The organism is Novipirellula rosea, from assembly GCF_039541335.1.
Lineage (GTDB): Bacteria > Planctomycetota > Planctomycetia > Pirellulales > Pirellulaceae > Novipirellula > Novipirellula rosea.
In genome coordinates this window covers 1-57671 of the sequence record NZ_BAABGA010000035.1, presented here as the reverse complement: position 1 = coordinate 57671, position 57671 = coordinate 1, and the positions used below count along the sequence as shown (strand labels likewise).

The window sequence follows — 57671 nt, the reverse complement described above, 5'->3', positions numbered from 1 at the left end:
TCGTAAAATGATTCGCCAAAAGCTTCAGCGAGAATTCGAGAGGCTCGGGTTCTAGCGACTGCCACAAAACAAATGGAAACGCGATTCGATGATGACGCAGGCTTTGTCGCGAGCGGCTGTCCTGACATCGCGGATGCCCCCCGAAACTTTTTGGCGAGTATCGCGACGAGACGCTTCACCGCCGTTAACGGTTTTCGCGCTAGCCACCGTTCCGTGAACCCAACAAAACGCACCCTCGCAATGGACACACCGCTCCAACCGAACAGACACTTCGGCGGTTAGCGTCTGGAAGTGATGGACGACCAACTTTCCGAACAGGTGCATACAGATAGAATGTCAAGCATCCAAGGGAGAATAAATGACAAGCTTCGATGAACTAGCGTGTTTGTTTCGCGACCCCAAGTAGCCCGTCAACACTACAACGCAATTGATAAGACGGGTGAACCTTGGACCTTCGTTGTGATGCAGGGTAAGGCGGTTCTCTCACCGTTCACTTTCAAAAACCAACCCACAAAACTGAAAATAATTCGCTGGTTTAACGATCGTAAAAACCAACCCGCCGGCGAAATCGAATACTCCGAGAAATCAATCGGTTCCAAAAGACTCGATCGTAGTATCGCTGAAATTGCAGACCGACTGCTCGATGCCGAGAAGCGAAACGCATCACGTCGAAAATAGCACCGATCGTCAAGCGTTCGCACGACGTATACCGGGATCCGTTAACCACAGAAAGTTGTGGCGAGTTAGCGAACCCGCATATTGCGCGAATTTGAGTCTCCTCCATTCGCGATGTAACAATGCAGTGCGATCCCCGCTCTAGTTAGTAACCATTTTCTAACGATTAGCAGAGCCCGGAGAGAAAGCATGTCGCCCAAACAACGTCGAACGCCGCGTACGAAGAGTCAGCGAAACACGGCCCGCAAGAATCTACGACTCGAATCGCTCGAGCGTCGGGAATTGATGGCCGGGGACGTGTCCGTCCTAATGAATTCGGGAACATTGCACGTGCAAGGTGACGCTCAAGCCAACGTGATTGAAATCCAGCAGCTGCGGAACGGCGATTTTCGAATCTCCTCCGAGGATGGCGGAGCAACGAAGATCAACGGCCGCAAGTACGTCGATGTAGACGGACGCTCGGTGAAATCGATGATGATCGACATGGGCGAGGGAGATGACTATTTCTACGCCCACGACTTCGATGTGTTTGATCTCGGCGTGCTATTCGGCAACGGTAACGACGCCGCAGACATCATACGGATTACAACCCGCGACGACCTGACGATCGATTCGGGCGACACGGGTGACGACACGTTCGCTCTGATGTCAAGTCAAATCGGTAGCGACGCGGTGGCCAACAATGACTTGACCATTCGCGGTAACAGCCATACACAAACCGCTGTGATCACCAACGTCGTTGTGCAAGACGACGTGTACGCCTATTTGGCAAGCTCCAATCTCGAATCCGACTCGCTGTTCATCCAGGACCTGACGGTGGAAGGGGAATCGTACGGAGGCTTGGCAAGACTGCGGGCCCAGACGATTAATGGGGGAAGCATCGATGTGACTGGCGATATCGACATCGACTATGCCGGCACGATCGATCTGCACGATCTTTCGGCGAGCGACGACATCTGGGTGAACACGACCAACGGCAACGACCAAATCGAATTGGACGTCACCAACGTGAACGACCAATTTGTCATCTACGCCTACGATGGTCACGACGAGATTTCCGTGACAAGCAACGACAGTGTGAGGGTCTATGGAGGAAACGGAAACGATACGATTCGTGGCGGCAGCGGCAACGACACGCTGATTGGCGGCAATGGTCACGACATCATCTTCGGCAACGCGGGCGGCGACACTTTGCAGGGTGATGGCGGAGACGACGCGTTATATGGTGGATCGGGAGCCGACAATCTGGATGGCGGGTCAGGCAATGACGGTTTATTCGGCGGGTCCGATTTCGACCTTGTCGCTGGAGGAACCGGCGCCGATCGATTCCTGTCGTGGCTCACCGCGGGCTCGGATTCGAGTCCCTCTGATCCTGATACGCTGAAAGATGTCGACGCCGAGGATGCGACGATCAAATTTAAAAATGGAGTCACGTCGACGTTTACGATCGAAGGAACGGACACGGCGTATCCCGGCAAGGATTGGTCCGATTCGGACATCGAACGGTTGGACGTCGCGTTGGCGGCACTTCATCGAGCCACGGACAACACAACCTTGCTGAAGACCGCCGCGAAACAAGACATCATGTTCGAGCGTTTTTCCGGCGAGCTGCGAGGATTCAATAGCGGCACCCGAATTGTACTCTCTGACAAACAGTTCAATCGCACCGAAGACTATCTACGCTGCTATGTGGTCCATGAGATCGGACATTTTTGGGATGTCGAGAATCCGTACTGGAACGAGTTTCAATCGCTGAGCGGATGGACCCCAAAAGATACGAACCCGGACGCTTCGACTTACGACCAAGCTGGCAACGGGAGCGATTGGTACTACCTGAAGTCCGCGAATTTCACCAGTGGCTACGCAAAGAATTCACCAAGAGATGATTTTGCTGAAGCCTTTACCGCCTACTTTGCTCAGGCCGAAGGTTGGAACTGGTACTTGTCCGGCAATGGCGCGATCGACGCACCCGAAAAGGTCACGTTGATCGAAGGCTGGATCAACGAGCTTTAGACGCCACTCGGAAATCGCAGAAAGACAGGTTGAGCCCAATGACTCAGCCGCGATCAGCCACTTCCGTCCCAGCCACTTCCCTCCCAGCCACTGGCTATTCGGACGCTGGAAGCTGGGTACATGCGACGACTTTGATCGCACTGCTGGTGTCCGTTCTCAGCAGACAATTCCCTACCCATGCGTCCGATGGAGCTAAACTTGGATTCCCCGCAATTCCATCGCTGCGAAGCTCGGTCACAATTTCATTTGCCTGCAAATCGAGCAAGCTTCCACGTGAATTGATGATGTATCGCTCGTCCAAAACATGGAAAGGCGAACCGGTTCCAGCCCACTTCCCTGGAATTTCGTCTGTCCGCGCAGGCTGCCACGACTGAGTACTCAACCAGACCAACTTTGTTCCCTGCAATGACACAAGATGTTTGCCGTCCGCAGAAAACGCTTCGAAGGTTCGATCAGGAATCGACGAGCAATGCACGAGATCGAACGATTGTAAATCGAGAATCAATCGTTTCGCGGGCGCATCATGGGTGAAGTAGACAGCCAGATATCGACGATCTGGGGATAAGTGTGCCAGACAATGACTGTGCGTTTGAAATACATAGTCGAGGGAAAATGCAACCTCTCCCGAATCTAAATCAACCACTTTCAAGTCACGACCACCTTGCAGCAGCAAACGATTGTTTGGCAAAAAACTAGGGAGCGCACTGCCATTGTAGGGATAGCCGAATAGTTGCCTAATTTCGCTCTGCAGCTCAACAGCTGACTCAGCCGGGTTACCCGCATAGATTCGCCACTGATAAAATTTCTCGCCGCTCTGATCTTGCGACGCAGCGTGGGTCAACAACCGCCCCGAACTCGGCTCGACACACGCAACCTGCTCCCCTTCCGCAAGCAGGAAAGGTGCAGAGACTTCACCCGAGACTAACGAAACCCATCGAAGTGCCTTATTCTTGATCCCCTTTGCGGGCCGTGTGACCTGCACAAGCACCGATGCATTCTGTCCGCCAATCGGATAGACGCGATCAACCGATTCATCGCGATAGCCCGGGTACCGAACTGTGGCTTCCGGAAAGCTGCTCAAAAGTGGCTCGCCGATGTTTAATGCCATCGGTTGCATGTCTGGGGAAGCCTGCAGAAGGCTCGACCTTGGCTTGAAAAATTTCTGGTGACGCAGGGATTCTTGCTCCAAACGAATCGATGTGGTTGCCTGTTCCCCCAAAGGTATCAAAGTTGCAAGCCGGACACCGGATTGTGCGGCAGACACGGAGGTGTGCTCCGACCTATCGACCTGGCTTTTAGTGGCATCCGCCGACATCACTCTCGGCTCCGAGGAATTCGCGGCCTCATTATCCGTCGGATCCGCCGTGGCGAGGGACGCTTGGTAGGCCTGTTTCGCCGCAACCAGCTTGGCGGCAATTTCTTGATCACCATCGGACAATTTGTCGATCGGAACCGCGACAGTGCCTCCTTCCGCTTTAAGTAATTGCAAGGCCTCTGTTGTAACATCGACTACGGCGGCTTTGATGCGAAACTTCCCACTTTGGTCTGACCAAAATCGGCTGCCCAGCGTCCAAGGAGGGCGTCGCAAAACGTTCATGGCGAAAACGCCTTGCGTCGGTTCACCATCCACCTCGGCGGACACCATCGCTCGCCCTCTTTCGACCTGCACGACAGTCCCAACATGCCATTGCTTTTCGTGAGAAAACGCAACCGACTCTCCGACGCGAAAGGTGTCTGCAGCTTGCACAAGCGGTGGAGCCAATGAAAACGCAACGTAGAGCGTCGCAATAGTTCGAACGACCGTGAAGTTCATCAGAATTGCCAATCGTGAAATTTCGTAACAACGTAACCGCAAATTCTAACGTCCCCGAAACCAATTTACAAACCATCGCCATCCGAGGACTCAGCGCCAACAAAAACGTATCGTCAAGGAGGTCCAACGCAGCCATTGCTCACGAAGATTTTGGCGATGGCAAACGATCGATCCTGATCAAAATCGAGAAGCCCTTCACCGACAAACGTTTCAGCCAAACGTTCGCTACGTGAAAACTTAACGACGGCACACGATTCCACTTTGCCATGTTACGATTCAAGGCACCCAACGCCGTCCTTTATCCGCTTACCACCGGACCTATTTCGCAGCATCACGTAACGTCGCAGCCTTGGGATTAATCGCCCACAAGACGTTCGTCCATTGTGCTCGGTGTTTCTCTAGCGGATCGAGGAAGCCGTTTTCGTTGCGGGCCTCGTTCGGCCTCGTTCGGCCTCGTCCCACTACTCGATGTAGCCGCAATGTGCCAGCCGATATAGTGCGGCGTTAACATCATGCTGCGAAGCATCTCGTCGTAAAATCGCGTGACGTCTTCGAGCGACTGTGCGCCAGTGCGGCAGCGGACATCTCCATTGGCTCCCCTCGCTCCGTAAATTCGGATGGAAACGCTTGGCCATCGGAACCAAACCAAATCCGAATTTGTGGGGAGAGGGGAGCAGGAGAATCCGGGTTTCGATTTGCCGGTGGTGCATTCGCACATGCCGACGTGTTTCCTGTCGTCGCGTTGCGACTGGGCTCCCTTTTGTTTTTTCAAACCACGGACTCACGTCCGTGGCTATTGCCTGTCGTCACTTCGTGACTAACCCTTCGCGGACCGAGAAAGAGTCCACGAAAGAAAAAAGGTACGAAAGAAAAAAGGTACGCGGACTCTTTTCATGTTCAGCAATCGCCTTTACTGTTTGACCGAACCGGTCAAACCACTTCTTTTTTTTACTCGACCTCTTGGTCGGCATGGTCCGCCCCGCCATGGTTGTCACGGATAGATTTGCTTTGAAAAAGAAAGCTCACTGCGTAACAGGTGACTCCGACGCACCCAGAGTTGCGAACGGACGTGCGATTTGTCAGCTGAAGTACTGGACGCTGATCTGGATCGAGCCCAAACAGATCTCCACTGGTTCCCCACCACCTGAAGTCTGAGGAAAAAGATTGGTGATTGTAACCAAAACGAATCCGGATTTTTGGGAGATGGGGCGTCAGAGATTCCGGGTTTCCATCTCCCGGTGCTCCATTCACGCTCGTATCCCTGTATAATGTCGTCGCGTTGCGACGGGGAGACAGTCTGGCACGGTTGGCACCAGGATAGATAGTCCAGTGCTCAGTTTTGTAAAATCTTTCTGTCGCACCAATCTTTCTGTCCGCTCATGCGGTGAGAGCGAGCTTGCACGCTGGAACAGGGCAGACTCAGAATCGATGGAACGATGTGGTGTGCGCGGACGAAAGGTCGACAGAAAAATTGGTGCGACAGAAACATGAGACTGCCATCGCGATTCGTGACAGAACACGACTGCGGGCGTCGTCTCCACCTTTTTCATCTCTCATCTTTTTTCCTTTCGCTGCATTGATCGTGCGTTCCACCGTGGCGATTGCACGTCGTTACGTCGTGACTTGCCAATCGCGGGAAGAAATAAAACTACGCGGACTCCTGCGCAAAAACCGCAGCTCCATCAGCGTGGCGGGTTGCCGATGCAGAACAGGGCGTCTCCGCTGCGAAGGAAGAAATTGCCTTGCGAAACCGCGATCGATGCCATCGTCTTACCGTCCAGTTTGTTCGTGGCGATCCGCTTGTATTCCGCCCCAGGCTCAAGCACCGTGGTGACGCCTTCTTCCGAAGTGATATAGATTCGGCCGTCGGCTAGCAGTGGCGATGCAGAGTAGTTGCCGCCGAGTCGTTCCTGCCAGACAATGTCACCCGTCGACGCCTGGAGGCAGTACAGGATGTTGTCACGAGAAATCGTGTAGAGATACGGCTTGACGTACAGCGGCGATGGCAACGCCGGGACGCCGCGAGTCTGTTCCCAGGCAATGTGCGTTTCGGTCACATCCCCGCGGCCGCCTGGACGAATCGCTCGGATCGTCGGCTCTTCGAAACCGGACGAGGTAAAGATCAAGCCTTCACCGAGCACGGGTGAGGGTGTCACGCCCTCGCCCTGACTGTAGACCGACCAGATTCGCTCGCCTGTTTTGACGTCGTGTGCCTGGACACGGTCGCCACCGGCACTGATTACCGTTTGTCCATTGTCGATTCCGATCGGCGTCACGTGTCCAACTCGGGACAGTCCCCGCTTGCCGCGCCATCTCGTATTGCCGGTCTCCTTCTCGATCGCCAGCAGGACGGCCTGGTCCCACGGTTCCTTCCAACCGACTCGCTGCTCTTGCGGACTGCTGCCATCGAACGGCATGATCAGCAGTTCGCCGGAAAGCATTGGTGAGGCACCGAGGCCATGCAAGCTGTGGAAATCGACCTCTTCGTTCTTCCACACCCTTTTGCCGTCGAAGTCGACCGCGACCACCGTGCCATCGTAAAACGCAGCGTAGACCCGTTTGCCGTCGGATACCGGTGTCGGCGTGGCGTAAGAGTTCTGCGCTCGCTTGGGTCCAGGCACCTGGCGGTGAACTTCGGTGTTCCAAAGCATCTCGCCACTCTTGCGATCGATCCCGATCACTCGACATGACGCGCCACCATCGGTCGCAGTCGTCAAAAAGACGTGGTCGCCCGACACGATCGGAGACGACCAGCCTTGCCCCGGAATCGGCGTCTTCCAGGCGATGTTGCTGTCGTCGGACCACTCAAGCGGCAGACCGCTTTCCGGCGTAATGCCCTGTCCGTTCGGGCCTCGGAAACGAGTCCAATCTTGGCCGCATAGCGAGTTCGGAACCGCCGACAAACCGGCGACGAAAACCATCGTACAAAACAGCAAACGCATGACAAAAACCTCTTTGAATTCTTGGAAGGAATCCGATCATGATACCGCAAACCCTCCGTAGGATGTGCTTTCAGCAATCGGTCTGGTCTACGTTCGTATGACTGCTGGTCGCTGCATGGCTCATGCACCATGCCATCGACACGCCGATTTACATTTCCTCGCCACACAAACCGAATGAACATCCAACGTAGTGGACGAGGCTACGAGTCCCGGTGATTACCGCCGACTCACGCGTCCCGACTGGTTCGCCATCTATCCCTCGGATTTACTCAGGGCATTTGGAAGCCGCGCCTTCCAAAAGGGATTTATCGGACAACATCGACAGCCACACGACGGCTCACGTTGGAGCAACTGTCCTCGAAGGCGGTCGACCTTCTCGGGCGGCATCACTATGTTATGTTTGGTTGCCAAATGCTCGACAACATCATCCGTGGTCGCGTTAGGATTCTCTTCGAGATAAAAAAGAGCCAACTAATTCGGGGGCAATAAGTGTGCGTCATGCATTGCTTCAAACGACATCTTGTCAAGCTCATAATCCGAATACGATCGAGCAAGAATTTCACCTGCAGCGGGAGATCCCGGCAAGGCTGATTTTTCTGTCTGTGAAAACACGCTAGCGACCAGAGACTGGTCGAGGGACCAATCATCGTCCATTAGAACCAAGCCTTGCTCCGTAAAAGGTTCGCTCGTCAATGTGAGGTCAATCTCACCTTCGACACAGGTGAGACGCGCGACTTTTCCAATGCCAAAGAAGCACTCTTCAAAGCGGCTAGCAATCAGCCCCTGCTCAATGAAGTCAATTGCGACAGTCGGACCATCATCGGAAATATAAAAAACTGCAGCATTTTCGATTACCTGCAAAGAAAACTCCAAATCAACCAGGTATGCCTTCACTCCTTCGCGATCTGTCACGGTGGGGTATGTGCGGTCCAACAAATATGTCACATCGTTACTTCGGTCTCCGTAGACAAGCAAGCAAACAGACACCCAAACAGGCTCCAGAACGTCAACAATTTTCCCTATGGGAATAGCAACTTCGCTTCCATCGGGTAAGCGAAATCCGCCCCCGCGGGAGCAGTGCATCACGCGCATTCTCAATGCTTCGAGAATCGACGCAAGATCCGTTGTCTCGGCGACGTAAATGATATCAGACTGGGGCATTAGAAATAAAACTCGGGTGCAATCGAGGATTCGGTGAGCTGATTGGTAAGGCGAACGATTCGGATCAGCGGGAACCGGGAGTTGGGCATCCATGCGTGAAATGTGACCACCGGCCCTCCACTGCATCCGACGGTAATGGTCTTGGCCGATGATAAATATCGATCTTGTCTTCAGCTTCTTGGCTCGCTGCGAACTCACTCAGAACCACCTAATTGATTGATACAGAGCACCGCGGTCGCATCCCGATGCTAACGGACACCTCTCTCCTCTTGCCTCGCATTGCTTCGCGCGCAACCGTCGCGATCAAGTTTGCGGTATGAACTTTAGCTTCGTCGAAATCCGCATCATTCGTAGTAAACACCGCTCATGATCCTCTGCCCACGCATCATGCGAATCATCATTATGAACATCGCACTGTCCAATTGACGACGCGAATTGACGACAGCAAGACCAATAAAATGATACCTCCGTTAATGACCAAACACAGGCAAAAAAATGGACGACAAAAAGACGAGTCGAGAAATAACAACGCACGCATTACTCCGCATTTCAAATTTTCCTGACTGTATTCGCTGCCCCCTGAGCATGCGAACACAAATCACGAACCCGTCTGCGCCGCCCCCCTTATAGCGATTTTCACTCCTCACTCCTCACTCCTCACTCCTCACTCCTCACTCCTCACTCCTCACTCCTCACTCCTCACTCCTCACTCCTCACTCCTCACTCCTCACTCCCAGCTCCGTGTCTCCGTGTCTCCGTGTCTCCGTGTCTCCCCTGTCTCCCTGTCTCCCTGTCTCCCTGTCTCCCTGTCTCCCTGTCTCCCCCGCCCATTCGTCTTCACCCTTTTGCCAATTCACGTCTGCACCAGGTGGTTACCTGTGCGGTTTGGTCGCCGCGACCATGTAGCGCTGCGTTCGTGTAGAGGGCAACGCGTTCGTGTGGTCCATCAGCCCCACAAAGTCGATCCGGAAACCAGTGTTCTCGAGCAAGTAGGGGACAGTCGCTGTCGTTCGGCAGGCAGAGAGCGGAAGCGTATCAACCACACCGTCCCATTTCCCGGACCAGTCGTGACGATCAAATAGACCATCCATCACGACGACGGCACCGCCCGGCCGAAGCCAAGAGTACCAGTTCCGAAACGCGGCAAGAGGATCAAACAAGCAGTTTGCGAGTTGGCGTGAAGCGATAAGATCAAAAGATTCCCCGTGAGAACAGGTTGAATACGGATCACCCGTAAGCGTCAAAACGCGATATTCGAATGCCGCTGACTTGGCCGCCCGATTCACGGCCTTATGCCCGCCGCTGCGGTAGTTCAGTTTTGCTTTGGTTGGGCAATGACGACTAAGTTGCCGTCTGGGTCATAGAGGCGAACGAATCGAGCCGAATCACCTTCTTCGATTTCACCAGGCTCGAGTTGGTGGTCAACGAACAATTGTCTGTTAGCATCCAGATCCGAGACGACTAAAGTCACGGTCGATTTTCCCGCTGCCTTGGCGTTCAAGAACAACTGCAAGCCCGTATTTTGTCCATGATGCCACTCGTGCAATGTATCCATTGGCGAGACGTCGTGCTGACGGCCGAACAAGCGACTGTACCAGTCTGAGCTTTGGGCAAGGTCTGAACACGAGATGTGGGCTAAAATTTTGTCGATGTTCATGAACAGACTGGGCTCCATTTGTCAAATTTTGGTTTCAGCCGGAAAACGGAGGTGCTCACACGGCGACGCCCCGAGACATTAAAGTCAAAACCGTCGTCGCCGCCGCTCGCATGCAATGCCAGGTTCGTCGGTGTTGTTCATTCGAATCGCTCGTGCACATACCGTGTGACATGAGCGGAATCAGATTCAGCATCGATAACGACAGAGATAGTGATAATAAAGTTGCGGTCGGAGTCACGCCAGTATGTCGAATGAGCGGCCCATCCGTTGGCGACAATCCAGTCCGGACCTCCACTCTTTGGCGATGTGAATCCAAGCTCCTCTAACCCAGTCGCCAAATGCGGGAACAGTTTATCGAGAATATCACGCGGCGACGCGTCATTAAGCGGTGCCACGATTCTGAGATCGTAGGATGAAAAGTTGTCGGCGTACCAAAGCTCGCCATTTTTAACAACGGATTCAATGTGTCCGGCTGGCGGATGAGATGACGTCTCGTTCGGCGGCAACACATGTTCAAAACCACTAGGGAGGTTCATCACGTTGGAGTCAAGTTGCTTCAGCAGAGCGAGGCGTCGTTTGACAAAACCATCGAGATCGGATCGGCTCGCGAATACGGTGTAAGCGAGCACGGTTCCAATCACAAGCAAGGCGACAGCCAAAGCGATTAAATTAACGGTTCGTTTTCGCATGCGTGTGCCTCTGATCCAATTCGAGCCGACGAACGTTGACGATCACCAAGGACAAAAAGTTTATTTTCCATTGCAAAACGCGATGCCCGATCCTTCGGGCGAGTAGAACGGTGTCGCGCGGATCTTAGGATACGCCTTGCGTTAACGGTTTGCCACAGATCTCTCCTTCGGGTGTGCCCAATATTTGATCCTAGTCCAACTGCACACAGACCGATGGATCACAGTCCAATCGTCAGTCGCAACGCGACGAACGGCGAAAGCCCTGGTCGTGAGTCCGGGAAACAGCTGTTGCTTCAATCTTTCTGTCTGCCGTGAACTTCGATCCGCGACCTCATCAATCGGTAACGACCATTTCCGCATGGCTAGTTGGTTGACCGGCCGATTCAAATCGAGGCATCCCACGGCGGGAGACTTAATTGGAAAGGTTAAAAAATCGCGGGTTAGAAAATAGGGAGCGATTGCTGAAACAAACTTGGACCGAGCAACGATCAAGTTTTGGGTGGCAATGCGTGTTTCAACATAACGGGAACACTGTTAGGGACGAATCGCGAACGAATAACGATGTGGACAAGGGCCGCCCTTCGTTCATCAGACGTCAGTCTGTCTTGTTTGCCGAACCGATCACGCCCAAATCAGCAACGCTATGAAGCATTTTGTGTAGCGGAACTCGCCAAGAGTTTCGGGAATTGGGTTCGTTCAACGAAAGTCTTGACGACATCCGCTACGCTAAATTAGCACAAACCCTATAAGAAAAATGCTTCACAGGGTCACCTCTTCGGGTTCGGTTCGAGATGACTGTGAAGGCTCGAAGCGAACCGTCGATGCAGACGCCGGCAGACCGATCGACATCACGAATACCTTGCGAGACGTTCGCATGAGGTATGATATTCTTTCAGGATCACTGTCGTAGAGTCGTCGCACCGCCAAAGTAAGTGGCAAATCTCGCAGAACTGATTCACGGTCGCCGCCCTGCATCTCCGCCAACCACATCAATCGAACCATGATATGAACAACCTATCGCCTGTATGTTGGCTACTGCTTATCGGCATGGTAGCTCCTGCAATGAACCCGTTGCTGGCCCAGTCCGACAACGACCGAACTCTAAAACCATTGCCGCATACCGATCCCGAGAACACCGGTCAGTGGCAGCTGCAGCCGGATTTTAGCGACGAGTTCAACGACGGTTTGATCGGAGAACAATGGCACATCCAGGGTCGCGACGACGGCCAAGGGGCGTACTACAACAACAACCGAGGTCGCAATTCGCAGTTCATCCCCGCCGCGATAACAGAAAGCATGGGACGATTGCAGATCAAATCGAGGTGGGCTCCTGACTTTGAATTCTCCAAGGGTTACGGTAACCCTCCGATAACCACTGGCGCGTTAATCAGCAAACAATTTCTCCACTACGGATACATGGAGATTCGCTGCCGGGTGGGCAAGAGTCCCATGTCGGCAGCCTTCTGGGCGGTCGGCACCGACAACCGTGGCGAACTCGATGTGTTCGAACACGTCGGCCAGAGCTGGGATGTCACGAAGGACAACGCAGACATTACGCAAACGATGCAAATGTCGATTCACAATTGGGACCGAGCGATCAATGAGAATCTGAGTAATCGAAGGCATTGGACTCAGAAACACACGCTCGGCTTTGACGTGACCGACACGATGCATGTTTATGCCGCAGACTGGAGCGAAAACGACATCCGCTTTTACGTTGACGGTAATTTGATTCGGACGTTGACCAAATCAGAAGCCAATCGGGTCATGTTCAACGGTCTCGGCGGTTGGGTGATTGATAAGCCCCAGAGAGTCTGGATCGACTGCGAGTTGTTTGACTGGGAGGGGCGAATCAGCGAACTTCGCCCGGAGATGTTTGGCGATGAAGCGGTTTTTGAGGTTGACTATGTCCGCATTTGGAAACGAGGTGTCGATTGCCCAAATATCGAAACCCAAAACCTTCCAAACTTGGTTTCCAACAGTGATTTCGCTACAGATCTGAGCGGTTGGAAAACAAAGGGCGCTGTCGTGGTGCAAAACGTATCGAAGTGGAAGTACTGGAAAGACAACAACGAATCCGCCGACCCGAATGCGATGCAGATCGGAGCGGGAGGGACCGGCGCGGCATCGCAAGAAATCACAGTCAAACCGAACACGCATTACCTATTAACGGCTCATCTTCGCACGCCGGCGACGTCTGGAACGCTCGAACCGTCCAATTTGCGGACCAAGCCGCTGGTCTTCCACGAGGGATGGATGGGTGTACAAGACTATGGAGGAGGAAGATTGATCCGCAAGGTCTTTCACAACTGGTTTCAGTCCTACAGCATCAAATTCACGACAGGCGAAAACGATACCACCGCGACCATTTTCTTTAACAACACAGAAACCCAACGAGGTGGACTCCTCCATGTCGACACCGTCAGCGTCGTGGAGTTGAAAGACCTAAGAAAACATGGAAACTGACCATGGCCTTGAGCATTCGGATGTTCATTCAACCGTTCTTTTTAAACTTAGCGACAGTGCGGTATGAATGATCTCTTCGCTATTGCGTTAATTGGTCGATCACCGGTTCCGCAGCCGACTTGATCAATTCCAACAAATCGTCGTCCATGAATCGGTAGTCGTCGGGGATGTCCAACACATGCACCGACTTGAACTTTGATTCGTCGGGAAAGTCGGCCAGGATTCGCTGACGATGTTTGTCTTCCATCACCAGAATCGCGTCCGCCCACACGACGTCGCTTGACCGAATCGTTTGCACCGCAGCCTTTGCCGTTCCTCGCGAGCGAACCGAAATCCGATCGTCACGTCGATAGATCGCTTCGGCTGTCGGGCTTCGCCATTGGTTTTTGCTGCAGACGAACAGAATGTTTGGACGCACCCGCATCACTTGGCCCAGTTCAGCACGAATGATTCTTGGTTTTCATTCTCGGGCGTTTTCCAACTGCCGCGTTCTTTGTCAGCTTGCCGCAAACGCGTGAGCAACGAAAGAGCGCTGCCACGACTGACATGATCATGTCGCAAAAGCCAACAGCAAATCGTGTAAGTGAACTCGCCAGAGTGGTTCAATGCTCGAATCCTTTGCGGTGGGGGTAGAATCTTTGCTCCAGAATACAAAAATTGCCGAGATCACACAGGACGTGTCGGTATGAAAGCAAAACTTGACGAATTACGGACTTTCAAGAAAAGCTAGTATTCGCTAACCTCCCCCCAACGATGAATGGAGGCCCAGCTATGAATGGAGGCCCCCACGAGGAATGGAGGCAAGGTTCGCTTCCGATGGGCATTTTGGATTGCTGCGAGACTGGAGCGTTGGAACGACAATGAAGAATTGGTTGCCATGGTGTCTATTGAGCGTCGTATTCATGGTTCCGGGGTGTCGCTCCACCGCGAAACCCAGCCCGAACCTTTCTTCAGAGCTGGTAACTACGGATACCGCAAAAGCGAGATGGAACCCAACCTCGTTCGTCGACAGTCCTGAACTTCAAGCCGGAACGGGTCCAATGGATGCGGATGCCGAACTCGAATTCATAGCGACCGATTCAGGACTGAAGTATCGGATTCTACGAAAGTCCGACGGCGTGAAACCGACGGCCGACGACACGGTGACCGTCAACTATCGTGGCTGGCTCAATGGTGGAAAAGTGTTTGACAGCTCCTATGAGCGAGGTGAACCAACAACCTTTCCCTTGCAAAATGTCATCGCCGGCTGGACGGAAGGACTTCAACTCGTGGGCGAGGGCGGAATGATCGAACTGTGGGTGCCTTCAAAGCTAGGCTACGGCGAACGCGGTTCCCCAGGCTCCATTCCTCCTCACTCGCACCTACACTTCATCGTCGAACTCGTGAATGTCGACTAGGCTTGCGTCGCAGCTAAAAATTAATGTTGGTGGTAGCGGAAGTCGTCAAGACTTTCGTTGTGTTTGCCATTCGATCCGAAACTCTTGACGGCTTGTTGATTTAGTGAGCCGTGGGCCGTAAGGCACCGGGTAGCGCGTGGGCCGCTGACGCGCGAACGGCTCACAAAATCAACAAGCCGCTGACGAGTTCCACTACCCTAAAAATAAACTGCGACGAAGTTCTAGTGCTGATTGAAACACGCTCGACGTCGAATCAAAAAAATCAGGCCAGCATTAGGCACGGCCAAAGTGGACTTTCAACAAATCCACACTGACCGCCGCTCACGCAAGGGGAGAGCGACAGGCATGACAAAGCCTTCGAGTGGTCGGTGACGACGCGATTTCCTGCTCGACTCCGTTCGCCGTATGCAAACGTCCTCTCATCGAGAGTCGAAAAATCTCTGGTTTGAGTGTCTCGCTTCAAAGGCACGTTCGATTGACAAAGCAACCGATTGTGACTGCGCTGGAACTTCTTGCTCAATTTTGGCGAACGAAATCGCTGCAATACGATGGTTCATTCGCAGTCATCTGGCCTGGCGGGTCGCAACGACTTCCATCAATCGACTCAGTTCATCTTCAATGTCGTCTGGATGGGCAACGGTGTCAGCGATCGAGCGGCGAAGGATTTCGCCGTAGCGTTTTCGCATACGGTGCAGTGACATCGCCACCGCTTCGGCGCTCATTCCCAACTGTTTTCCAATCACGTCACGCGGCAGGCCGCCTGCCAAGTAAGGCGACAACGCATCGAACAATGCCGCCTTCTCTGCCTTCTGGTAGTCGGCCCGCAATTCGCTCACGACGTTGGTCAACAGCGTGTCGACCCAACAGCGATCAAACAACAACTCTGGCGTGCAGGTGTCACTCAACGATTCCTGGTACTGCTGCTCGAAATCATCAGCTTCGATCGTTAGCATTTTGACGTGCCCGCCGCGACGCTGGGTTGTCTTGTGACGCCAGGGGCCACCGACGGATCGCACGTGGTCCCAATTGGAAGGTTCGTTCGAAATCCTAGGCTCCCACGGGTTGGTTTTAGGATGAGGTGGCACTTTTGGCGGTCGATTTTATCAGTAATCCAAGTCCTTTCTGCCGGTGGTGAGTGGCCCGCTACTTGCTGCCGGCCCACTACTGGTGCCGGCTCGCTAATCATGGTGCCCAGCCTAGTCCGATTCGCTTATTGCTGTCTGGTCCATGGTTAAATCCATGGTTGCCCTCATCGCAGACTCACTAGCCGCAGAGTCTTGCGAACCGCGTTCGTGTCGGCCCCACCAGCGGTCGCCGTCTTCGATTGTCCATTGACCGGCGTTCGCGCAGCGGGAAATCAACAGCCCCAGGTCTCTCGCCGTTTGCGGTCGTTTGGCACGCGATTTCTCCAGACAACTCATGATCGCGTCCTCCAACTGATTTGAAACTGGCGTCTTCCCACGCTTCGACAAAGGCACAGGTGTTTCTTCGATATGCTTTTGACATAGCTGAGCAATCCCACTGGCTTCGAATACCGGTTGTCCGGTCAACAAGAAATAGCCGACCGCTCCGACCGCGTAGATATCGCTGCGGGCATCAACCGTCATCGGTGCTTGGATCGATTCGGGAGACATGTACAGCGGGGTGCCCGTCAGCGACCCGTCGCCAGTAGAGTTTTGACCATCGGTCTGCTCGATTGCCTTGACCAGTCCGAAATCGAGAACTTTCACCACGTCGGGCTCACAGCCGCGTCGATTCAACATCACGTTGGCCGGCTTGATGTCACGATGGACCAGCCCCTGGGAATGAGCCTCGAAAAGTGAACCACACATCTGAAGCAAGATATGAATCACCCTCGCTTCGGATTGCGGTCCATATTCGGTGACGAGGTCCTGCAAATCGATTCCATCGAGATACTCCATCGCGTAGTAAAAGACACCCTCGGGAGTTCGCCCGTAGTCGTAGATTGCGATGGTGTTGGCGTGGTTCAATTGACAAGTGATTTGCACCTCTCGCTCGAAGCTGGCGATGGAGGTCTCGTTAACCTTGTCTGTGTGCAGCAGCTTGATCGCGGTCGGACGCCGCAGCATCGAATGGTGGCCTTTGAAAACGACGCCCATGCCGCCTTCACCCAATTTTTCCTCCAGCGTGTACTGTCCTAATTGCTGGGCTTCGATCACGGCGTCCCGCGCCTGACGCTGCAGTCGAGCAACGACGACCGTGAACACAAAGATCGCGATCGCACTGAGGATCAGCAAAATGTAGATGATCATGAACGTTCGCTGCAAAATAACAAGCGGCCGAAATGCCTGCGCGGCATCCACTTCGGTCGCCACACCGATTTCGTATTTCGGCATCCACCTCCAAGCGCCAATCACGGGGACACCGCGATAATCACGGTAACCATCCACGTTCACGCCCGGATTGCCGGCGACCGCATCGGCGACCATCATTGTCAGCGGCAACTGAGATCGGCGAACTTCCGGTCGATAACCTCGGGTCATGTCTTCACCTGGATCACGAACCAGCAAATGGAGCATCGATTGCGAGTCGGCATGGTCCGGCAACAGCCCAAGCAGAATCAAATCTTCATCAAAACGGCTATTGGAGATCATCGTGCCTTCGGCGTTGAAGGCGTACGTTTCCCCGGAGGGACCGACTTGGCCTAGTTGCAGGATCTGCGTAAACTCGCGCTCCGGTCGTATTTGCATTGCCAGCACGCCAATGACCTGAAACGACGAATCACGAACCGGCGCGCACGCGTACATGGTCGGAAAGCCAATCCGAGAGCGACCGTCCGCACTCTTCATCATCACCACGCTTGCGAATGGCTGCGAGACCAAGGTTTCGCCATTGAGCGCGCGATTAAGAAAATGCTCGTACTCCGGGATATCCTGTTGCCCTATCAACGCTGCGTGTGATGACGACACGATGCGTTTTGATTTATCAGCTAACAGAAAACCGACGTAGCCGTGTGCCGACATGGCTGGACCGAGTTCCCTAGCCAAGTCCCTGTGGAGATCCGATGGAGACGAGTCTTGCGTCCTGTTTGTCTCCAGCAACTGATAGGCCGTGTTACGAAGCGTCGCGTCATTTGCCAACGTTTGCGCCGTCGATTCCTGAACCTCGAACCATTTTTGCAACATTTCGGCTTCCACGCTGACCAAAGTCTGCAAACCCGAACTGACGTTGTCCTTGATCGTTGATTCGATCGCGTCTCTTACAAAATATCCAATCGTCGACAGCATGATCACCGCAACAATCGGCCAGATCCAAAGCTGCTTCTTTAAAATCAAGCCGGTTCGAGTGACGGTCTTGGAAATGCTTCGCGACGCCCACGTCATGTGAGCCTGCGGGTGCCGCGCGTCACGTCTGGAACGGCGGAAAAGATTGAGCGGATTCATGGTGACAGGTTCAGTGAGAAAAGCGAAGTAGAATGTGACTTCCGGCCGAATCAAAACGCGTCGCTACGACGGACATGTACGCCGCGAACGATTTTCTGGTAGCGACCTTCGCCAGAAGCTGGTGATCCGCATCTGCGCGCCAACAATCCGCGCTCTGGCGAGCATCGCTACAAAACGCCAATGCCGTAATTTGCAGCACAAACATCGTTCACGGCGTTGTGGTTTGCGGAGACGGTCGACCGTGCCGCTGGCAAGCGTCTCTGTTCGGGTCTGTTCGTTAACGAACGTTTGGGAGCTCTCGTCCATTCATCCGTCTGCCGCCCTTTCCAGATGAACAAGTTGTGAGACTGACACGTGCTCCTTTACCGAACTGGTGAGTTTAAGTTTAGGCTGAAAACGCTCTGCCCGTTATTAGACCTTGGTGTAACACCATCACGGGTCATGACAGCCGATTCCTGTTCACTCGCACTGTCGGGCATCGTCCCTTCACGATGGCCGTTTTGCTCGTACAACAGCTTAAGATTCAGGCGCGCCGCTTTCGACGGATTTGCAGGGGGATCTGCACAGCGGCCCACCACGACGGCATACCACAACAGGTCCGCGGTGTTACACGAAAGTGTAATTGCAAGCGAAGAAAAAACTCCCATGCTTAAATCAAGGTTCACCTCGATGGAGTCAACCAAAGCGATTACCTGGTCCATTTCGTTAGTGCCAAGACAGAACAATGGACGTCAGTGCGGCTGAATCAGATTGGATAGTGAGGGAATCAGGCAGACGGTTCGCAGAAAGATTGAGTGCTATAGCAATGACAAGCTTCCATTGAACAATCACGCGCAGTTCATCGTTACGACGGCACGACGTTACACCAAAGTGAAATGGTTTGCTGCAAATACTTTCGCAATAGCAAGGTGTCGCCGCACGCCAATATGGAGTTGACCGATGACTAAGAATGCAGTCTGGCAGCTGGTGATATTTGCTGTTGTCTGTGTTTCGCTAAACATGTTCTTTCACTTGCATATTTCGATCATCGGAAGTTTGCTACTGACGTTGGGACTCGCCTTTGCCAGCCGATACACGCAGTCATGATTCGAAAGACGGAAAGATAATGCCCGACATTTTCACGCTTCAACGAAAGGCCGCCGAGGGTGGGTCGGAGACGATTTCCTGGGTTGATCTCGATAGCCGTGCGGCCGAGACAGCGGCATGGCTTCAGAATCAGTCAGGGTTGTCCGAACAAGTCGTCGTTCGATTACTTCAGCCTGGCACGATCAACCACCACGAAATTCTCGGCGGTGGTGTCGTGATTTGTTTCCATGCGCGGAAGGTCTTACCCAAAGCAAACGAGGGTGATTTCACGTCCATTCGATTGTGGATCGAATGTGACCGCGTGATCAGCGTCTGTTCTGAAACGATACCGGCGCTAGAGGCATTGAAGTCAACTGCATCGCAGCAGCAGGGCACATGGGCGCCGCTCGAGATACTGACTTCGCTGATCAACAGCCACATCAATGAGCTGGAAAAGATTCTTGTCAATGTTTCTAGCGAAACGGACGAGTTGGAGGATCAAATATTGGAATCAGAGGAAGAGCCCAACATTGAGGATCTAGATCTTGTGCGGCGAAAGACGATTCACGCACGTCGCCAGCTGATTGCATTGCGAAACCTGTTGGTCTTCATAGTTTCTGATCAATCACTCGTCATCAGTGCGGCGGAGAGGCGGTCGGTCGAGGCCGTGACGGAACGCGTACGAAGCTACTTGGAAATTCTCGAAGACTGTCACGAAAGAGCTCATTTGTTGCGTGATCAGATGGAATCCCAATTGAACGCAAGGTTGAATCGCATTACTTACAACCTGACGATTGTGGCCACGGTGTTTTTACCGCTCAGCTTCTTAACGGGGCTGTTGGGGATGAACGTCGCCGGTATACCAGACGAACACAACCCACGAGGTTTCGTTATCGCGTGTACCGCCATGGTGGTGATCGCGATTGGGTCATGGATTTTCCTGCGATGGCGTCGGTGGATTTGATCGGAACTGATTTGTGTTGATGTTCACGAAGGTAGAATCATGAACGAGTCTGAAAAGTTGACTGATAACGATAATTCCCACTCGCTGGACCGAACATCTAACATCCATGCGTCATCAACACCATTGTTGGTTGAGCAAACGTGGTGGCAAAGGCCGTTGATTTGGGGTGTGTTCCTCGTACTGCTGTTTGTGCTGCGAGAGTTTTTTCTGATTGGCTTTCTTACGTTTCTATTGTGTTTCATGATTCGTGGCGTAGTGGGAGTCTTGACGCGTGCCATGCGGCGGCAGCGTGATGACCACCGGCTCGACTTGATCCTGACGTTGGTCGTCTTCTTTTTGATCTGTGCCGCGTTTTTCGGGCTCGGACGATTTTTTGTCCCTCCGCTGATTCGCGAAGGCAAGAGCTTACTGGCACAGTTAAAGGACGCGAATGCCGAGCAAGTGCAAAACACGTTGTTGGCCAATACAGTCGGCAAGTGGAAGTTCGACAGCCTGTACGGCACGCCGGACGATTCGCGGTACCAGACTGCGCTGCGTGAATTTCAAACCGCCGGTCGTCACGGCAACGGCTTGTACCAAGAATTCCCCAAGCTTCACTCGCGACTCGAAGCCGAATTCGAATCCAATTACGAACAGACACAAGTGCTTCAGCTGCGTTCGGATACGACGGTTGCCGGGACGCCGCTGAAACAATGGTTTTTGGAAACCAAGGCGCCCGAGTTATTCCATGACAAGAGTGACTACTACATCTCGCGTTGGCGGGCAAAGCAGGCCTCCACGCAGAAGCCGGATGAATTGGTCAAGCTCAGCCAATCGCCTGACTTCGAGTCTCGTCGTGACGAGCAAATCCGCCAACGGATATGGACCGATGTCAACGCCGACCCGGTGCTGTTAGCACAACTCACCGACCAGTGGGGCCGCGCGATGTCGATTCAGGCCTGGGATAACTTCCGCAGCTCGCCGCAATACAAGACTCAGTTTAAGAAGTTCTACGAAACTCAGTTCGCCGACGCAGCCAACCACGTACCGGTTGACTACGCCTACTTTCAAACGCTCGCCGCCGCCTATCCCAAAGGGAAACCAGCCTTCACCGCCGCGGTCCAGCAACATGACAAAACCAAACCGGAGTCGGCGGCACATCAGCAATTCGATTTTGAGTCGGCGAAAAAGCTCGAGTTGGGACAACAGTGGTGGGGCACCAGTCACACGGTCGATTGGGTGCGTGATCACGCGGCTGCCGATGGCCCTAAAGTGCTCGAAGCTGGAGTCCAGCGGCTGGACGAAGGACTCGGACAGGTGGTGAGAATTCCGATTCAAGTCGGCACCGCTCTGTTATTGGCAGTGTTCATGTTGATCGAATGGCACGGCGTCAAATCGGGCGTCGCCGGGATTCGCAACACGAGATTGCGGCGTGTCTTTGATGAAGTCGCACCAGGGATCGTCGCGTTGGGAAAACTGATGGGAAAATCATTTCAGGGCCAGGTGCTGATTGCCTTCATCAACGCATGTCTAACTCTATTGGCCCTCTGGTTAATTGGTGTCGAGTACAAGTTCGTTCTGGCGTTGCTTGTGTTTGTCTTCAGTTTTATTCCGGTTGTGGGTGTGATTTTATCAGGCTTTCCGATTTGCTTGATTGCCATTCTGCAACCTGGCGGTTCATTGTGGATGGCAATGCAGGTGATTGTGGCGATTGGGATCATCCATTTGATCGAAGGGATGATCTTGTCGCCGCGGATCATCGGAAAAATTGGCCATCTGCATCCGGTTCTGGTGATCGTGATCTTGTTGGTCGCCGAGCATTTTTTCGGCATGTGGGGGCTGATCCTGGGTGTGCCGGTGGCGATCTATCTGATTCGCGTCGTCCTATTGCATTCACCGATTCCGGGAATTTACGAACCCGAACCGGAAAACACTTCTGCGGAGGTGGCACCATGAATGAACATCTGCAAGCGACTGTGACGGTGCTCTCCTTAGTGAATCCCGCCATCGGTGGCGTCCTTTTTTCCAAACTGGAAAGCAGACGAAGTTCGCGAGAGAAACTCGGCGATGGGATTCAAGCCTCGATCGCAATTCTGGTGATTCCAAGTTTGGCCGCTCTGTTCGGAGCCAAAATGCTGCAGACCTTTGGCGTTTCGCTCGACGCCTTCAGTGTCGCTGGCGGATTTGTGCTGACCTGGATGGGATTTGCGATGCTCCGGCGAGATTCGCCCGATTCCGGCGGCTCGGCAACGGATCAAACCACTCAGAAAGCGTCTCTGACACCCCTGATTCTGTTCGCCGCTAGTCCCGGTACGATTACCGTCTGCCGCTTTGTAACGGAAAAAGGTACTCGATGAATAAGCAACTACCACTGCTCCGCCGACTTGGCGTGCCTTACACGCCACATCCCGACGAACGCCCCTTTTTGGAGCGGCTGCAGACCCGTCAAGAAGGTCACGCCGAGGTCAAGGTCGCGGCACTCAGCGGCCATGAAAGCAATCGGTTCTTTGGGGTACCGCTCGCGCGTCGAGGTATCCAGCCAGTCTGGTTGGAGATCAGCAATCGAGGCGAGGGGCCGCTGTTTTTTGACCGCGTCTATCTCGACCCAAACTATTACCCACCGCTCGAGGCGGCGTTGGTCAATCACTTCGCAATCGTCAAACGGTTGGCGGGATTCGGTGCGTTGGCCTGGTTTTTCTTACCGCTGCTGGTTCTGCTGCCGCTCAAGTTTCTCGGAGCCCGACGTGCGAATCGACGTATGGACGAATACTTTCGTGAACACGCGTTTCCAATCGGTGCGATCGCCCCCGGCACGACGGCACGCGGTTTCGTTTTCACCTTGCTCGACGATGGAACGAAGACCATCCAGGTGCGACTACTGACGCGAGACACCAAGCACGAGTTCGTTATGGCGGTGCCGATTCCGGGGCTTGTTGTCGATTACGAAACGCGGCCGTTCGACGATCTGTACGATGCCGACTCGCTCATTGACTGTGACGAAACGACTCTCCGTGCGGAGCTTACCAAACAGCCGCGAGCCACCGGGAATCGGCTGGGGGTGCGAGAAGGAGATCCCGCCAATCTCGTCGTCATCGCCGACTTCGCAACCATTCTGACAGCGTTCGGAACCCGCTGGGATGAAACCGAAACGATCACGCTGGCCACCTGCTGGAAAACCGCCAAAGCGTTTCTGTTTGGTACCCGTTACCGTTACTCGCCGGTCAGCCCGTTGTATCTGTACGGACGCAGCCAAGACTTCGCACTGCAGCGGACACGCCATACGATCAACGAACGGTTGCATCTGCGACTGTGGCTGACCCCACTGCGGTTTGAACAGAAACCGGTGTGGGTGGGTCAGATCAGCCGTGACATCGGCGTCCGAATTACATGGAGAACCTGGAATTTGACGACGCATCGCATCGATCCCGACGTCGACGACGCGCGTGATTATGTGCTCGAGGATGTGCTGAATTCCGGTCACCTCGATCGGATGGGCTACGTCGAAGGCGTCGAAGTATCCGAACCGCAGGCACCCCGGCGTAATCTATGCGCCGATCCGTACGTGACCGACGGAAATCGAGCCGTGATGATCCTTTCTCCCACAACCAGCGACCCAAAGTTTTTGGGTTGGCATAAGCCCAATGCCGTCTACTGCGAAAGTAGGTAGCAATGGGGCATCACCTACTGGTGCCACATTTCAGCCTCGGTTCTCATCTGGCGAGGAGATTCCGAAAAAGTTCTTCCAACTCTCGCGTCAGCGACGGCTCAACGTTCTCGACCACGTTTACCGCCGTGTCGCTACATTTTGGACTTCAGCGTTTCGATCGCTTGACGGTCCTCGGCATGCAGCTTCTCTAGTGGCACTCGAGTCTCGGAACCGTCCGTACGTCGCAGCACGACGTTCTGACCATCGCTAGAAACGAACTCAGCCCGCACCGAATACTTGCCATCGGCACTTCGCCAAGTCCGCAGTTCGCGACCGAAATCCAGCGAGGTCGGTGCCGTCTGAACCGCTGCCTTACCAGGCAACAATCTTTCCGGCGGAGGCCCCGCGATCGTGAACGCTGCCCACAGCCGTGGTGAAGGCCGATACCCGGCATCGGTGAACTTTTTGATGATTGCCAGTTGGGCCAAACGCAGCGCCGACGATGCCTCATGACCCGACGCGTAGTGTTTAAAAAACTCCGTCATCATTTCCGCAGTGATCTTGTCGGGGATCGACCACAGCGTTGCGGCAACGTTGCGTGCACCGGCCAACTGAAATGCAAGCCTCAACCCGGCCACTCCTTCGCCATCCTGGACGGTGCCCAATCCAGTTTGACAAGCGCTCAGGACGACCAACTCCGTGCCTCGGTAATCGGTAGCCAACACTTCCAATCCTGTCAGCACGCCGTCACCGGTTCCTTCGATCGCGGTGTTGGCGTTTCGAAATGCCAACCCACAGGTCGCCAGAGGATGCTGGTTGAGTCGAGGTTCAGAAAATCCGTGCGTACTGAACACCGCCACCTGAGGACGCTTGGCTGCTTTGACGATAGCCTCTTCCGCTTCGGCACCGAGGTAAACCTTGGGCTCATCGCCCGCCAATTCGCGCAGATAGGGCAGCACGCTACGAGCTTCCTCGGCGGTTCCCGGAAGCGGCACAAACGGCCCGGATTCCGATCCGCCGTCTTGCCCGTTTCCATCGTCATTGGCAGCTCCATAGTCCGGGGCGGCCACGATCATCGGCGGCGATTGGTGATCCAGTGATGCAAGGGGCAACAAATCACGACCGCTCAGCAAATACCGCACTTCATGGCTCTGGACCAGGAAACCTTTCTCCTTGCCTGGAAACGCAGCCCAGGGAGCGGTCCACAGCCGGTGATCGGGCGAGATCAACCACTTCTTCTTCTCCCACACGTCGGCCGGCAGCGGTTCCGTCAAATACGTTGACATCTCCTGCAGACATCTTGCGATTTCAGCTTCGGGATGATTGGAGATGATCTGTCCACGCAAAATCTCGTGAAAATGAGCTAACGGACGCGACAACGTTTCCCATTGTTGGCAGAGGACGATCATTCGCACTTCGCCCTGACCCGCCGGAGGTATGATCCAGGCAATCACCTTGGGATCTCCCGAATCGATACCGATCCGCGAGACACGACCAAAGTTCTCGGTCACGCGATCTTTAAGTCTGCCGAGCGGTGTGGTCACCGTCAGCTCGATCAAGACCGAATCCTCAGGAATTCTTTGCCGGACATCGTCCAGGTCGGTCCACGGTTCCTGTCGCAATTCGGTCCAACCCGCCTGACCAAGCTGCCAAGAGAGTTCGGATTCACGCTTGCGAAGTTGTGCAAGTTCGCTGCGTTCTTCGCTTTTCCTATTCAAGCCGATATCGGGCGTTTGCGCTGCCACTAAGCTAACCGACGAAATCCGATTTCTTGTCTCAGCCAATTCGCTCGCGATCGACCGCACCGCTGGATCCTGCGTCGACGCGACAGTCCGTGCTCGTTCGGCCAGCACCCGAGTTGCCGCTCCTTTGGCATTCAAGATCCAGCCAGCCGAGATCGTGGCCGCGTCGGGATGCTCCTGCAGTCGCACCGCCATCGCGAACGCCGCAAGCAGCGACGACCGAAAATGTTCCTTCAAAAAGTCGCCCTGCTCCTGCTCGGACAACAGCGGTAGTAATCGGGCAACGTGATCACGCAGCGTCCGTTGGTTCCGATCCATCAGCGCGAGCGCTTCGCTCGGCCGGCCAAGCCGCTCGTACAACTGAGCAAGCTGCAGTGCTGCTTGCGCGGTGTCGGGGTGGTTCGCGCCCAAGTGACGCTCGTGGGCGGCCAGCTGCTCGACCAGAATCGGTTCGAGCACCTCCCACCGATCCGCCTGTTTTACAAACTTTGCGACTTGATCGTAAATTCTGCGTGCGCTCGAGGACAACGTCCCTGCCTCGGTTTTGACGCGCGTCCAGGCCTGAATCAGCAACTCGATCGCCTCCGACGCGACCTCCGGATCGTCGCGATCAAATATCAGCTCGGCAAGTATGATGTTGTTCGATACGTCAAACGGCTTACCATCGGCACGGCGTCGATCCACTACGCGTCGAAGTGCCTTCGCTGCTGCAGCTTGATCGCCCAAATCGCGATAGGTCCAAGAAATCTGCTTGACCAGATACTCCCAACGCGAATCGAATCGGTTGCCGGCTTCGGCCATCTCAGCCGCTTTGATAAACAGTGGAAGTGCTTTCTCGGGTTGCCTTAGACCGTTTCGATAAGCTTGCCCGCACTGTCCAATCAGCAACTGATGCCGTTTTGGTGCCCGTTGCAAACGACGTCGTCCCGCGGCCAGCAACGCTTCGATCTCCTGCTCGGCCTGTTTCACAGCCCCTTGTTCCTTCAAATCATTGACCTTGTAGGTGATCCCTTTGATCTCTTCCAGGAACAGTTCTTCGCGGGTCTTCTTTTCCACCTTTGGTTGCTCGGGCACATACCGACGTTCAAGTCCCGAGTCTGATGCAGTCAATTTTTGCTCGAACTGTTCATCGACTTTCCAGATTTGTGACAAGCGGCCATATTCCAGCCGAACCATTAAATACCGTCGGTCCGGCGACAAGCGAAGGTCGTCAACAAAACCAAATTTTTCGCGACTGAGGGCTTCCCGCACCTGCGGACCGAAGGGCAGGTATTTCACTTCGTCCGGATCCGAGAGCCGCCGTACTTGCACCGCATCGATCGACTCATCGCCATAGCTGTTGATCGTGTACAGCCGGTCGTTGTCGGGATCGGTCTCCATCGAATAGTGATTTTTCAGATACAATCCTCGTCGCCCCGACCGCATATCAAAGCTGGCCGCGCCCCCTTCCCCGGCATGGATATGATGCGTCCCGTAAACCTTCTCTCCTTGCCGATCGGTCGCTAGATACCACAGCAACCGACCCTCTACTGGAATCGTGACCGGCGATTTATTATCCAAATCCCAACGTCGCGTCATCTCACCGCAGCTCGAAAGAAAATATTTTCCTTGGTCGTCAAACGCAGCGTTTACAATTGCGGTGGGGTGGTCCGGAATCTGCCCGGCCGGTTCTCCGCTTGGTAGCTGCCACAGCGTAATCTCACGTTCCCGGCACAACGCCAAGGTTGCTCCATTCGGGTCTATGACCGGAATTGCCCGACCATATGTCACCGGCCATGACCGCACCAACGATTGCGTATCCAGATCGAACAGTTTCGCCGATTCCCTTTCACAGATGACCAGATAGCGTCCGTCGGGCGAACAGGCTGATTTCTGCGAGACAAAGTCTGCCGAATACGGCAGTCGGCTGATCTCTCGTCCGCTTGTCAGATCAAAAACGACAAACGCCGTAATGCGAGCCGCCAATGCACGCCTCGACGGGTTCGGCGCGAATTCGCAAGCGATCACCCGATCGTTGTTCGCTAGATGAATCGCAACAGGGCCGGTTTCGTGATACGTCTCGATGCTTCCCTTGCTCGCATCGAGCCGAAAGGAGGCGTCGATCGACTGGGCAGAAGCCGCAAAATTTCCCGCAGTGCAAATTAGCAATGCGGCCATCAAGAATCTGGCATACTGCCAACGAAACATCGTCTACCCCTTTTCCATGGTTCTGCGAAAACCGCTTAGACGCGGGCTGCGAGATTTGGTTCCCACGATTTGGGCTCAACAATACGTCATCGCGGCGCGGCCGTCCAGCATCTCAGCTCGGGTTACACTGTGAAGCATTTCGTAGCGGCACTCGTCAAGAGTTTCGGGGCAAACATTAATCAAACGAACGTCTTGAAGACCTCCGCTGCACCAAAATGAACGACAAAACCTAGTTTGGGGTGACGGCAGTGCACCCGAAGATGTGATTGCCACAAAGCAGCCAACTCCAACGTGGTTGAAAAAGACAGATCACACGAATCACGTTACCGCCCACGCTTTTTCCGCGAGGCGATGAATGGCGGTAAGAATCGATTCAAGTTGTTCGTGAAGTTGCGTTGATTGTTGGTCCGAGATCGCGTCTTCGCTCCATAGACCAAAGACGGCTCCCCTGGCGTATCCGTGGCCCGCAAGCGCACGCTTGAGTTGAGCGATGGCGAGTGCTCGATGAGTGATGTCCTCCAGCTCACTACGGGTTGCTTGAACCAGGCCGCCGACCATATCCATGCTCGCTCGCGAGAGCATTGGACGAAACGATGATCGTTTGACTCCTTCGTCATCCAAATCCATCACGGCCATCAAGAACGCTCGAGTTTGTTCGACCGCAGGGTGATCTTTCCGATTCCTGTCGAGAGCGGTTCTGTCGAAAGGAGTCGTTGGCAGACTTTCACGCCATGGCTGCCTTTCATTCAAAATGGAAAATCAAGATCATTTTCGTCTATCGCCGGGTTTCGCAGCGACTCGTCAATCCGGCTTTGCAAATCGACTGACCTTGAAGTCAATTGCGGGTATCGATCGGCGAGTGTTTTCAAGTTGGCTTTCAACTCAGATGCTGACTCACGACGATCGTCGGCACCACTGCGTCGATAGTGGGCGAAGCACTCGTTCAGACTCGTAATATCATCACGACAGGCATCGGATGTTTCAAGTTCCGATACGACCTCTGCAACCATGAACGCCATTTTCAAGACCCCGCCATTGTCTCCGAGAATCGGACGGTCATCACCAATGCCCGTCCATGCCGATGCAAACGGATCGACCGCATCGCTGTTGGCTTCATGTTTGGCCCATCGCCGATCCATCTCCGCCTGAATTTCGGCATCTTCTTTTTGTTGCTCTTCCCAAGCCGTGCGGGTCGCCAGCATTGAAAACGCAAACTCGTCGTCGAGTTCCAAGTGGTGACCGTCGATGCGGGTGAAGCCAACGCCGAATATTCCGTCAGCCATCATTTGACAGATCGGACAATCGCAATCGACCAGATGCGATTCGGATTCCGCGCCGTCGATCCCTTCAATCGCGACACCGACACCCCGGGGAACCCGGCGTCGATCACATTCAATCATGAAGCTCGGCGGCGATCCGCCTTCGAACGGACTTTCCAACCAATTGTCTTTGACATCGCAGAGCAACTTGCTAAATGCATTGACTGTAATCGGCGATTCGTTCGGCTTCGTTCCATGGAACCAAGCTGCGTTGATCAGCTCGCGGCACAAGTCGAAGTACAGGCACATTTCCTGACTTCCCATCGGCGCTGTCGCAAAGCCGTCCCAATCGCGGGGAGCAGCCACCATCGGCCCGCCATCTTCAAAACGGATTCGCTGCCCCCAAGTGACTCGATCACTCCACTGGGTTGCCCCGTGCAGTAATTCTCGTGGCATGCGACCACCCAAGTCTTCACGGGGTGTCATCAACCAATCGCGATGGACCGCGACGGTGAAGGGGTAGCGAGCCTGTTCGTTGTCGCTGGCGCCGCTTGTTCGCCAAGCGTCACTTTTGATTGTCTCCAAGACCCGCGTCGCAAGCTCCATCAACATCACGTCGCCGAACAGAATATTCCGGTCGACCACCGGTTTGTCGATCGGCGACTGTCGAGGTTGATCGAGCTCATCCGCCGTAACAAGCTCGTGCAACTCCCACCACGGCGGCAGATGAACACTCATAGGAAACTGCTGTTTGCCGCTTTCATCGACAACCATCGCAAACGTCGCATCCCTTCCGACCTCTTGAAAGTTGCCACCGGTCAGTAATCGTTTGGATCGAAAATCGATGGCAACCCATGCCTCGGAGGATCGCAGCTTCGTTGCCACCGATTCACGATCCGTTTCATCCATCGGCACACTGCTAGCGAATTCAGCGACCGCCGGCGTGCGATAACGAGGCCAAACGTCCATCGCTTCTGTCCAGTCGGCCGGATCTTCCGAAACCAGCGCGATCAAGGTCATCGCGGTGTCAACGTCGAGTGCATCGGCAAGCAACCAACGCGAGTGCTCCAAAACGACAACTGTCGTCACATCGTCTTCTTTTTCGGTCACTTCCGCCCCCCCTTTTTCGCAACGAGCGCAAAAATGAATCGACCATCCCCAAGCCCCAGTTTAACAGTTTCGAACGGGGATTTTTGTTCTTTTTCGCGAATGCTCAGTCACGAAGTGACGACAGGCTGTAACCACGGACGTGAGTCCGTGGTTTAGGAGAACAGAAGCAACCTCAGTCGCAACGCGACGACATGAAACGTTTCTGCCGGATGCCAGCATTCATTTTGTCGACCACACTCGGCGAACCGACCACCGAGCATCCCCGCAATATTGCACTGCTAGCGGTCACTTTGCTCGGTCATGCAGCGATTGATGGCATCGCTGATGATGCCAACTCGCCGATGGGCCGCAAATTGTGGCATTCGCGACATATCGATCACGTGGTCGTGCGATGGCTGCTGCCGAGACGAATAAAGGCGGCGTTCAAAATACCAGTCAGTGCTAACACTCCTCTTTTCTCGACGCCCAAATCTGCAGCGTCGAGGAGATTGTGATCGGCATCGGATGCGAGTCCTGTCGCCACCCTCAGGGATCCAAGGAACATTCTTTGATTTTCAATGCGATGCTCGCCATCCGTTTCAAATACGAGACCAAACGAAAGTTACATTCGCTAGCGTGCGAGTTAAAACTCGACTGATTCTCAATTTTGGCACTGTGATTGCTCTCACCCCAGAAAGGTAAAAACTACCCTCAAACAGAAGGAGTTTGATATGGCTCAGACAACATACGGTGCGTCAAACCCTAACGCTGGCACGGGTGTCCCGTCCGGTGGGCGCCCCCAAAGTAATCAGACCAACGGCGCTGATCGAGCGAAACAGAAAGCCGGAGATGCTGTTGAGACTGCAAAACAGCAAGCAACTCAGACGCAGGAAGAACTGGAGCAGCAAGCGGCCGAAGTGGCTACCGCTGCGAAGCAAAAGGCAGTGGAAGCTGCGGAAGCAGCAAAGCAATCGGGCCGCAAGTATGCGCATGAAAAGAAGGCCCGGCTGGCGGATGAGCTGGGCATTTTCAGCGGCGCCATTCGCAAAGCGTCAAGCAAGTTGCACGAAGAGCAGCATGATTCGCTTGCCAGCTACGTTGATGCCGCAGCCGAGCAACTCGATCACGTACGCGAATCTCTTCTGTCCAAGGATGTCGGCGACCTGATCGCGGATGTGCAGGACTTTACACGCCGCCGGCCGGAAGTCGTATACGGTGGATTGTTCGTAGCGGGATTGGCTGCGATGCGGTTCTTGAAAGCATCGAAACCAGAGCGTCAAACGCAGACTGGCCAAACGCAGACTGGCCGTGCAGACCTGAAACGACATTACAACCGACCTCTATCCGCATTCGAGCGAGATCCATTGCCAGCCAATGCCGGTCGTTCAACCGCCGGCACTCTGGCAACAGACGGTGTCAATCCGAACACCCCAGGAGGTATGCAATCATGAGTACTGACTATCAAGCGGACGGAAAAAGCCGGGTAGGGAATCATCAGGGCGACACACGAACGTTATCGGATTTGATCAAAGAGTTGCGAGACGAATCCGTGGCTTTGGTTCGCGAAGAAGTGGCGCTCGCAAAAACAGAAATGGGCGAGAAGGTTAACAAGGTCGGTCGCAATTCAGCGATGCTGCTCGCTGGAGCCGCAGTGGCTCACCTGGGGCTGATCTTCATTCTGCTGGCGGCTTCCGCTGGGTTGGAACGCTTCTACGACTCGCTCGGGATGTGGTTCCACGGCGATTGGATCGCACCTTTGGTTGTGGGGCTGATCGTAGGCATCATCGGTACGGTGATGTTATTGAAAGCCAGGAAGACGCTCTCGGAAACAACCCCCGTGCCCGAACGAACTATCGAATCATTGAAGGAGGACAAGCAATGGCTACAAGCCAAAACCAAATAGACGGTCGCGTTCCACGAACCGACGATCTCGATCGTCGCGACAGCGATGAAATCAAACGTCGAATCGACCGAACCCGTGGTGCGATGGACGAGACGCTCGACGAGCTTGGCGATCGCTTGAATCCACGCAACTTGTTGGACGATGTTATCGAGATCTTCCGCTCCCCCACGGCTCAGGACACTGCGAAACGAGCGAGTGGTGCGGCAGGCGATTTTGCGACGAATCTCGGTCGTCAAATTCGTGACAATCCGATCGGCGCGACGCTAGTGGGCGCCGGATTGGCGTGGCTTGCATTGGGAAGTCGACACGATGACGAAGAGGATGACTACGATCGCATCCCACGTCGACGTTCCTTGCAAAACCGATATTTTGCTGAAGACGACGATGAAGATGAGTTCGGATACTACACCGAAGAAGACTTGTTGCTTGACACCTCTGCGGAGGCCGACCATCGACATGGGCGTTTAGTCATCCCAGAGAGCTATGGCGAACACGATGACTCCGACGGAATTGCCAGTACTGCGAAGCAGAAAGCATCCTCCGCGGCCCGTTCCGTCACAGACGCCAGCAGCTCCGCGTGGGAATCGACGAAAGGCGCTGCATCATCGACAGCCGAAACGGTCTCCAACGCGGCCAGTAGCGCCGGTGCAACGCTCAGCGACGCAGCGTCGTCGGTTGTCGACGGGGTGAAGTCAGCGGCATCGTCGGTTGGCTCTGCCGCCTCATCAGCCGGTTCGGCAACCAGCGAGGCGTCCCGACGTGCCTACTTGCGAAGTCGTGCGGCGGCGCGGGACGCCGCACGAGGCACTCGACGTGGATCGCGACGTGCGGGGCGTTATGCATCGTCAGCAAGCGACCGCGCCGGCGAGCAAGCCTCAGCAGCTTACGACGCAACAGCTCGCCGTATACGCCGCGCCCACGATGAATCGCCACTTGCGCTCGGCTTGGGGGTCCTCGCCCTTGGCGCACTCGCCGGGGCGTTGATCCCGCGAACACGGCGTGAAGACGAACTGATGGGTGAAGCATCGGACGAGCTGGTCGAACAAGCTAAACAGGCTAGCCAGGAAGTGTACGAGGAAGGCCGCGAGGCCGTGCAACGAACCGTCGATACGGCAAAGCAATCGGCTCAGTCGCAAGATCTAACCGGTGATAGTTTGGCGAAACGGGCGACACGCGTTGTCGAAAAGGCAGCCGAATCCATCTCCGACGCTGCGAAAGAAGAGGGTTTGCATCCTCAACAACTGAAAGATGATGCAAAGACGATTGCAGAGGACGTGAAGCAGCAAGCTGAGTCAGAAGCCAATGACGCAGCCAAGTCCGCCAAAGCAGAAGCAGGAAAACTAGACACCGATGCGGAGAAAGCCCTAAAGAAGTAGTGGATCCGCTGGACTGCAGTTCATTCCTGCGTCCCTCCGACGTTCGCCTCCGCGGACGTCGGATTTTTTTGGTACAGCTTAGGATCGCAATACTGAAAAAACATAGATAACGGAAAGACAAATTCCCAACAGCCTACCTCTCAAGATTATCGCGTCATCGGGCCAGTGGACTAGACGGGGCGCACGACCGATACAACCCTCAAATGTTCGCGACATAGCTGAGCCTATCGAACAGTGAAGGAGGACCTGATCGCTACGACCGCTAGGGCCAGTGTTTTCAAACCGGGCAACCCGGGAAGCAAACCGCCGGCCGGGGATCAAATCTGCTGTCGTCAGAGGCTCACGCTCACCCGCAGACGATCCCGCTGTCGCGGCCAGACGCCCGATAGACGCCTGTCATCGATCCCCCAGCGATATCCGTCTAGCAATTAGCTTCCCAAGTAAGGAGAAACAAATGAGAGATCACAAGAAATTACGTGCTTTTTAATTGGCCGATGAAGTTGCGTTGCTCACGTATAAGTTCACGGCGAACTTTCCCCGTGAAGAGCAGTTTGCCTTGACATCGCAAATGAGGCGTGCGGCGGTTTCCATCCCATCAAATATCGTTGAAGGATGTGGAAGACAAACAGAAGCTGAATTCTTACGATTCCTCGATATCGCATACGGTTCGCTACGAGAACTCGAGTACCAAACCTCGCTTGGCGTTCGCCTTGGTTTTGGAGCCGAACACGCGGAATTTCAGGCCAAGTTGGACGAAACATCAAAAGTTCTAGCCGCGTTGATCCGCACGATCCGAAAGAGCTAACGGCTAATCAGCCAATCAGCTAATTGCTAACTGGCTAATGCTGAGGGCGGGAGTCGAACCCGCAAGCACTTGTTCCTAAGACAAGCGGCTCGCCGTTGGCCTACCTCAGCGTTTGCGAAAAGTGGAGCACCGGGGAATCGAAAAAGCGATTTTCTGCGTGCAAAACAGACGTCTTCCCGTTGGACGAGCGCCCCATGTTGTTCTTCGTTGAATTTAAAAAATGCCCAGAGCAGGAGTCGAACCTGCAAACACTCGGGTTTAAAGCGAGCCGCTCGGCCGGTTGGCGTATCTAGGCGTTGATCGCTGGTGCCGCTGGGAAGGACGCGACCGACCGCGTCCCTCCCTTGGCTGCCAACGTGTTACGCTCGGAGTCGCGGCGTACTGTCGCCCGTCGACTTGCGGTGATTCTTGATTGCCTTGTGCGAATCAGGAAGTTGGTCGCCTTCGACGATCTCGTCACCGACGAATTCGACCACCCAACCGTCGACCCAACCTACGTTGTCCTCTTTCAACCTCAGCACGCGGCCGACTTTCGCAAACTCTTGCGGAATGTACGATGTCGTTCGCACTGATCCGCCGGCGATGTCGCGTCTCATCGCACATTGCACGTACTTCACATTTCTGGACATCGTCGTTCTCCTTGGTTAATTGCGGGCCAGCGTCACCGTGACGCCAGCAGTAGTCCCGGATGGAATCTTTGGAAGTTTGAAGTAAGAAGGGTGAAGTTTGAAATGGGTTCGCGTGATTGTGTCACACTTCAAACTACTGACCTCAAACTTCGAATCGCCCTGACTAACTGGTTTGGAATCAGCAGTGCTACCGTTACACCAGCGACGTGTGTGTTTGCAAAAGTGGGAACGCAAGGAATCGCACCTCTCGCCGACTACCACACAATTAAAGGCAGAAGATTTACAGTCTCCCGTGTGGAAACGCTCCCATGATTCAGTCAATGCAGCGGAAGCCCCAAAGTGGATTCTGCACTCGAGCACATCGACGGTTTCACCGCAGCTGTTTTCAAGACAGTGTCCTCATCCGGCCGGGTGACTTCCTGGAATAGCGTGTTAGCATTTAGCGGATTAGCTGTTAGCAGGACCTGGTCCTAAAAAGCTAATCGCTAATTGGCTAACAGCTAATCGGCTAGCCAAGTGACGTGAGCGGGAATCGAACCCGCGGACTCCTGGATGAAAACCAGACGATTCTTCCATCAGAATCTACCACGCCACAACAGTCCGTAGTCTGGAGCTAATAGTCTCGAGGTCTTTGCTATTGACTGAAGACTGTCTGCTAACAGCTATTGAAAGCGATGGCAACGGGAGTCGAACCAGCAACGACTTGATAGACAATCAAGCTTCCTTCCCAGAGGAAATTGCCACCGTTGGTCAGGTGTCAGGTATCAGTAGTCAGGCTTCAGATCTCGCTTCCGACGCCTGAGCCCTGAGGCCTGAAGTCTGAAGCCTGCTCTAGCACTCCGTCCGGGAATTGAACCCGATCTGCGAGCTTCAAAGGTCATGAGCGCGACTACGCGCCGGAGAGAGTATTTGCAAAACAATCAAAAGAGTGTCGTGTGGGAGTCGAACCCACCTAGCCGGATTGGAAGCCCGCGGGCACCGACCGGCATGGATGCCGGTTGGTCGATTTGCCGCTCGGCCAAGGACACAAGATATGCGGTAGCTTGAAGGGCGAAGTGTGGAACGAAGCGAGCTATTCCACACTTCTCACTTCACCCTTCAAACTTCGCGAAGCTCCGGCGGATGGACTCGAACCATCACTCGTCTCCTTAACAGGGAGCCGCCTTACCATTGGGCCACACCGGAATAGAATCAGACATCAGGTATCAGGTTTCAGACTTCAGAAAGGAAAAATCATGCGAGACTACAGAAAACTGCGAGCGTTTGAGTTGGCTGACCAACTGGCTATGGCTGTCTACAAATGCACATCAACCTTCCCGAAAGAGGAAATGTTTGGGCTAACCTCACAGCTTCGCCGTGCTGCTGTTTCCGGCCCGTCGAATATTGTTGAAGGAAGTGCCAAATCATCACAGGCCGACTACGTGCGCTTTCTCGAAATTGCTTACGGCTCGGTTTGTGAAGTTGAATACCAACTTACGATCGCTCAGAGGCTGTCCTATCTCGATGAAAGAGCGGCGATCGAAGTAATTGCGATTACAAACGAGACGGGACGAGTTCTCAACGGTTTGCTCCGTTCTCTGAAGTCTGACTCCTGAAGTCTGAAGCCTGACCAAGCGCCCAGTGAGAATCGAACTCACACTTCCGCCATGGCAAGGCAGCAGGCTACCGCTACATCATGGGCGCAAAAATGCATCACTACCAAATTGTCAAAGATCGGATCAGGCTTCAGGTCTCAGTCTTCAGACTCCAGATTTTGTTCTGAAGCCTGACTCCTGATTGCTGAAGTCTGACATAGAGCACCGAGCCGGAACCGAACCCGCATAACCCCGCTCGCGACGGAGGAGTCTTGCCGTTAGACCATCAGTGCTTGTTTCAAAATGTGTCAAGTGGGATCGGTGAGAATCGAACTCACATCGCTCGGATTAAGAGTCCGATGCATTACCTTGTCTGCCACAATCCCAAAAAATAGTTGTGAGTCTTGAGTCGCGAGTCTTGAGTTTCCGTGCTCAGGACACATCCCTCAGGACTCGAGTCTCTCGTCAGTCGGCGCCAGCGGGAATTTCAGCCGCGCTCTGTCGCCTTATAAGGACCTTGGAAGTTTGAAGGGCGAAGTTCGAAGTTTGGAAACTTATTCACACTTCACTCTTCTGACTTCAAACTTTCAAAGTGGTAGCCCCGAGGATCGAACTCAGCGCGACCCGCGTATCAGGCGGATTTGGGCGACCAGCCCTCGACTACCATGTTGTCGTTTCAAAAAGTCGGACACCTCGGAGTCGAACCGAGAGCCTCCTGGTCCCAAACCAGGCGTGCTTCCATCTGCACCTGTATCCGATGTTGTGTTGGTTCAATCGCCGCGGCGGTTGCCGTTGGCGCATATCTTCCTTGTCAGTGGGCCGGGAGGCGCTCGAATCCTCGTCTGCGGTTCTTCAAACCGCCGCTAGACCGTCTCAGCTACCAGCCCTTGGACGGCTGATTAACAATTAGCTTGTTAGCGATTAGCGTTCACATATCTGGCTAGTTGCTAACTCGCTAACAGCTAATCCGCTAACAAACGAAAAAAGGCTCAGGTGTCTGCGTGACCCCCGAGCCTTATGGAACCGAGCCTTCATGAAGAAGTCGTTCGCTAATGAAAGCGAGTGTCACATCAGACGCGGATACGCCGGGGCATCATTCAAATTCAACGGGCTGTCACTATGGACAGGGGCGCCGAAGAGACTGCCTTCGTGTATCTGTTCGAGTCGACTGGATTGGGTTTTCATTTGTAAAAACATCAGAAAGCTCGTTACTCGCCGTAGCGTGAATGTGACTTGTGTGTTCGGAGAGATAGACGCGTTCGCGTCACGATGGTTCGCGTAAAATCTCGCTTTCACAAAAATAGAGATGCGCTGGCACCGTGTTCTATTTCATTAAACGCCGAGAAACCTAATCAATACTCACAGCAATGAACGTTGGTAACTTGCAGGCAAATGATCGAATTGCAGCGGATGCGAGCGCTGGCTATCTCAGCTTCCTTACGGCCCTATTAGGGAGATCCAGTTCATTTTGTTTCGGGTTGCGTTGGTTTGATGACTCACGTGTCTAGGCGGGCCACCGATCCGTTTCCTTGACACCGAGGGCTGCCAACGAACATACTCTCGGGACTTAACAAGGTCGTCCTATCCGGTCGGTATAACGGATACGATCTTTGACGGCCAATCGACCGCTTCAATCTGCATTGACCTGTTACAGGAAACATAGAAAGAGAACTCTGAATGCCTCAAAGACGAATGGATCTGTACTTCCCCAATTTGAACGCCGCTTGCGAGGACGTTCGTCACTTGCGTCAAGTTGGCAATGAGTTGACCGGGCAATGGAGTCTTGCCCAGATTCTCGACCACCTGAATCTTTCGTTGCAGATGACGCTCACCGGTGCTGAGTTCACGTTCCCTGTTCTTTTGCGGCCACTGTTTCGAGTAATGTTCAGCCGCACGCTGCGTGTTGGGAAGCCGTCGAAATTGCGTGGAAAGGCTCCAAAGGAGATTCAGCCCTCCGCAGATCTTGATGAAGATTCCTGTGCAAATCGCTTTTATGAACTTTGCGATACCCTAATGCAGCCCGACACCAAATTCGTTGACACCTATCCGATGCTCGGGCGGTTAAACCGGCAGCAGTGGCTTCGATTGCAACAGTGGCATTGTGCTCATCATTTGAGTTTCGCGGTGCCCCACGTATCTCGATCAAACATCGTCTACGAGTCCCAGCGACTTAGTGGCACGACGGGACTCGTAGCCTCGTCCACTACAGAGAAAACAATTCACCGGCGTGATTTGTAACAAGACTCGATTGACGAAGTTATTTCTGAAAAGTGCCTTAACGCAGGACTTGCCCAGCAAACACGCGGCGTTCCCCGAACGCAGAATCGTACAACCCCAGCAATATGGGTTTGTTTTTCTGACTACACGTTTGGCAAATCAATATGTCCACCATGAGCATTTGCCAACCAAATTACTTGACCTGAGATTCTGGTTCTCCGATACTCGGTGATTCCCCAAGCGGAGATAAGTTCTCGTCGCACAGGCGATAAAACTTGCTGTGTCATTGGTCCGACCAGCGGCAACACCCGTGGGATTAACTTAGCACCTCGACAACCGAAGATAATTACCTCGCACCCCGATTGGAAATTAGTATTCGATGAATTGGCCTTGGCGGTCCAACGTGATATGGCGGCTTAAGGCCGAGAATGTTTTTTGCTGCAAACGTGACGAGTGTCGGACTGCAAAACGGGGAACCTAAGAAGTGGGAACCACAGATGAACTCGGATTCACGCAGATGCGTCAGAAGGTAATTGGCGTTCATCTGTGGTTTCATTTGTTACCAGTTTTTTGTGCTGTGAAGATGGTTGTACAGTGCGCAGGCAGTGCGAAGAGCGGGCTTTTGCTGGCGTCAATCGATGCGCTACAATCAACGGACGGACAGCGGCAAAACATCGGGGCACAACACGCTGCACCTGCGTTGGCCGCCGAACTTTTTCCTGTTAGACAACTCTATCGGGCCAACCGGGTAACCACCAACGTGATGCCACCGCGAATTTGCTCATGATCGCATCAAACCAACTAACTATGACCGGCGTAGACGGTAAGTCTGTGTATTCGTTTGCAGACGATGGAGAACTTTACACTCATCGCAATCGCAAGCTGCCGTCGGGGGAACCGCGCGAAGAACACGGGATCGTCATCGAAACGAAGTTGCCTGCTTTACAGGGTGGGGACGACTACGACTCCGAATGCGTGATAAGTCTGTCATGGGTTGATGCTCATTTTGATTCTGAATCGATCCTAGAGAAGCTGATAGAAATCCCTACTTCGTACGACGAATCCATTGCTGACCATGTGACAAACCTTTATTACTACGAACACCTCGGATTTGACAATGTTCGCTTACGATTCGTTGATCGTGATGATGACCGATTTCGAATTGAATTGACCGGCGCATGTGACGATCCAAACAATGGTCCTGATGGTCGACTGGACATACACGTCGACACCGTTGTCAGGCTACGGCGAGTTAGCGCCGAACAAACAGGTTAGTCTGATATAGGGCAGAACAATGCGATGCACGACAAGTCGCCGAGTCGTGGTTTTTGGAAGTGAATGATCACTCGCGGCGACCGGTTGATTACCAACGTTCTGCAACAAAATGACTGATATCGTTTCCCACCGATACCTGCACAAAGTTTGAGTGAGGACTGTTTTGCTGACTTCCTCTGATCTGTTTGCCGTTCGCCCTGATTACAGTGCGTCGCCGTGCCGCGTTGCTACACCTACGCTGCCAAATGGAGACGCTGTTTGGCAGCAATCTGGTGTGGCACCAGAGCATGCAGCGCAATATCTTGACGCCTCCCTTGATGCGGAGTTAGTGGACTCGGGACGGTGGTGCGACTTTATTCTGAACATGTCTCCTCCATCACTCACCGTAACAGAGAATTTTTACCAATCATGGGCATCGTCGTTTGACATGGCGTTTGTGCCATTTCCTATTCGGATTCGTCGCACGTTTCGGCGGCCTAAACTTTACCGCTTTCTCGTGCCGCTGCATCGCTACCAAATCGTTGACTTTAATGCCGCTAAGTTGGAATATTTTGACGGCGTACGAGACCCGAAATTCGCGAGAAGGGTTCTGAATTGGGTTATTGATGCCTCCCAGGTTCCGAACTTGCAGGTGTTTTCCGATCGGTTGGGACTCACTATCGCAACGGCGGATTTTGCCTCGATCCTTGAATCTGCAACCGGCATCAAAACAATACGTTTGGACAAGCTACATGAACCATTGCGAGGATCGTAATTTGCACAGTGCGTCCTTTCGTCGTTCCTCGGCATCTACCCACGACATGCACCGCGCATCCGGACTTGCTAAACTCGGCCATCACAATGTCAACCGCCGGATCGCGGTAACGTCAAACGTTATTCGAATGGAACTTCATGATCTCCTGTCGCAGAGCAACGAACGCAGATGTCGACCTGTTTCGAAGCATCAGGCTTCGCGCACTTCAAGACAGCCCTGATGCGTTCGGCTCAACCTACGAAGCTGCGATCAAAAGAGATCATGCTTCGTGGAGAGGTCAGCTTCTTTCCACCAGTCATGGAATCAATCGCAATACTCAATTTGCCTTTGCCGCGGATAAGTGTGTCGGATTAGCCGCATTGTACCGCGATCAAGACACCGCCAATGGTGAGATCGTGCAGATGTGGGTTGCCCCCGATCATCGAGGTTCGCCCGCAGCGTCAATGCTACTGGGGCAACTGCGAATCTGGGCCGCCGAAGTAGGCATCCATAACCTCAATTTGTCGGTCACAAACACCAACGGTAGGGCCATCAAGTTTTATGAAAACCAAGGATTTCGTTCTACTGGAGAGTGTGTTAGGACTGACCCTAAACGCGAACTGCAGGGAATCCTGATGACGCTCAAGCTCGCCTCCCGACGCGGCGGATAAAAATTGAATGGTGACATTGCGGCGATGGCCGCTGTTCACAAATGGAAACTCAACTGCCGCCGCCCACGCATCGCCGCCATTCGCCAACAGGTTTTCGTGTTTGATGTCTAATCCTTACACCCCATCACCGAATACTGCCTTTTCTGATTCGTATTCGCATCAGGAGAAACGTGGTCACCCCGCGGTTCTGATTGCCTCCTATGCGTTAGGCATGGTCGCCGGATTCTGCGTTACCGTAGCATTCTTCGAATGGTTCCATGAAGGGCTTGTGCAATCTGATGTTGTAGCTCGAAAGGTGATCCAGCAGCTCTCGCGGCCCTCCTTCGCAATTCCGTGTTTCCTTGCTGGGTTCCTTCTGACAATGGGTTGGAAACGTGTTCGACGCAAGTGGCGTGCGCACTACGATTCAAAGGTTACAACAAGGTTTGTGGGCGGATGTGTCTTCGTTTGTGCTTTTTTCGCATCGGGCAATTTGGTTAAGTATCCACTATGGGCAGTGACGGGTAGCGGTTCGAGTGAGCTGATCGTCGTACCCTTGGCTTTTATCGCAGCTACGTTGGCCGCGATTGAGTTGGAGGCGGCTCTGTGCCAGTCGGTACCAACGTGCGGCGAACCAGACGATGCGTGTGAGTCGACGAATTAAGACCATTGAAGTGGCGAGTCGTTTATCGCGGCCACGTGTTCACAATTCGTTATTCGAGAGACGTCCAACATGCTCGCTCCCGTGAAATAGTCGCTGCCGCTTAGGATTGACAACAACGCATCATTCGTCCGAGGCGATAAAGATTTAAGGGCTCGGCCTAGGCCCCAAAGTTCTCGTGGCGTTTCGGGAGCGAAAACGTACCTAACAATGTTGCTTCGAATCTCTTCGGCGTTCCACGATTCTGCCTGCTCTGCGGTTGCGTCGACCTTTTTATGCTCGGCGATCATGTCGTGCCAATGTTCTGGATTCTTCACGAACTCTCTGAACCCCGGCTGCTTTTGCGTTTGGCCTGCGCCAGTCCTCATGAACTGACGAATTGCGAGGCCAACGACCAGAATGACGAGGACGACAACAAAAAACTTGGTCACGTAGCATTTTCCTTTTGCAAAGTTGGCAATCCGCGTTGCTAAAACATTCGCAATGCGGGGCCGGTTCCAGGCTCAAAGCCGAGTTCGGCCAAATCGCTTGCGATCTGCTCTACGTTCTCGAGCAACACTGGCATCAGAAGCTCGCTCTCGCCGAGTGTGTAGTGAACACTACCGCCCAAGCGACGCTGGCAATACCGGACAGCTTTATCCATCCGACGAATGACTTCAACGGGCTGACAAGTTCGAGGGACACTGCAGATAAAGATCAAATCGCCTGTTTGAAGCTGGCCGGCAGCGATTTGCTCTGGAAGAAAGTATCCAGGGGGCGTTGAGGTTTCCACACTAAAAAAGTAATCGTCCCCTGCTCCCCCCTCGTTGACCCAGTGAAAGCAATCCATGTCTCCCCATTGCAGACCGAGGCACTGCATAACGTCCCATATATCGCGTCCCTCGAAATGCTTGCCCTTTTCCGCAACGAGATGGATCGCTGCAGTCCGATCGTACTTTTCCGACAGCCCAGTAAGAGTCTTGGCGTGCTTCGCAGCCTCAGCCGGAGACTTGCTCGGAGTCGTGTTACAGTCGCCGATGTATTCGACTGCTAGTTCCGCCACTGCGCTGAGTCTTGCTTCGTACTCTGATTCGAAAGCGGGGCGGAAATCAGGCTTCCACGTTTGGTTGTAGTCGTAAGCTATTTTCAGTCCCGTCACTTCCTCCGGCCCATCCGCCGAAACAAGAAACGTCCAAAAACCGGATTGACTATCCCTGCCGTAAAGAGAGCAAGACCCGAACTTCTCTCGAAACGTTTCGCCAAATTGTGATGCCAGTCGTTTGGCGTCGATCGATTTATTCGCAGGGAATTCGACATCGATGCCCCATTCGACAGCTGGTTCAGGCAAATACTCGTCGCGATCATAATCTTTCGGTTCCGAATCCGGTTTCCAATCACCAAGGATATGGCTTGCATCTTCAGACCCTACATTCGGCAAGACCTTGTCGGCACGAGCCTGGGATTCGCTGCTCGTCCTGAGATAGAGATTTTCCAGCGGGGCGTCAGGCATGACCTCGTCCTTCGGATGACAACCAAGTGAAAACGCGATACAGAGGCTCGCGGTACAGAGGCTCACGATAGGTAATAATGTTGATTTCATAGTTGGCATTCTAACCGAATTCATACTCGGACAAACAAAACAAACTGTGCCTAATAAGGCGGCTGTTCCGGTGGTCCTGGTTGGAAACGCTATTTCGATGGAGGCGTTCGCCCAGCGTGGCCGGCTTCCTGGCCGCTTCTGGCCGTCCACGCTCGCCCGTGTCGCGATTTGTTTCCTTCTTTGTGTCGGGCTCCGCCTCAACCGCCGGCGTCGTTCACAGAAAACATGGTTGGTCGTTATCAATTCGTGTCTGTGTTGTCTCATCTATGAGCGAACCGGTGCTTTGTGTGAAACACAGGAGCCATTGGCCGAACAAGTTGTTGACATCGTGCGGAACCAGGCCCTGCTAATTGTTGACGCGGAGGCTAGAACCGGCGATAATCGCGTTCTGGCTGGTTCTCACCAACCGGCGATAACACCCGACTTCACCACTTATCGCGGGAGCAACCGGCAATAATTACCTCGTTCGCCGACAAGACACAAACGTTACTTTGAATGTCGCCTCCCAATTCGCAAACAAACGATTCTCTGGGCGAAGCACTGCCGGCTTCCGTCCTGAACGCAAGTCGGAGAAATGGCATTCTCGTGATCGGCGTGGTCGCTCTTTCTGGTTTCGCCATTCAACTCTGCACAGACCTTTGGGTTGACGGGCAAACATCCCTCCGGGAGTGCCTGATCACTTGGCTTTTCTTTGCGGTCAGTGGATTTCTAGTGGCCAGTCTTATGCACCGCATCCTTAAAACGCATGCACCAACGGTCGAATTTCAGACCGACATGATCGCGGTACGTTACGGCAAGTACACATTGAAAGCGAACGTCAAAGACTGTCACGTTCGTCAAGGGCGAGCTAGCGAAATGAGGTTAGCCGGTGGTGTCGTCTTGTGGTCGTGGCTCCCCGTTATCCTTATCGATCTGCCTCCATTTTGGATCATGCGACTTGGACTGCGTAACCATCCGCGGCGCATCAACACAGTAGCTGTCGGCTACACAACGGAGACTCGAGAGGCGTGGGAGCGTGCACTGTTGCGAGTGTTAAATCGGCGTGACGAATCCGGTACTCAGAATCTGGTTTAAGCTACAATGGCGGCGAACCATGCCGTGGACACGGAGGACGGCATCGTGTTTTTACAAATGGAAAATCTACTCTCCGTCCCCGGTCACTGCTCGGGTAACGCGGCCGTTATGTGGCAAGGCACATATGACCGCACCAGAGCTATCGGCTAAGCAAGGAATGAGAATCGAGTATCTCGCGACAGATGAGTGGGGCGTCGATACCGGCTCTTACAACGACGATGCGAGTTCGTGGCTGAACTTCGACCGAACTCTGGCCCAATGTCGTCGGTCGAACTCCACCACTTCGCGTATAATTTCAACTGGGACTCCGGTGTCAAGGAACTGCACAGGATCATCGAATATCCAGAATGCGATGCACAGCCCTAACGATTCATTGGCTAGCCAGCCCCTCGAATACTACGAAATGGAGTCTCCAAACGAGGCGTTTCCGGGTGCAGATGAGATCGTTGGACTGTTCCACAAAATCGAAGACATGATCGGTGGCGACCAATTCAACGAATCCCAAATTGCTTGCGACCCCAGCAACATCTTGGGACAATCGATGCTGCGAAGCTCGGCTCGAGAGCGTGACCTTATTCCCGACCAGATGTAACAAACGCGGAGCGGCGTGGAAGTTACGCCCCTCGTTTGCTGAAAGCCACGTACCCATTGCATGCACCGGCGTTGCCGCCTTTGCCGTTTTCGAAATTGAGCGTCGCTGGCGGCAACCCGGTGATGCACAATTCGTTATCCGACTGAAATGATTGATCGCAAACACAACGCAAAATCTTGTTGGTTGATTGGGTCTACTGCCATTATGCTGGTTCTTTTCTTCCGTGGACAACATCTGCTCGGGCAATCCACCGGTATCTTATACGCGACCATTGTGTTTGCAATCGCTTTGATCGGATATCGCAATCTTTACGTCCAAGCTCCATCGTCGATCGTCATTGTGCTGTACTCAATCTTTGCGACGGTATCTGTCGCCATCATGTTTTCGCCTGCCACCTTCAGTCCCGACGTTCAGCACTTCATCGACAAGCAAGCAACAGACCGCAATGTCCGCGCCGAGTTAACGACGCTAATTGGCGCGAACACCGACTACACCGACATCGTGATTGAGACAAAACATCTGAAGGTGGTTTTCGTCTCTATCTCCGGCACTGTTCCCAGTCGTCCCGCGATTGACCAACTTCTCGCTGACTTGTCTCGCTTGGAATTCGTGCGATACTGTAGTCTTCGTGGTCGCGTGATTGCCCGGGACACGGGAGTGGTTCATGAATTCTCGCACAACGATTTCAACTTCGACACGAGCTAGACATTGGGGCACCCTCGCATGCACCGGAGTCCTGGTGGTCCGTCTTCTCGTTTGCTTGCAAGTCGTTCGCCCGTCCCCGCTGATCCCGTACGGTTCGCCAATCGAGAAGACGAAGTGCTTACCGTTCACCCCGGTGATTTCTGATGCGTCTGGATCAATACACACTCAAACATGGAATGTGGAACACCGCCGTGTTCGCGGTCTTTTGTGCATTCGCGTCGACCTATCCGCATCTAGTAACGTTTGGTGGCGTGATTCCCATCGCAGCAATCGCATTCTCGAACTCGCGACGAAAACTTATGACCTTCCTCACGGTTGCTACGTTTACCGCAAACGCTGTGATGTTGTCTTTTGCATTTAGCGGCGAACATCCGGATATGGGCGACGGGGTCGTCGCGACGATCGGCGCAATCATGGGACTTGCGTTCGACAGGATTGTTTTCCGCCCCCATCTGTAAGCGGGATTTGCTAAACTGCTTAGGAAATGAACATCATGCTGATGCGCTTTTGGCAAACAATGCGATGCACGCCGAGCACTCAAAATCCCGTTCACTACGTGCCCACTCGTCCGTTCGTGCCGGGTGATCGCCGCCGTTCGACTAGCACTCACCGCTCTCTATTACTCTTAGGAACCAACATGTTCAACCCAATGAAACTTCGTGCTGCTACGACTGTTATGATACTGACAGCGTTCATGGCCCCTGCAGTCGCACAGGATCAACAGCAACCCGCAGCAAAAAGCAAGGGACTTGTAGCGGATGCCTCTTCGACTCTGCATCAGAAAATGCTGGGTGAATGGGTGCTTTCAGGTGAGCCCGGTACTGAGATTGAACCTAAACCCGGCGCTAGGATGAAATTCTTTGGTCATAGCCACTGGATCATCACCGAACACGATCCGTCGACTGGCGTAGTGATTTTTCACCACGGCGGAACTTATGAACTTGATGGAGACAGCTACACGGAGAAATTGACGTTTGCAAATGAATCTACAAAACACATGATTGGCTTGGTCTTCAAATTCAAGATCAAGGTCGCAGACGGCAAATTCACGCAGGAAGGCGACGGCAATCCTTTTACCGAAGTTTGGACTCGACCAAAGAAATGAATCGACACGCCGGAGTCCCGTCCGATTCATGAATCGTCGTGACAGTGCAGTGACTGTACAGTGCAAGCGAATAACCCTCGCATACACTCGAGGACGGGTGGTTAGTTGTTTCGTCTGCTTGAAAATCTTTCGCCCGTCCCCGCTGACGCGTAATGTTCTCCGACTGACGTCCCTTCACTCCTGCAGTTCATGCAATGCACAAACTCGATTTGCTTCGTGATCAATGTCAAATCCAGCAATACGTTTGGGACCGTCTGGATAACTACGAACCGGAATGGGAGTGGGCGCTTGGCGACGTGGACCGCAAGGTCTCACTCATCTCGACCGGGTTCTCATTCGAGCAAAGCGGTTGGTTCGCGATGGTGCTTGACCGACGACCGCGCGCTCAATGCGACGGCGAATGGCAATCGCTGATCGCCCGCAATTCCCTTCCCATGCCGCACTGGGATCTCGAAGGCGAATACGACATTGAAGTAGCACACTACAACCCAAAATGGAAACCGCCCAAAAACGGATTCGATGAAGACTCGGTGACCCAGTTGTTCGGCGAAACTATCCGAGATGCTATACTGAACATGCGAGATCAAGGTGCGCTGAAGTATCCATTCCTGGCGTCGAATGCAGCTTTTTTTGTCGAAGAGCACGAAGGCCGGTATGGTTGGCCTGAATACAAGGCCTTACGTACTGATGGACGTTGCCGAATCAAGACCAATCGCGGCAGATAACGATGCAATGATACGGATCGGCGGTGGTCGCCGATTTCACAGTGGTTGAGTCGCTCGCCGCCCGCACATCGCCACCGTTATGCCAATAAAGGTTCTTTCACTATGTGTAGATTTTCTCATTTAATAATCACGTTGCTCCTATTATCGCCTGCGAGTGGAGCCAAGGCTGGAGAAGACGAACCAGCAGATTCGCCAGTACACGACATTGCGCGTGCCGTAGATCAACTTGAGAATGCGATTCAAGGCAAAGACCACCGCCCTCTGGAAGAGTTCGTAGCGGAGAATGCAACCTTCCAGGGCATGCGTTCCCTACGCAAAATGCTGAACGATGCGAAACCGGTGAAGTTTGATCCAGATAGCCGGCGGTTTTGGCTGCCGCTATCGAAGGTAGAGCCGAAGTCAAAGCTCGGTCCCTATTTGCCGGAGGGGGTGGATGCCCAAAACACTGTCCTCGTCTTCCGCGACACGGATGCGCGAGAAGATCGTCGTTTCCGTTTATTCTATTGGCTTACTAACACTGATGGAAAATGGATGGTGGTCTACAACGCCGACGGCTGGGACTCACTGGAGCCGCTCGCTTCGGCCGCGAAGAGCTTTCCAGACGATGACGAAAATCAAGATACCGAAACAAGACCGTGAACCGGGGCATCGAAGTCAGGCGAATTAGAAATTGCAATTGAAATTCCTTCGTCGCTGCCCGGTTACGGCGACCATTCTCCGACAGAATGAAACTCTAGCACCGATGTCTGAATTGCTCGCTGATTCATACGGATTGTCTCTCGCGATAGTCATTGGATGGTCCGCAGTGTGTTTCGGAGTCGCGGCGTTTTTCTGCAAGTCCTTTGGGGCATCGCGCAATCCGATTGAATGGCTGCCGTTCTTCTTCCTTGGGCCGCTGATACTCTTGGTCGCTTCGTTCGCAATCGCGATGTTGATTCCGATTGGTCTACTTCTGTCTTTGACCGGGTTTGCCGCCTTGCCATTTCGCAAAACGCCGGAGTTCACGTCCAACGGACTTTCCTTTCGTCAACGAGTCAGGGGGACTGAGGAAACACTGGCCTGGAACGAGATCAAGGAGTGGAAGACAATTGAGAACTATCCCTGCGACACCCACGCTATCCTCACCACCGCTGGTAAGTGGATCGAACTTCCACCATTGAACATTCAAGAAGTAACCCCATATTTGATCGAGTACGACATTCCTGTGGTGGCCGAGACTTTGTAGCGGATGGGACGTCATTTTAGACTCGTGTCGGTGTTGTCTCATCCATGAGCGAACCGCTGCGTTGTGTGAGATACAGCAGCCAGGCGCCGAACGTGTTGTCGCCATCGCGCGGAACCAGTCCCGACTAATTGTTGACGCGGAGTTTAGAACCGGGGATAATCGCGTTCTGGCTGGTTCTCATCACCCGGCGATAACAGACTGCTTCACCACTTATCGCGGGAGCAACCGGCGATAGTTACCTTGTTCCCCGACAAAGACTCAATCATCGCAAACGCACGCTGGATCGTGCCTGTTGACCACTGCAACGATCTGTATCTACACGATTCTTGGCACGATCATTTTGGTTTGCGTTTCTGACATCGCAATGACATGGGGCGATCCCTAGGGCGGTGCGAGCGGAAATCTTCCGCCCGTGTTGACAACGAATGAACGACTGTCTCGATCGGTTTCACCTGGAATTGCAGCGTTCATTTGCTTCGTGCTCTGCGGATTGCTTTGGCGATTCCGCAGGCGGTAGCCTATACACTACCTAGTCGCGGTCCAAAATGTACCGACTGCCTATCTGTGTTCATCCGCGTTTATCGGTGGTTCAAAGCCCTCCAATTCATCCCATTGTGCGTCGAAGAAGGTTCCTGCGTGCGAGAACGGGATGAACGTTCATCGTACGTTGATCAGTGCATGTTCCTCAAGAGCAGCACGCCAAATCACATCGTCGTTTCGTTGAAAATACTGCCGAAGGATTTCGCGTACTTCATCGCGGTCGACATCGTCCGTTTCGAACAATTTCGTTAGTGCGAGCGAATCATCCAATGACATTTTCTGTATATTGTCGGCCGTAGAGCAGCAACCATAACCAACAAACGATATTCGAACAAGAAATATTCTCCTATCGGGATCAATGTCAAAATCAGCAAATACGCTTCCACCTTGAAGGCACAAGGAAAACCGACACGGCCTCGTCGGCACTGTCCAAATATGCTTGGCAATCTTCATAACTTGCAGCGGATTCCAACGCTTTTGATTTGAGAATAGAGAGCCGGTCCCGCCCGACGAACGACCGGCATCACCGAGTCGGGAAAGTTGATGCTCAATTTGTAAAACCGTGCAAGCCCGACCTCAGTGCATGCCATGGTTCGCGATTCTGAGAACTAGGGTTCGCCATACTGCTCAGGACGGAGTGAACCATTTCGGTGGTGCCAGTATAAACGCTCCAAGTTTGACAGAGCAGCATTCAGGAATTGGCGATTCTGTTCCGTGCAACGGTCAACGAGCTCGCGCGTCTGGCGGATCGAATCGAAGAGCAATTCCTTTTGATTGTCATCCAAATGCCAACACGGTGAGACGATCAATTGATCGGCGATCGAATCTTCGACAAATCCGCAATCGGGTGGAATGATTCGCTGCCGGAATAGTTCCGACTGATAATGGACGATATCCTCCATATTCCCAACAGCAAACTCCACGACAGAAAGATCGAGGGTGACCTTCGCTGAGATGCTACACGCTCCCAACAATGATCCGTTCGGAGCGTCAGTACAGTCGTAGTTGAAGTCGAATCCATCCGGCAGTCGTTGGATGTGGTACGGAATCATCCAATCTGCAAGATTATCCAGGACCAACTCTAGTGACCGTGGGCGATCCGACGGAGCTGCAAAGTGTTCACACCAAGCGTTGGCGATTCGTCGACGGACACCAAGTTCCAGTACTGGCAATTCTTGAACGAAGCGTTCATCGGAAAGTTCGGATTCATGATGTTCCAGCATCCCGGAAATTCGAGTCATTCGTGTTGGGACGAGTTGTCGCAATACTTCCCAAGAGTGCGATTCACCATCGAGCACTAATTCGAGCTTTCCAATCCCTGCAACGTCGCGTTGCGGTCGCGTCAAGCCATCGGGGCGGCGAAAGCGGAGACCGGGAACTGTTGCTACTACGTTGACACAATCCATATTTGCTCGCGAACGCTGGTGTTCACCGGGCCGCGGCGAACGATGCTCTATTGTCAAGCCGCTCGGCTCTGCGGCTCCGTGTGCAACCCGACATTTGTAACGACGATCATCGGCAAACGTCGCCCAAATTTTATGTGGGGTTTCAATCAGAAGCGACCATGCACTAACGTCGAGTATTACGAGGCACAGACGGTTGACTACCCATTGCGAAAAACGCTGCATGCCGTGCTCCCAGCGAACTGAAGTCAGCAGCGACCGATTTGGAATAATCGGCAGCCACAACCCATGCAATATGACGTCGTAACTGCTCTTGGATGTTAACGAGTGCCTGAATCATGCATATGGTGCAAGACGCCGCAGTGTGTCCAATCTCCGTCACGAAATAGCGTGACAAATTACGCAGCCTGCAAGACTCAATACTGGGCGTGTGGCCAGCAGTTACCCAGGCGGTCCTTCGCATCCGCTCGTCAATAAGACCTTGCCAGTCCGCACGTTCACGGTTTGGTTATTCGCGGTTTTGAATCGATGTCGAAACGACGCTGCGGCGTATAGCCAAACCACAAAAAAAATTAGCCAACCAAGGGTGAGGCTTGGGTTGTCCGCCAATTCTTGCAGGTCAACGTGTCTCTCGAACATGCGGTACAGGCCAACGAAGGTTAGCAACACCAACGGAGCTAGGGCGAAATCAACGCAACTGCGCAATCTAGTGGAACCGAACCATTCGGACCAAAGGCAGAACAATGAAAGCGAAAGAAACAGCAGAATCAACACGTGACCATCGTGGATGAGAACCGTCGTGTTACTGCGGAAGTAGTTTCTAAAGAGATCAAAGAGATCGATCCAAGTTGAGGCTAATGCGAGGCACGCAAGAGTTGTTGCCAGCAAAACGAGTCGCGGTCGCCCGGCGATGGGTTCCGGAATTGGAAATGATGGCTGATAGGGATTCGTCATTACGATTTCAGTCGGAGAACGCCCCGCATCACTGAGTCGCGGGAGTTGATTGTCCATTCCAAAGCCGCCCGGTTCCGCAACTGCGGTTCAGCGCTTGTCATCCCGCCATTAGGAGTTGGCGAGCCATTGAAACATGCCATCATTCATCTTGGATTTCAGCCAATGCCCTGGAACAGAATCTGAAAATTTGACATCGTGTTCTTCGTCATCTAGGCAAGCGGTGAAAACGACGAAATCTGGCGTGACGCGATCATTGTCCCAATCCGTGCCATTGAGTTTGCGACAGGCGGAAGCTATCGCCCCGCCAATTTGATTGAGTAGCACGGGTGATTCGTCCTGATCAATTTGATGCGTGTACCATCTCAATAGTGATTCGTGTAGTTCCTGCGAATCAATTGTCAGCTCTGGGCCGCCGATGAATTCCCCCCACCCGTACGCCAAACGCGAAGCCTCATTAGCATCCGTCGTTTGTTTGTTGATCTCGCTTAACCGCTCAACGTTCAAAATGTAGATAGTCCGACCGTGTTCCGCATAGTCTTCGGGCTCAGCCTCCCAACCGAAATACGGTATGAATCCAGCGTAAAAAGTCTGATTAACGGGGAGTCTCGAAAGAGCGTCCGGAATCCCGCTTAAGTAAAGTGATGAGATTGTCTCAAGCAGTTGGTTCATGTTTGTCAAATCGCGATAACGGCAGAGGTCACCCGGCACGAACGGATAAGTGAACATTACGAAATAGTTTTTTGAGTGCTCGGATGCACCGGCATTGTTCGCCACATACGTTGCACCATGATTCACTGCCGAGCACTCGCGACCAGAGGATTGTATCGCCGGCGGAATCCGAAATCAAATCGATCGCGAGTGGAAATGCGCAGCCCTGAATTAGACGCAAATGCCGTGCTTTTGAATCGCCGAACGACCCGACATTGCGTAAGTGGCTCTGCGTTGGCGAACGGCCCGTGTCACTGGGCCGGCGGTGACGACTTTCCACTTAAAACCGGCTCGGCCGCCGGCTCTGATGAACGCGAGGGTTCAGAAGCTGTTCTCTGAACACCCTTCGGTGAAGCCATCAGAAAGCGAAGTTTGTTGGATTCATCGTTTCGCCATACCCTATACAGTTTTCGTTGTAGCCCAGAGTCGAACAACGAATCGAACCGTTGATCCAGTCGTGCAGCGCACGTATTGCGATCGGCTGGATCAATGGCTCCGTTTCCGCGTACGTATGCGTCAAGCCAGTCATAGACAAACGCACGCAAAGCGTCGAGAGTCCCCGGCATTTGTTCGGGCCGTACAGCTGCAATGCGGAACAGCGATTCAGCCGACGGCCCTACGTACTTGATTTCGTAGAACGCGCCCGCCCGTTGTTTGTAGAACGGGTTGTTTTGACTGAATTCATTGTCGACGTCAACAATCGACCGGTCGACGGGAAAGACGACAAGTTTGCGTTGTTCGTCCGCGAACAATTGTCCGCAGAACGCGACGAGCACAAAAATTGCTAGGGATGTTCTCATGATGTTAGTGCCCAACATCGGATATCACCGAGGACGCGCGAAAGACTCACCATCACTAGACCACTCAGCTCGCGTCCTTCGATGGATGCCATGGTTATATCCCGTATCGAGCTTCGGCCGCAATCAGTTTTGGAAATCGTGTGGGCAGATCTTCTTCTTCCCATTCTTCGCCTGCGGGTGAAGCTGGATGTTTGAATTCCATGATTCCGGCATCGTCCTCGGGCGTGTTCATCCGACGCAAGACATCAAGTGGAATATTGCCGAATTCTTCAAAGCGAGTGACCTCAATGCCAGGAGCGAACGCGACGTCGGCAAGCGAATCGACATCTGTCATCGCATTGTCGTAGACATCGCGGCCCATCGAGATCAGCCAGTTTCGAAAGTCAGCAAAGCCATCGTCGCTGCATCCGCCTTCGATTATGTAGCCAGCCGCCCACAAATCCCATCGGTAAGCATCGTGGAACAACTTGGTGAACGTGTTGGCAAACGAGCCGACATCTTGAGCGGACAATTCAGACAGCGCATCGCGAAGCCTTGCAACCTGTGAGTCCATGTCTCCATCACGACGATTCGGATCGAATTCGGAACGCGACTCGGCAATAATAGTCCAGAACCGTTCGTGGTTCATCAACGCCATGCAAAACTCCACTCAGTAGCAATTTCACTCGGAATAATATCGCCGATCTCGGGGCCCTGACGAGGAAAGTTCAATTGTCGAGTAACGCGACTTCGCCGCTCCCGTGCATTAGAATAGATATCGGGCTATCTGCCATGCAGTAAACGATCGCCATACATGTCGTCAATATTCGGATTCGCCCGAATTTTGTTTACCGTAGTTTCAACATCATACGCTACACGGTGAAACGTGACAAAGTTTCCGTCACGCGTCACAAATGTTGCACGAGGGTCGTCATCACGAGGTTGACCAACCGACCCAACAGTTACGATCGTTTTATCTGCGATCCCGATGTCGTAACAAATTCCTGGTTCCGGTTGAACAAATTCCCACGTTGAATCGTGTTGACGGTAAACACCGTTGAGATGGGCGTGGCCGCAAATACAAACGTTCTCAAATCGCTCCGCGATCTTGTTCAGTTTTCTGGAGTCGTATGTGTCCTCAGGGAACACCCAATCCGTTTTGCCTCGGGGCGTCCCGTGCACAAAATCAATTCCAGATTCGTTGTGGCTTTCGTGGTATGACCGAATGGTGGAGTACAGAAAATCGGAGTCCTCAGAAATGTCAAACTCGCGACGCACGTATTCGATGTGGCGATTCATCATGGAATTCCATTCGCTTGGGTCGTGCGCAAGTAGTGTCGCATCCCAGTCACCAAGTATGACGATGTCCCAATCGGAAGATCGACGGACGCATTCGATTGAATCGGGGCCGTAACAGACAAGGTCGCCGAGACATATGATGCGTGACGATTGTGAGTCGCCTATCGCGTCGAGTACAGCGTCCAACGCCTCAAGGTTACCGTGGATATCAGTGATGATCGCATCCATTGAAGTGTCCGATAGTGTCTACATTCACCCGGTCGCGACGAGTGATTGTCCATTTGAAAACGCCCGACTTCGCGACGCGAGTGCAATGTATTGCTATCTGGCCTTTGGCGCACCTTGCAAATTCCGGATCAGTGAGTTGCCGGCTTCCGATCTTGACCTGCTGAGAATTGGCCCGTTCGAGGGATATGCAAACGCTATAACGGAAGCGGATTCAAGTGGACCATCTGCCATGAAGTCACCGACTGGGGTCGAGGCAAAACAGGATAGCCCGGAAGTAGCAGACAGCTCCGCTGGATCGTCTTTGTTGTTATCAAAAATCACATCATTGACGACCATCTCTAAAACAAACATGGAGAATGATAGTGACATCGTTTCACCAAGCGGTTCTAGAGGGACGACAGGTGGGTCATCTATCCGCAAGTCTTGAGACATGACTCCCCAATTCGAAATCCCGTCTTCGTCCGTCAGCAATAGTAGCGCGTCATTCACGACGGATAGTTCTTGAGCAGGAATCCATAGATTTTGACCGTGGGAATCCCATTTCGACGAAAGTTGATACCATTCGCAAACAGCGGAAGGGATCGCAAACGAGTGTCGCGAGAGTATCAAGTGGAGTTCCGCCTCGGACATACCACATCGTGAATCGAACGATCCAACCCAGTTGCGGATAAATGCGACCAGCGGACGCCAACGTTCAGTGTTCGCCAATCGGTCCCATTCGTCGGTCATGATGCCACGTAGGTGAGTTGCCAGATACCTATCTTTTTTACCCCCGGGTCCGTCGGGTGATATGAGCAAATTCGACCTTATATCACTGGGTGAGTCAAGCGATTTGGGTTATATCACTCGGGAGAGAGTGACTCGAGGGATATATGGTTTTACCACACCAGAGCATGCTGGCGGGATTGAAGATCTCGGTCTTGAAACCGAAGGGACAGGCGTCGTCCAGCGTCTAACTCTCTGAGAATGATCGAGTTTGATTCGCTCGCTGACGGATCTCCTGGCAGTGTGGAGACAGTCGTCGAACCACTTGCCGAATTGAATCGATCCATTTTGGCGGCGGTTCGGGGAGATCAAATATACCGCTTTCGTAGACCGTTAATCCAGTGTGAGCTTTGCGCAGGAATGCAAAAACGTTTTCCATCGCCGATTCATCGGAATTGCTCACCAGTTGCATCGTCACCATGCACGTCGCTTTCTTGAGGCGCGAGATGATGGCATCACTATCGCGTCGGTTCTCGGCAAAACCGATCAGTAGATCAATATCGCCATCGAAGATGTCTGATCCGCGGTGCGACACGTCCACTAGAATTGCGCAATCGTGGTCGCCGCGTAGGATCGCGTCGCCATTAAGCCGATAGGAATCATCGGTCGCACGCAATCCGTATTCCAGGTCAGATAGGCAAATCGATACGCCGTCGTCGATCACGAAGCGGTCATACGTCGTCATCTAATTACCTGGGGGAACGTCGAGGATCACCCGGTCCTAGCGGTTGAGCAACCATTGCCCAAGAGACACTCGAGGACTCGGAGTGAATCCGTTGGTTCCCCCGTGAACTCGGTGAGTTTGAGTCAGAAAGCTTAACGCTAGCACGACCGAGCAGTATATTGAAGCGGGCATGCAACCCCGTGTCATTCCTCGTGTTCCGCGATTACACGGGCGCATATGACAAGACAGTCACTGCATATTGTCGCATCGCATTCGTTCGAGGCCAGGTGTATTCCGTTTGGTGGTAACTTCTCGCAAAAAGAGCAGGTAGCGCGGGGAAGCGGCGAATACGGGTTCGTTTTGTTTACGTCGTGCGGCGCAACCATTTGAGGGTCTGATTTTACAGCAGATTCGACACAGCCTGCGCAAATAAATACGTCGTGTGGCGCCTCAACGAGTAGACTGCAGTCGAGGTGGTGTACGGAACAGAAAGAACACCGTATACCGTTGAGGGCCTGAGTCCCAAGCAGAATTCGGAGCAACGATTTGAGCATTTGAATTTAATTCGGGTAACACTTACGTTAACCGGGTGGCGGCCAACGACGATGACTTTAAACTCCGCGCGAACCGCCACTCCGGTTCCACCTGCTGTTACCCCACGTCTGGCGTTTCGGGAGGAGCCTACGTAAAGGGTGATCCAAGTTGCTTCGCTATGACCTTGCAGATTTGTTCGATTCTGTCCCGCACCTCTTCTGCTCCGATCTCGTCCTTATGTTGCTTAACGGTGCTCTTCAAATGCGCCAGTACTTTGGGCGGGAATTTCCGAATCACGGTGACACCTGGGTTGTCAACGACGTCCTTCATTCGGTGTGAAAGAATGACCGGAGTGACGACTGGCCCCACAGGCATGTCCTCACGTTTCCGCGTATGAACGACATTTGCACCAGACTTGATTGCAGACTTAACGCCTTCTACGTCTAAGGCAAGAATTGCTTCCATGAGGTTCTGATCCAGCTTGTTGATATCGGGTGCCATAAGATGCCTTCACATAATTCCAGGCTCCGCCGTGTCGGACGAACGTCGCCGATCACGGGGCGGCGACAAGAAATTCTCAATTGTTAAAAACGCGACGTCGCCGCTCCCGTGCATCGGAATGGTTCAAGTAAGCCGCTATCGCGGCGGCGTGGATGCTTTATCTAGAGCGTCTAGTTTAGCCGATTCTCAGGGCGCTGGCATGTTTTCTTGTTGTTTTTTACTCTCTCAACAAGGATCTACCATGGTTAACTACGATCACCTCGCCACGATGAAGCTGCAGCGGTCCAAAACGATGCCCGAAGTACTCACCATCGAACAGG

The 57671-nt window shown here is 53.4% G+C and carries 55 protein-coding genes and 9 tRNA genes (1 of these 64 running past the window's edge); 29 read left to right on the top strand and 35 right to left on the bottom strand.

The features are described 5' to 3' along the window. Both ABD971_RS13115 and ABD971_RS13110 read left to right on the top strand, forming a co-directional pair. Positions 1-55: the final stretch of a sulfatase family protein gene (locus tag ABD971_RS13115; RefSeq protein WP_345322705.1), read on the top strand. It extends 1283 nt beyond the left edge of the window; only the last 55 of its 1338 coding nucleotides appear in the window; the start codon falls outside the window, past its left edge; its stop codon occupies positions 53-55. 809 nt (positions 56-864) lie between these two features. After that, a complete protein-coding gene (locus ABD971_RS13110) occupies positions 865-2688 on the top strand; it encodes a hypothetical protein (RefSeq protein ID WP_345322703.1) in 1824 nt (607 codons plus the stop codon). A 94-nt stretch (positions 2689-2782) separates the two neighbouring features. Here the strand turns inward: ABD971_RS13110 and ABD971_RS13105 are convergent, their stop codons facing one another. After that, the gene (locus tag ABD971_RS13105; protein ID WP_345322701.1) at positions 2783-4501 is read right to left on the bottom strand and encodes an SHD1 domain-containing protein; all 1719 of its coding nucleotides are present in this window, start codon (positions 4499-4501) and stop codon (positions 2783-2785) included. A gap of 14 nt (positions 4502-4515) precedes the next feature. Here ABD971_RS13105 and ABD971_RS13100 point away from each other — a divergent pair, with 14 nt between their 5' ends. Further along, complete coding sequence (locus ABD971_RS13100; RefSeq protein WP_345322699.1) at positions 4516-4734, top strand: hypothetical protein; 219 nt, start codon at positions 4516-4518, stop codon at positions 4732-4734. 1449 nt (positions 4735-6183) lie between these two features. Here ABD971_RS13100 and ABD971_RS13095 read toward each other — a convergent pair. The 6 genes from ABD971_RS13095 to ABD971_RS13070 all read right to left on the bottom strand — a co-directional run bounded on the left by ABD971_RS13095 (position 6184) and on the right by ABD971_RS13070 (position 11952). Further along, entirely contained in the window at positions 6184-7443 is a 1260-nt protein-coding gene (locus ABD971_RS13095) for an outer membrane protein assembly factor BamB family protein (protein WP_345322697.1), read from the bottom strand. A 471-nt stretch (positions 7444-7914) separates the two neighbouring features. Further along, positions 7915-8604, bottom strand: coding sequence for a hypothetical protein (locus tag ABD971_RS13090; protein ID WP_345322695.1), 690 nt, complete (start codon positions 8602-8604; stop codon positions 7915-7917). An 872-nt stretch (positions 8605-9476) separates the two neighbouring features. Further along, complete coding sequence (locus tag ABD971_RS13085; RefSeq protein WP_345322693.1) at positions 9477-9890, bottom strand: methyltransferase domain-containing protein; 414 nt, start codon at positions 9888-9890, stop codon at positions 9477-9479. Between the two features lie 26 nt (positions 9891-9916). Continuing rightward, positions 9917-10159, bottom strand: coding sequence for a VOC family protein (locus tag ABD971_RS13080; RefSeq protein ID WP_339944432.1), 243 nt, complete (start codon positions 10157-10159; stop codon positions 9917-9919). A 239-nt stretch (positions 10160-10398) separates the two neighbouring features. Further along, positions 10399-10950: a hypothetical protein gene (locus tag ABD971_RS13075; protein ID WP_345322690.1), complete on the bottom strand. Its 552-nt coding sequence runs from the start codon at positions 10948-10950 to the stop codon at positions 10399-10401. Positions 10951-11709: 759 nt separating this feature from the next. Beyond that, positions 11710-11952: a hypothetical protein gene (locus tag ABD971_RS13070; protein ID WP_345322688.1), complete on the bottom strand. Its 243-nt coding sequence runs from the start codon at positions 11950-11952 to the stop codon at positions 11710-11712. A 60-nt stretch (positions 11953-12012) separates the two neighbouring features. On the opposite strand from ABD971_RS13070, the gene ABD971_RS13065 reads away from it, so the two are divergent. Then, positions 12013-13416 (top strand): family 16 glycosylhydrolase, encoded by a 1404-nt coding sequence (locus ABD971_RS13065; RefSeq protein ID WP_345322686.1) that lies wholly within the window; start codon positions 12013-12015, stop codon positions 13414-13416. Positions 13417-13495: 79 nt separating this feature from the next. Here ABD971_RS13065 and ABD971_RS13060 read toward each other — a convergent pair whose 3' ends face one another. Together ABD971_RS13060 and ABD971_RS13055 are read right to left on the bottom strand one after the other, a co-directional pair. After that, positions 13496-13840 (bottom strand): low molecular weight protein tyrosine phosphatase family protein, encoded by a 345-nt coding sequence (locus ABD971_RS13060; protein WP_345322685.1) that lies wholly within the window; start codon positions 13838-13840, stop codon positions 13496-13498. Beyond that, on the bottom strand, positions 13840-14022 hold the full coding sequence (locus ABD971_RS13055; RefSeq protein ID WP_345322683.1) for a hypothetical protein: 183 nt from the start codon (positions 14020-14022) through the stop codon (positions 13840-13842). The genes ABD971_RS13060 and ABD971_RS13055 overlap by 1 nt, the downstream gene beginning before the upstream one ends. A 254-nt stretch (positions 14023-14276) precedes the next feature. Here ABD971_RS13055 and ABD971_RS13050 point away from each other — a divergent pair, with 254 nt between their 5' ends. Further along, positions 14277-14813: an FKBP-type peptidyl-prolyl cis-trans isomerase gene (locus tag ABD971_RS13050; protein ID WP_345322681.1), complete on the top strand. Its 537-nt coding sequence runs from the start codon at positions 14277-14279 to the stop codon at positions 14811-14813. Between the two features lie 563 nt (positions 14814-15376). Here ABD971_RS13050 and ABD971_RS13045 read toward each other — a convergent pair. The 3 genes from ABD971_RS13045 to ABD971_RS13035 all read right to left on the bottom strand — a co-directional run bounded on the left by ABD971_RS13045 (position 15377) and on the right by ABD971_RS13035 (position 18918). Next, positions 15377-15829 (bottom strand): hypothetical protein, encoded by a 453-nt coding sequence (locus ABD971_RS13045; RefSeq protein ID WP_345322679.1) that lies wholly within the window; start codon positions 15827-15829, stop codon positions 15377-15379. 180 nt (positions 15830-16009) lie between these two features. Beyond that, entirely contained in the window at positions 16010-18217 is a 2208-nt protein-coding gene (locus tag ABD971_RS13040; protein WP_345322676.1) for a serine/threonine protein kinase, read from the bottom strand. A gap of 362 nt (positions 18218-18579) precedes the next feature. After that, positions 18580-18918, bottom strand: coding sequence for a hypothetical protein (locus tag ABD971_RS13035; protein WP_345322674.1), 339 nt, complete (start codon positions 18916-18918; stop codon positions 18580-18582). 238 nt (positions 18919-19156) lie between these two features. Here ABD971_RS13035 and ABD971_RS13030 point away from each other — a divergent pair, with 238 nt between their 5' ends. The 5 genes from ABD971_RS13030 to ABD971_RS13010 are packed head-to-tail and all read left to right on the top strand — an operon-like array spanning position 19157 to position 23892. Further along, a complete protein-coding gene (locus tag ABD971_RS13030; RefSeq protein ID WP_339944443.1) occupies positions 19157-19303 on the top strand; it encodes a hypothetical protein in 147 nt (48 codons plus the stop codon). 19 nt (positions 19304-19322) lie between these two features. After that, a complete protein-coding gene (locus ABD971_RS13025; protein ID WP_345322672.1) occupies positions 19323-20246 on the top strand; it encodes a CorA family divalent cation transporter in 924 nt (307 codons plus the stop codon). Between the two features lie 39 nt (positions 20247-20285). Further along, a complete protein-coding gene (locus tag ABD971_RS13020; protein ID WP_345322670.1) occupies positions 20286-22181 on the top strand; it encodes an AI-2E family transporter in 1896 nt (631 codons plus the stop codon). Further along, complete coding sequence (locus ABD971_RS13015; RefSeq protein ID WP_339944449.1) at positions 22178-22582, top strand: MarC family protein; 405 nt, start codon at positions 22178-22180, stop codon at positions 22580-22582. The genes ABD971_RS13020 and ABD971_RS13015 overlap by 4 nt, the downstream gene beginning before the upstream one ends. Further along, a complete protein-coding gene (locus ABD971_RS13010) occupies positions 22579-23892 on the top strand; it encodes an LssY C-terminal domain-containing protein (RefSeq protein WP_339944451.1) in 1314 nt (437 codons plus the stop codon). The genes ABD971_RS13015 and ABD971_RS13010 overlap by 4 nt, the downstream gene beginning before the upstream one ends. A 131-nt stretch (positions 23893-24023) precedes the next feature. On the opposite strand, the gene ABD971_RS13005 is transcribed toward ABD971_RS13010, so the two are convergent. From ABD971_RS13005 to ABD971_RS12995, 3 genes are all read right to left on the bottom strand, one after another. Further along, positions 24024-27800: a CHAT domain-containing protein gene (locus ABD971_RS13005; RefSeq protein WP_345322667.1), complete on the bottom strand. Its 3777-nt coding sequence runs from the start codon at positions 27798-27800 to the stop codon at positions 24024-24026. A gap of 318 nt (positions 27801-28118) precedes the next feature. After that, on the bottom strand, positions 28119-28436 hold the full coding sequence (locus tag ABD971_RS13000; protein ID WP_345322665.1) for a hypothetical protein: 318 nt from the start codon (positions 28434-28436) through the stop codon (positions 28119-28121). A gap of 110 nt (positions 28437-28546) precedes the next feature. Next, positions 28547-30169 (bottom strand): hypothetical protein, encoded by a 1623-nt coding sequence (locus ABD971_RS12995; RefSeq protein WP_345322663.1) that lies wholly within the window; start codon positions 30167-30169, stop codon positions 28547-28549. Between the two features lie 191 nt (positions 30170-30360). On the opposite strand from ABD971_RS12995, the gene ABD971_RS12990 reads away from it, so the two are divergent. The 5 genes from ABD971_RS12990 (at position 30361) to ABD971_RS12970 (ending at position 34232) form a co-directional block, all read left to right on the top strand. Continuing rightward, positions 30361-30663 (top strand): hypothetical protein, encoded by a 303-nt coding sequence (locus ABD971_RS12990; protein ID WP_345322661.1) that lies wholly within the window; start codon positions 30361-30363, stop codon positions 30661-30663. 216 nt (positions 30664-30879) lie between these two features. Beyond that, positions 30880-31599 (top strand): hypothetical protein, encoded by a 720-nt coding sequence (locus ABD971_RS12985; RefSeq protein ID WP_345322659.1) that lies wholly within the window; start codon positions 30880-30882, stop codon positions 31597-31599. After that, positions 31596-32051, top strand: coding sequence for a phage holin family protein (locus ABD971_RS12980; RefSeq protein WP_345322657.1), 456 nt, complete (start codon positions 31596-31598; stop codon positions 32049-32051). The genes ABD971_RS12985 and ABD971_RS12980 overlap by 4 nt, the downstream gene beginning before the upstream one ends. Further along, positions 32027-33427: a DUF3618 domain-containing protein gene (locus ABD971_RS12975; protein ID WP_345322655.1), complete on the top strand. Its 1401-nt coding sequence runs from the start codon at positions 32027-32029 to the stop codon at positions 33425-33427. Before ABD971_RS12980 ends, ABD971_RS12975 begins: the two co-directional genes overlap by 25 nt. 487 nt (positions 33428-33914) lie before the next feature. Further along, the gene (locus ABD971_RS12970; RefSeq protein ID WP_345322653.1) at positions 33915-34232 is read left to right on the top strand and encodes a four helix bundle protein; all 318 of its coding nucleotides are present in this window, start codon (positions 33915-33917) and stop codon (positions 34230-34232) included. Positions 34233-34270: 38 nt separating this feature from the next. Here the strand turns inward: ABD971_RS12970 and ABD971_RS12965 are convergent. The 6 genes from ABD971_RS12965 to ABD971_RS12940 all read right to left on the bottom strand — a co-directional run bounded on the left by ABD971_RS12965 (position 34271) and on the right by ABD971_RS12940 (position 36046). Continuing rightward, positions 34271-34342, bottom strand: a tRNA-Leu gene (locus tag ABD971_RS12965). Between the two features lie 111 nt (positions 34343-34453). Further along, positions 34454-34527: transfer RNA gene (locus tag ABD971_RS12960), tRNA-Leu, on the bottom strand. Between the two features lie 64 nt (positions 34528-34591). Next, on the bottom strand, positions 34592-34861 hold the full coding sequence (locus tag ABD971_RS12955) for a hypothetical protein (RefSeq protein ID WP_345322651.1): 270 nt from the start codon (positions 34859-34861) through the stop codon (positions 34592-34594). A gap of 517 nt (positions 34862-35378) precedes the next feature. After that, positions 35379-35453, bottom strand: a tRNA-Glu gene (locus ABD971_RS12950). A gap of 80 nt (positions 35454-35533) precedes the next feature. Beyond that, positions 35534-35606, bottom strand: a tRNA-Asp gene (locus ABD971_RS12945). Positions 35607-35974: 368 nt separating this feature from the next. Further along, positions 35975-36046: transfer RNA gene (locus ABD971_RS12940), tRNA-Asn, on the bottom strand. 50 nt (positions 36047-36096) lie between these two features. Between ABD971_RS12940 and ABD971_RS12935 the strand changes: the two genes are divergently transcribed. Next, entirely contained in the window at positions 36097-36456 is a 360-nt protein-coding gene (locus tag ABD971_RS12935; RefSeq protein ID WP_345322649.1) for a four helix bundle protein, read from the top strand. A 17-nt stretch (positions 36457-36473) separates the two neighbouring features. Here the strand turns inward: ABD971_RS12935 and ABD971_RS12930 are convergent. The 4 genes from ABD971_RS12930 to ABD971_RS12915 form a co-directional block, all read right to left on the bottom strand. Beyond that, positions 36474-36544, bottom strand: a tRNA-Gly gene (locus ABD971_RS12930). 204 nt (positions 36545-36748) lie between these two features. Further along, a tRNA-Lys gene (locus ABD971_RS12925) sits at positions 36749-36821 on the bottom strand. A gap of 298 nt (positions 36822-37119) precedes the next feature. Beyond that, a tRNA-Pro gene (locus ABD971_RS12920) sits at positions 37120-37192 on the bottom strand. Positions 37193-37250: 58 nt separating this feature from the next. Next, positions 37251-37322 (bottom strand) — tRNA-Phe (locus ABD971_RS12915). Between the two features lie 790 nt (positions 37323-38112). Here ABD971_RS12915 and ABD971_RS12910 point away from each other — a divergent pair. The 3 genes from ABD971_RS12910 (at position 38113) to ABD971_RS12900 (ending at position 41331) form a co-directional block, all read left to right on the top strand. Beyond that, the gene (locus ABD971_RS12910; RefSeq protein ID WP_339944464.1) at positions 38113-38673 is read left to right on the top strand and encodes a DUF1569 domain-containing protein; all 561 of its coding nucleotides are present in this window, start codon (positions 38113-38115) and stop codon (positions 38671-38673) included. A 786-nt stretch (positions 38674-39459) separates the two neighbouring features. Next, complete coding sequence (locus ABD971_RS12905; protein ID WP_345322647.1) at positions 39460-39927, top strand: hypothetical protein; 468 nt, start codon at positions 39460-39462, stop codon at positions 39925-39927. Positions 39928-40818: 891 nt separating this feature from the next. Then, positions 40819-41331 (top strand): GNAT family N-acetyltransferase, encoded by a 513-nt coding sequence (locus tag ABD971_RS12900; RefSeq protein ID WP_345322645.1) that lies wholly within the window; start codon positions 40819-40821, stop codon positions 41329-41331. Positions 41332-42440: 1109 nt separating this feature from the next. Here the strand turns inward: ABD971_RS12900 and ABD971_RS12895 are convergent. Continuing rightward, positions 42441-43550, bottom strand: coding sequence for a cell division protein ZipA C-terminal FtsZ-binding domain-containing protein (locus ABD971_RS12895; protein WP_345322643.1), 1110 nt, complete (start codon positions 43548-43550; stop codon positions 42441-42443). 723 nt (positions 43551-44273) lie between these two features. Between ABD971_RS12895 and ABD971_RS12890 the strand changes: the two genes are divergently transcribed. From ABD971_RS12890 to ABD971_RS12855, 9 genes are all read left to right on the top strand, one after another. Further along, positions 44274-44624 (top strand): hypothetical protein, encoded by a 351-nt coding sequence (locus ABD971_RS12890; RefSeq protein ID WP_345322641.1) that lies wholly within the window; start codon positions 44274-44276, stop codon positions 44622-44624. 258 nt (positions 44625-44882) lie between these two features. Further along, positions 44883-44990: a DUF4274 domain-containing protein gene (locus ABD971_RS36060; protein WP_425571309.1), complete on the top strand. Its 108-nt coding sequence runs from the start codon at positions 44883-44885 to the stop codon at positions 44988-44990. A 37-nt stretch (positions 44991-45027) separates the two neighbouring features. After that, on the top strand, positions 45028-45216 hold the full coding sequence (locus ABD971_RS12885; protein WP_345322639.1) for a hypothetical protein: 189 nt from the start codon (positions 45028-45030) through the stop codon (positions 45214-45216). A gap of 147 nt (positions 45217-45363) precedes the next feature. Next, the gene (locus tag ABD971_RS12880) at positions 45364-45921 is read left to right on the top strand and encodes a hypothetical protein (RefSeq protein ID WP_345322637.1); all 558 of its coding nucleotides are present in this window, start codon (positions 45364-45366) and stop codon (positions 45919-45921) included. A 143-nt stretch (positions 45922-46064) separates the two neighbouring features. Continuing rightward, a complete protein-coding gene (locus tag ABD971_RS12875) occupies positions 46065-46379 on the top strand; it encodes a hypothetical protein (protein WP_345322635.1) in 315 nt (104 codons plus the stop codon). Positions 46380-46558: 179 nt separating this feature from the next. Then, positions 46559-47026 carry a hypothetical protein gene (locus ABD971_RS12870; protein ID WP_339944482.1) on the top strand — a complete coding sequence of 156 codons (468 nt, stop codon included), beginning with the start codon at positions 46559-46561 and terminating at the stop codon, positions 47024-47026. Positions 47027-47220: 194 nt separating this feature from the next. Beyond that, a complete protein-coding gene (locus ABD971_RS12865; RefSeq protein ID WP_345322631.1) occupies positions 47221-47751 on the top strand; it encodes a hypothetical protein in 531 nt (176 codons plus the stop codon). Positions 47752-47796: 45 nt separating this feature from the next. Next, positions 47797-48390: a hypothetical protein gene (locus tag ABD971_RS12860; protein ID WP_345322629.1), complete on the top strand. Its 594-nt coding sequence runs from the start codon at positions 47797-47799 to the stop codon at positions 48388-48390. Positions 48391-48493: 103 nt separating this feature from the next. Beyond that, positions 48494-48976 carry a hypothetical protein gene (locus ABD971_RS12855; protein WP_345322627.1) on the top strand — a complete coding sequence of 161 codons (483 nt, stop codon included), beginning with the start codon at positions 48494-48496 and terminating at the stop codon, positions 48974-48976. Positions 48977-50124: 1148 nt separating this feature from the next. Here ABD971_RS12855 and ABD971_RS12850 read toward each other — a convergent pair. From ABD971_RS12850 to ABD971_RS12815, 9 genes are all read right to left on the bottom strand, one after another. Then, on the bottom strand, positions 50125-50757 hold the full coding sequence (locus ABD971_RS12850) for a hypothetical protein (protein WP_345322625.1): 633 nt from the start codon (positions 50755-50757) through the stop codon (positions 50125-50127). Positions 50758-51981: 1224 nt separating this feature from the next. Beyond that, entirely contained in the window at positions 51982-52542 is a 561-nt protein-coding gene (locus ABD971_RS12845; protein WP_345322623.1) for a hypothetical protein, read from the bottom strand. Between the two features lie 290 nt (positions 52543-52832). Continuing rightward, positions 52833-53381, bottom strand: a complete 549-nt coding sequence (locus ABD971_RS12840) for a hypothetical protein (RefSeq protein ID WP_345322621.1) — start codon at positions 53379-53381, stop codon at positions 52833-52835. Positions 53382-53475: 94 nt separating this feature from the next. Beyond that, positions 53476-54018, bottom strand: a complete 543-nt coding sequence (locus tag ABD971_RS12835; protein ID WP_345322619.1) for a DUF4240 domain-containing protein — start codon at positions 54016-54018, stop codon at positions 53476-53478. A gap of 125 nt (positions 54019-54143) precedes the next feature. Then, positions 54144-54887 carry a metallophosphoesterase family protein gene (locus ABD971_RS12830; RefSeq protein WP_345322617.1) on the bottom strand — a complete coding sequence of 248 codons (744 nt, stop codon included), beginning with the start codon at positions 54885-54887 and terminating at the stop codon, positions 54144-54146. Positions 54888-54980: 93 nt separating this feature from the next. Further along, entirely contained in the window at positions 54981-55616 is a 636-nt protein-coding gene (locus ABD971_RS12825) for a hypothetical protein (protein ID WP_345322615.1), read from the bottom strand. Between the two features lie 223 nt (positions 55617-55839). Then, positions 55840-56337: a hypothetical protein gene (locus ABD971_RS12820; protein WP_345322613.1), complete on the bottom strand. Its 498-nt coding sequence runs from the start codon at positions 56335-56337 to the stop codon at positions 55840-55842. Between the two features lie 182 nt (positions 56338-56519). Continuing rightward, positions 56520-56870: a ClpX C4-type zinc finger protein gene (locus ABD971_RS36055; protein WP_425571301.1), complete on the bottom strand. Its 351-nt coding sequence runs from the start codon at positions 56868-56870 to the stop codon at positions 56520-56522. 127 nt (positions 56871-56997) lie between these two features. Beyond that, on the bottom strand, positions 56998-57351 hold the full coding sequence (locus ABD971_RS12815; protein WP_345322610.1) for a hypothetical protein: 354 nt from the start codon (positions 57349-57351) through the stop codon (positions 56998-57000). A gap of 31 nt (positions 57352-57382) precedes the next feature. Between ABD971_RS12815 and ABD971_RS12810 the strand changes: the two genes are divergently transcribed. Continuing rightward, on the top strand, positions 57383-57671 hold a 289-nt coding region (locus ABD971_RS12810; protein WP_345322607.1), incomplete at its 3' end, for a hypothetical protein.

Excerpts from the sequence above, each read along its gene's own strand:
- ABD971_RS13110 (WP_345322703.1), top strand. The coding sequence starts at position 865 with ATGTCGCCCAAACAACGTCGAACGCCGCGTACGAAGAGTCAGCGAAAC.
- ABD971_RS13105 (WP_345322701.1), bottom strand. The coding sequence starts at position 4,501 with ATGAACTTCACGGTCGTTCGAACTATTGCGACGCTCTACGTTGCGTTT.
- ABD971_RS13095 (WP_345322697.1), bottom strand. The coding sequence starts at position 7,443 with ATGCGTTTGCTGTTTTGTACGATGGTTTTCGTCGCCGGTTTGTCGGCG.
- ABD971_RS13090 (WP_345322695.1), bottom strand. The coding sequence starts at position 8,604 with ATGCCCCAGTCTGATATCATTTACGTCGCCGAGACAACGGATCTTGCG.
- ABD971_RS13080 (WP_339944432.1), bottom strand. The coding sequence starts at position 10,159 with ATGGATACATTGCACGAGTGGCATCATGGACAAAATACGGGCTTGCAG.
- ABD971_RS13075 (WP_345322690.1), bottom strand. The coding sequence starts at position 10,950 with ATGCGAAAACGAACCGTTAATTTAATCGCTTTGGCTGTCGCCTTGCTT.
- ABD971_RS13070 (WP_345322688.1), bottom strand. The coding sequence starts at position 11,952 with ATGGTTCGATTGATGTGGTTGGCGGAGATGCAGGGCGGCGACCGTGAA.
- ABD971_RS13065 (WP_345322686.1), top strand. The coding sequence starts at position 12,013 with ATGAACCCGTTGCTGGCCCAGTCCGACAACGACCGAACTCTAAAACCA.
- ABD971_RS13060 (WP_345322685.1), bottom strand. The coding sequence starts at position 13,840 with ATGCGGGTGCGTCCAAACATTCTGTTCGTCTGCAGCAAAAACCAATGG.
- ABD971_RS13050 (WP_345322681.1), top strand. The coding sequence starts at position 14,277 with ATGAAGAATTGGTTGCCATGGTGTCTATTGAGCGTCGTATTCATGGTT.
- ABD971_RS13040 (WP_345322676.1), bottom strand. The coding sequence starts at position 18,217 with ATGAATCCGCTCAATCTTTTCCGCCGTTCCAGACGTGACGCGCGGCAC.
- ABD971_RS13035 (WP_345322674.1), bottom strand. The coding sequence starts at position 18,918 with ATGGACCAGGTAATCGCTTTGGTTGACTCCATCGAGGTGAACCTTGAT.
- ABD971_RS13030 (WP_339944443.1), top strand. The coding sequence starts at position 19,157 with ATGACTAAGAATGCAGTCTGGCAGCTGGTGATATTTGCTGTTGTCTGT.
- ABD971_RS13025 (WP_345322672.1), top strand. The coding sequence starts at position 19,323 with ATGCCCGACATTTTCACGCTTCAACGAAAGGCCGCCGAGGGTGGGTCG.
- ABD971_RS13020 (WP_345322670.1), top strand. The coding sequence starts at position 20,286 with ATGAACGAGTCTGAAAAGTTGACTGATAACGATAATTCCCACTCGCTG.
- ABD971_RS13015 (WP_339944449.1), top strand. The coding sequence starts at position 22,178 with ATGAATGAACATCTGCAAGCGACTGTGACGGTGCTCTCCTTAGTGAAT.
- ABD971_RS13010 (WP_339944451.1), top strand. The coding sequence starts at position 22,579 with ATGAATAAGCAACTACCACTGCTCCGCCGACTTGGCGTGCCTTACACG.
- ABD971_RS13005 (WP_345322667.1), bottom strand. The coding sequence starts at position 27,800 with ATGTTTCGTTGGCAGTATGCCAGATTCTTGATGGCCGCATTGCTAATT.
- ABD971_RS13000 (WP_345322665.1), bottom strand. The coding sequence starts at position 28,436 with ATGGCCGTGATGGATTTGGATGACGAAGGAGTCAAACGATCATCGTTT.
- ABD971_RS12990 (WP_345322661.1), top strand. The coding sequence starts at position 30,361 with ATGAAACGTTTCTGCCGGATGCCAGCATTCATTTTGTCGACCACACTC.
- ABD971_RS12985 (WP_345322659.1), top strand. The coding sequence starts at position 30,880 with ATGGCTCAGACAACATACGGTGCGTCAAACCCTAACGCTGGCACGGGT.
- ABD971_RS12980 (WP_345322657.1), top strand. The coding sequence starts at position 31,596 with ATGAGTACTGACTATCAAGCGGACGGAAAAAGCCGGGTAGGGAATCAT.
- ABD971_RS12975 (WP_345322655.1), top strand. The coding sequence starts at position 32,027 with ATGGCTACAAGCCAAAACCAAATAGACGGTCGCGTTCCACGAACCGAC.
- ABD971_RS12955 (WP_345322651.1), bottom strand. The coding sequence starts at position 34,861 with ATGTCCAGAAATGTGAAGTACGTGCAATGTGCGATGAGACGCGACATC.
- ABD971_RS12935 (WP_345322649.1), top strand. The coding sequence starts at position 36,097 with ATGCGAGACTACAGAAAACTGCGAGCGTTTGAGTTGGCTGACCAACTG.
- ABD971_RS12910 (WP_339944464.1), top strand. The coding sequence starts at position 38,113 with ATGCCTCAAAGACGAATGGATCTGTACTTCCCCAATTTGAACGCCGCT.
- ABD971_RS12905 (WP_345322647.1), top strand. The coding sequence starts at position 39,460 with ATGACCGGCGTAGACGGTAAGTCTGTGTATTCGTTTGCAGACGATGGA.
- ABD971_RS12900 (WP_345322645.1), top strand. The coding sequence starts at position 40,819 with ATGATCTCCTGTCGCAGAGCAACGAACGCAGATGTCGACCTGTTTCGA.
- ABD971_RS12895 (WP_345322643.1), bottom strand. The coding sequence starts at position 43,550 with ATGAAATCAACATTATTACCTATCGTGAGCCTCTGTACCGCGAGCCTC.
- ABD971_RS12890 (WP_345322641.1), top strand. The coding sequence starts at position 44,274 with ATGCACCGCATCCTTAAAACGCATGCACCAACGGTCGAATTTCAGACC.
- ABD971_RS36060 (WP_425571309.1), top strand. The coding sequence starts at position 44,883 with ATGTCGTCGGTCGAACTCCACCACTTCGCGTATAATTTCAACTGGGAC.
- ABD971_RS12885 (WP_345322639.1), top strand. The coding sequence starts at position 45,028 with ATGGAGTCTCCAAACGAGGCGTTTCCGGGTGCAGATGAGATCGTTGGA.
- ABD971_RS12880 (WP_345322637.1), top strand. The coding sequence starts at position 45,364 with ATGATTGATCGCAAACACAACGCAAAATCTTGTTGGTTGATTGGGTCT.
- ABD971_RS12875 (WP_345322635.1), top strand. The coding sequence starts at position 46,065 with ATGCGTCTGGATCAATACACACTCAAACATGGAATGTGGAACACCGCC.
- ABD971_RS12870 (WP_339944482.1), top strand. The coding sequence starts at position 46,559 with ATGTTCAACCCAATGAAACTTCGTGCTGCTACGACTGTTATGATACTG.
- ABD971_RS12865 (WP_345322631.1), top strand. The coding sequence starts at position 47,221 with ATGCACAAACTCGATTTGCTTCGTGATCAATGTCAAATCCAGCAATAC.
- ABD971_RS12855 (WP_345322627.1), top strand. The coding sequence starts at position 48,494 with ATGTCTGAATTGCTCGCTGATTCATACGGATTGTCTCTCGCGATAGTC.
- ABD971_RS12850 (WP_345322625.1), bottom strand. The coding sequence starts at position 50,757 with ATGACTCGAATTTCCGGGATGCTGGAACATCATGAATCCGAACTTTCC.
- ABD971_RS12845 (WP_345322623.1), bottom strand. The coding sequence starts at position 52,542 with ATGAACCAACTGCTTGAGACAATCTCATCACTTTACTTAAGCGGGATT.
- ABD971_RS12840 (WP_345322621.1), bottom strand. The coding sequence starts at position 53,381 with ATGAGAACATCCCTAGCAATTTTTGTGCTCGTCGCGTTCTGCGGACAA.
- ABD971_RS12835 (WP_345322619.1), bottom strand. The coding sequence starts at position 54,018 with ATGGCGTTGATGAACCACGAACGGTTCTGGACTATTATTGCCGAGTCG.
- ABD971_RS12830 (WP_345322617.1), bottom strand. The coding sequence starts at position 54,887 with ATGGATGCGATCATCACTGATATCCACGGTAACCTTGAGGCGTTGGAC.
- ABD971_RS12825 (WP_345322615.1), bottom strand. The coding sequence starts at position 55,616 with ATGACCGACGAATGGGACCGATTGGCGAACACTGAACGTTGGCGTCCG.
- ABD971_RS12820 (WP_345322613.1), bottom strand. The coding sequence starts at position 56,337 with ATGACGACGTATGACCGCTTCGTGATCGACGACGGCGTATCGATTTGC.
- ABD971_RS36055 (WP_425571301.1), bottom strand. The coding sequence starts at position 56,870 with ATGCTCAAATCGTTGCTCCGAATTCTGCTTGGGACTCAGGCCCTCAAC.
- ABD971_RS12815 (WP_345322610.1), bottom strand. The coding sequence starts at position 57,351 with ATGGCACCCGATATCAACAAGCTGGATCAGAACCTCATGGAAGCAATT.